This is a genomic window from Helicobacter sp. 13S00477-4 (assembly GCF_002272785.1).
Classification (GTDB): domain Bacteria; phylum Campylobacterota; class Campylobacteria; order Campylobacterales; family Helicobacteraceae; genus Helicobacter_J.
Genome location: NZ_MLAS01000008.1, coordinates 57,672 through 106,771, shown reverse-complemented (window position 1 = coordinate 106,771; position 49,100 = coordinate 57,672). Strand labels below are relative to the sequence as shown.

Below are 49,100 nucleotides of genomic sequence, written 5' to 3'. Positions count from 1 at the left end.
AAAAGAATCATTTTAAATATAAAGAGGAGAAAACAAACCAAAGACCTAAAATCAAAACACAACCTCCAAGAATCAATAGGACACCTTCTAGCAGCAATAGAGTTTGGCAAAGTGTGAGACCGGGAGTGAGGGAATAAGAAGATTAATCAGTTTTCACTGAATTCTTCTTGAACTTGTTTGTGTATCTTTCTCACTTTTAGTTTTTTAATCCTAGCTCCTTCCATATCACAAACTTCAAATTCACAATTTTTATCACTCACCTTATCACCGACAACAGGAAGCCTACTAAGCAAACCAAACACATAACCCCCAACAGTAACTTGCTCACATTCATCATCAAAACTAACTTCCATGATCTCTTCTACACTCTCCAAATCCATCATCCCATCAAACTCATAAGTATCTGCATCAATTTGATGTATATCTTCTGTTTTTACATCATGCTCATCGGAAATATCCCCCATGATCTCTTCAATAATATCTTCCATAGTAAGCAAACCTGCAGTCCCGCCATATTCATCAATAACAAGAGCTGTATGAATTTGTTCTTTATTCATTTTGATGAGTATTTGTGAAATAGATGCACTCTCTGGCACAATAATCATTTCGCGAACCAACGCCTTGAGATCATGTTTATTTGCATCAAATACAGAACTTGTGAGCAAATCACGAATATGAATCATTCCAATAATATTATCCTTGCTGCCTTCACAATAAGGATATCGTGTATGAGCACTCTCCATCACAACATTAATATTTTCTTCATAACTTTTTTCTGCATTCAAACAAATCATATCTTTTCTAGGTGTCATTATTTCTTTAGCAATAGTGTCAGAAAAATCAACGGCATTTTTGATGATTTCACCCTCAATAGAATCAATAATCCCACCCTTTAAACTTTCACCAACAATGATTTTGAGTTCTTCTTCAGAATGTGCATTTTCCTGTTCTCTTGCAGGCTCTATGCCAATCTTTTTAAGAAAAAAAGCAGCTAAAATATCAAAAAGTCGAATAACAGGATAAAGCACAATCCAAAAAGAATACAAAGGTCTTGCGACAAATAAAGCAGATTTTTCTGATTTTGCGATTGCAATAGATTTAGGCACAATCTCTCCAAGCACTACATGTAAAAGAGTAATAAAAGTAAAAGCAACTATAAAACTGATTGTATGAATTAAAATAGGATTATCGCCCAAAATTTTTTCTAATGGTAAGCTTAAAAGCTTTGCAACTGCTGGTTCTCCAACCCATCCAAGTGCCAAAGACGAAAGAGTAATGCCAAGCTGTGTAGCACTCAAATAGGTATCTAATTGATGAGAAATTTTCAAAGCTAATTTAGCATTAAATTCATTACCCTTAGCCAATTCCTCAAGTCTTGACTTCCTTACCTTGACAATGGCAAATTCAGAAAGAACAAAAAAAGCATTCAAAAAAACTAAAAAAATTGCAAAAACAAACATTAAAACCGACTGATACGGGTCCAAAGTATTACTCCTTGATTTTTAAACAATGCTCTTAAAATTTTAAAGTAGAAATATTTTATCATAAAATCATAGTCCTAAGTATTTACACTTCAGGAGATATTATTTTGATGATAAAATATGAAATGGCTCCTAGTGCCGCAGAAGCTGGAACCGTAATAATCCAAGAAGCAATGATTTTATTGATAGCATTTCTTTTTACTAATTCATTTTTATATACTTTTTTGAGAGATTTTTTTTCTTTTTTATTTAAATTTAGTAATAATGATTTTTTATTTTTCTTTTTGAGGGTTTCTAGCATTGCCCCTTTGCGTTTAACACTTACTTGATGAAACTTGTATAAAAAATCTTCAATAGCTTTAGAATCTTCACCGACATGTGCTTCAATAATGGTTTGACACATTTGATTATATCTTTTTTTTAGATACTCCCTCAAAAAACCCACGCCAAAAACAGCTCCTATTGCAATATGCGTTGAACTCACAGGTAATCCCAATCCTGAAGCAACCAATACCGTAAGGGCTGCTGACATAGCAATACAAAAAGCCCTAATTTTGTCTAATTCTGTAATCTCACTACCCACAGTTTTGATAAGTTTGGGTCCATAAAGGGCAAGCCCTAAAGATATACCAAGCCCCCCTATAACCATAATCCATAATGGTACATTTGCTGTCTTCCCAACACTTTGAATATCACCTAAAACCTGATTGATAGCAGCCAATGGTCCTATAGCATTGGCTACATCATTAGCTCCATGTGCAAAACTCAATAAAGCTGCAGCAAAAATCAATGGTATAGTAAAAAGAGTATTGATACCTTCTTTTGTATTTTCAAGACTATCAGCTTTTTTTGACACGATAGGCTTGGTAATAAAATAAATAACTAAAGCAAACATAAAACTGATACTCAATGCACTTGTAAAATCAATAGCATATATTTTTTTAAGTCCTTTCAGCAAAAGGTACATACTAAAAGACCAAGTCATTAAAAAAACAAGGATAGGGACTATTTTTTTAGCAGCTAATTTTTTATTTTGCTTATATGTAATGGTTTTTTTGATTGTCATCAAAAAAATAACCGCAATGATACCACCCAATATAGGTGAAATAATCCAACTAGCAGCAATACTCCCTAGCACTCCCCAATTAGCAACATCCAGCCCACCGGCTGCAATCCCAGCACCTAAAATACCTCCAACAATAGAATGTGTAGTCGATACAGGTGCATTGAGCAAAGTTGCTAAATGCACCCATATCGCTCCAGAAACAAGTGCAGCCAACATTACACCCACAAATATTTTTGGATCAGCAATACTTAAAGGGCTAATAATACCTGATTTTATTGTATCGACCACATCTCCTCCAGCAATAATAGCCCCACTTGCCTCACAAATTGCTGCAATAAAAATTGCACTCAACATATTTATAGCTTTAGAACCTACAGCAGGACCCACATTATTAGCCACATCATTAGCACCAATACTCATAGCCATATACCCGCCAACAATCGTTGCAAATATTAATAATAATATATTGGAAGTATTGCCAAAATTAATAGCAATGATTGAAATAAATATCACAAATAGTAGCACAATGGTAATTTTAAGACTTTCTTTTTGGATTTTTTTATTTCTTTTTTGGATTTTTTTGATATTTTTTATTTCCACGAATCTGCAATCTCCAGATACAAAATATTTGTAGTTTCTGAAGTAATCATATCAAAAATTCACTAAAGCAAACTTATATAATCCTGATTTATAATTAATGGTTATGTTTTAAAATACTAGCCAGTTTCCTGATTTTATTTTCTAAAAGTTTATACTAAGAATAAAAAAATTTTGTAAAATACCAAAAACGCAAATACAATAAAAACCTGTGCTATATTACAAAACAGCTCAAGGAGAAAATGATGTTCCCATTTACTGATGAAGAACTTAAAAAGCCTGTAGAAATATGCATACAAAAGGTTCGTCCTACACTCACCTTAGATGGGGGTGATATCACATTACTGGGCATAAAAAATTCAAAAGTATATGTTCGTCTTGAAGGAGCGTGCAAAAGTTGTTCTGCGAGTACAAATACTTTAAAATATGGGGTAGAAAAATGTCTAAAAGAAGACATTCATCCTGACATCAAGCTCATCAATGTTCTTTATGGACAAGAAGAACAATTTGGATTTTAAGGAGATTTTATGGGGCATACATTTGAAATCAATAATAATCCAAAAAAGCGAACCTTAATTCAAAAAGGATTCAAAGCTTTTAACAATGAGGATTATAAAAATGCTTTGAAATTTTTTTCAGAAGCTATTTTTTTAGATCAGGATGATTTGGAAACAAAAATTGGACTTTTACTTTCAGATATGGCTAATGATTTCCCTACAGAAGCATATGGTTTCTATGAATTTTATCAATCAATGCTAAGCACACAACCTCGTTCAGCAAGAGAAAAAATACAAAAACAGATTCTAGAACTCATCGCTTCTTTTGATACCAATCTCAATAAAATATCTTATGCACTCAAAAACGAAGATTCTGTAAAGGCAGAAAGCATTGATGGTATTTTATTTGCTGATTTTAAAAAAATGTGTGATAAACATGATTTCAAAGAAGTCTTTCAAAATTTGATGTTCAGTACAAAAATAATTTTTACTCACAAAGATGATTTTTATAATTTTTTAGATCTTTTGGTGGAAAATGATTTTTATGAAATGTCTATCAGCTATATTGAAAATATGCGTAATATGATTTTTTATGATAAAAAAATAAATGAAATCTTACGAAAGGCTGCAAAAAAACAAAGTGAAAATACCAAAACAAATTAAATATCATTCTAAAACATATCTATTTTTAAGTGATGATTCTACAGAAGCTCAAAAAGATCCAAATGTCTTATTTCTTCAAACAAAAAGAAACGCTTCTTATGGAAAAACACTCAAAGAAAATGGTTTTGATATCGTGGATGCAAATGAGTTGAAAAATTATTTTTTGCTCACCCCTAAAATCATTGGCATTACCGGCACTAATGGTAAAACGACTACTGGTGCAATCATTTATTCAATTTTATTAGATATGGGATATAAATGTGCATTATTAGGCACAAGAGGTTTTTTTGCTAATGATGAAGAACTCAAACCTAAAGGTCTAACCACTCCAGGAATTTTAGAGCTTTATGCAAATATAGAAAAAGCTGCATTATTAGATTGTGAATATTTTATAATGGAAGTAAGCTCTCATGCAATTGAGCAAGAACGTATAGCGGGACTAAATTTTTCTGCAAAAATTTTGACTAATATCACAGGCGATCATCTTGACTATCATAAAACTTTTGAAGAATACATTAGGGTGAAAAATAGTTTTTTTAAAGATGAAAGCTTAAAAATTATCAATAAAGATGAACCTAAAGTCTTTTTCAATCCAAAAAATGCCTATGGCTACGCTCTAAATTCAAAAACAAACTTAAGCCCTACAGCCTATTCATTTAATGAAGGAATCAATGCCCATATATTTTGGAAGGAAAATCATAACAACCCTGAAGAAGCCTTTATAGACTCTTGCCTTTATGGGGTGCATAATCTTTACAATATTCTTGCTGCAATAGCCTGCATCAAATGTTTAACAAAAGCTCCATTAAAAACTATTGCAAAAAAGACAGAAAACTTTGGAGGAGTGAGTGGCAGGATGGAGATTGTGTCTCATGACCCTTTAATTATAGTGGATTTCGCACATACAGAAGATGGAATGAAACAGATTTTTGAAAGTTTTAAATCAAAGAAAATTTCTGTTGTTTTTGGTGCAGGAGGGGATAGAGATAAAACTAAACGACCAAAAATGGGTGCTTGTGCCTACAACTATGCTGAAAAAATTTACATCACTTCTGATAATCCACGTTCTGAAGAACCCAATAACATCATTGATGAAATTTTCGCAGGCATACCTAAAAACACTACCCATCACATCATTTTAGAACCTGACAGAAAAAAAGCTATTCAACAAGCGATGAATGAACTAGAAAATAATGAGGTTTTATTAGTTTTAGGAAAAGGTGATGAGACATATCAAATTATAGGGAAAGAAAATTTTTATTTTGATGATAGAGAAATTATCAAAAACTATATCAAGCAAATAAAACCCTTATAAAATATATAGACCAGGTTTAAACTGCATTATGTTTAAATCCTTTAAAATTATTATTTTATCCTTCCTGATTTTGGTTTAAATAATACTAAAACATTAAAAGAAAGCTCTATATTTTTAGCGGATATCTAAAAAATGATTGCATATACAACTATTTTATTTTTTATGCTATACTTCACAATTCAATTGTTAAGATACGATAATTTAATTCACTGAATTTTTAGGAGAATAAATGAGATATTTAGGCTTGCTTCTATTAGCTTCTTTACCTATGTGGAATTTGTTTGCAAATGATTTGGAAACAAAAATACTATCTCCTAATCCTAACAGCGAGAAAGAAACCACAAAAGAAGAATTAAATATTTCTTCGCAAATAAACCAATATGCACAAAATGCTAAGAAATCACTCGGGCTACCAGATCTTTTAAAGGCAGCAGATTCCAATTATGCATTGCAATCAAAAATACTGAGTATGCAACAAGCAAAAAAGAACCATACTATTGCAAAAATTAGCTTTTTACCCTCATTAGATCTTGATTATACCTTTCAGAAAAACAATAGGGATACTCCAACATATAAAGACTTTAATACACAAACGGCGAATGCAAAATTCAATCTAGATATCTTTAATGGATTCAAAACCATCAATACCATCAAAGAAAAATCAGCCTCTTATCGATCAAGCGTAGCTGATGTCGAATACACCAAACAAAATATTTATTTACAGGTTATTCAACAATATTATCAATATTTTGATAATGTCTCTCAACTTGTTTCTTTGCAAAAAAAACTTGATCAAATAGATTCAGATATCAAAAGAGTTTCAAAACTTTATGAACAAGGATTAAGCACAATTGATGATCTTGAATCCCTTAAAGCACAAGGCTCTTTAAGCGAATATCAAATCTCTGATGTGAAGCTTTCTATTGAGCAAAACAAATTGATGTTAGAATATTTAACAAACACGACTTTTGATGCACTCAAAAGAGATACTATTGCAAATCCAGTTTATGAAATCAAAGAACGTCAAGATCTTACTTCTTTGAAAGAACAAATCAATGTTCAAATGTATCAAAACAAACAATTAAATTATTACCCAACAGTATCATTGTTTGACACTTGGACATACAATATCCAAAAACCAGCTTATGCTATGGGAGGGTTTGGACAACTCTATCCAACAATCCAAAATACAGTTGGCATTACTGTTACAATGAAACTCTTTGAAGATATTGGTTTAACATTACAAAAACAATACATAAAATTAGGTCAAATGGCTAATCAAAAGAACCTCATTTACAAAGAGCTTGAACAAAAAAAAGATGAAAAACTTTATCGAAAATCTTTAGAAATTGCTAAAGCAAAGATTGAATCTTCCAAAGCAAGCCTAAAATCTGCAGTTATTTCTTATGAAAATATCAAGAAAAAATATGATGTACAACTGATAACTTTTACAGATTATTTGCAAGCTTTAAGCACAAAATTTAATGCAGAAGCTACTTATAATGAAAGTTTGAATAATTACGAATTACAAAAAGCCAATTATATTTTCTATAGTGGCCAAAAAATTCAAGACTATATAAAATAAGGAGCAAGAAAGAATGAAAGTAAGATTTATAATAGCAGCTATTTTGAGTATGTCTATGCTATGGGCAGAAGATATCTATGCAATTTTCAATATTGAAGCTGTTCAAGACGCTAATTTGACTTTAGATACCTCTGGAATTGTCTCAGAAATGTATGTAGATGTTGATAGCATAGTAAAAAAAGGAGACAAGCTTCTAGTATTAGCAAACAAAGATAAACTTGCACAAGCTGATTCCATTCACCAACAATATGTATTTGCCAAAAAGCAATATGAAAGATATAGCAAAACAGGTGGTGCTATAGACAAAAATACACTTGATAAGTATTATTTTGATTATAAAAAACTAGAAGCAGACTATGCCTATTACATCTCATTGCTTGATAAAAGTATTTTAAAAGCTCCATTTGATGGTGTGATTGCAAGCAGGAATATTAATCTTGGAGATGGTGTAAGTGCAAACAGCACAACCCTTTTTAGGCTTGTAAGCCATCAGAAAAAAATGGTTTTAGAATACGATTCTAAATACATTGATAAAATAAAAATAGGCGATGAATATACCTATTCTATTGATGGAGGTGGTGATAAAAAAGTTGTCAAAATAACTAAAATCTACCCAACAATAGACGAGAGCACAAGAAAAGTAACAGCTGAAGCCATTGTTCCGGATGATATGGTACCAGGCATATTTGGCGATGGTTATATAAGGACAAAATAATGTATAAATTTGCTATCACTCGCCCTATAACAACTTTGATGTTCGCACTTGCAATCATATTTTTTGGGATAATGGGCTTGAAAAAAATCCCAACAGCACTATTCCCTGATATTGATTTTCCTATTATTATGGTAAGTACAACTTATCCTGGAGCCAGTGCAGATGTTATTGAAAGTAAAGTAACCGATAAGATAGAAGAAGCTGTAATGGGCATTGATGGTATCAAAAAAGTTACTTCAAATAGTGCAAGGAATATTAGCTTGGTCATCATTGAATTTCAGTTAGAAAAGCCTATTGATGAAGCAATGAATGATGTTATAAATAAGGTTTCTTCAGTCAAATTTGATGACCCTAATATCCAGCAACCCTCTATGGACAAATTTGATACTAATGGGCAAGCTATCATTTCTCTTTTCCTGAGTAGTGATAAAATACCTATTCCTAATATGATGAAACATTCTGAAAATATTGTGAAACCAATGTTGCAGAAAATTTATGGTGTTGGTGGCGTACAGCTAAATGGCTATAGAGAGAGACAAATCCGTATTTATGCTGATCCTACATTAATGAATAAATACGGTATCACTTACAGCGATCTTTGGAATACCCTCGCAGCTGAAAACCTTGAAGTAGATGGTGGTAGGATAGTGAATGATAAAAATGATTTTTCTATCCTTACAGATGCTAATAGCTACAAAATTGATGAAGTAGCTAATATAAGAGTTGCACACAATGTAAAACTCAGCGATATTGCTGTTATTGAAGATGGTATTCAAGAAGATCTTACTTATGCTGCGTTCGGAGAGAAGCCTGGTGTTATTTTTGAAGTCCAAAAAATTTCTGGAGCTAATGAAGTAGAAATAGCTGATGGTGTTTATGCTGAATTACCAGCTATAAAAGCAGCTAGTCCTGGATATGAAATCAAAACTTTCTTAGACACTACAGAATACATCCGCTCTTCAATCAAAGATATTGAGTTTGACTTAATGCTGGGCGGAATATTGGCAGTTTCAGTTGTATTTTTATTCCTGAGGAATATCACAATCACTTTAGTCTCAGCCATCAGTATCCCTGTTTCAGTGATGGGAACTTTTGCCCTAGTCCAACTAATGGGATATTCTCTAAATATGCTTACAATGGTTGCACTCACGCTCTCAATCGGTATCATAATTGATGATGCCATCGTTGTTATTGAAAATATCCACAAAAAACTTGAGGCAGGAATGAGCAAACGAGAGGCTGCTTATGAAGGAGTTCGTGAAATTGGTTTTGCAATCGTGGCGATTTCAGCAATGTTGCTTTCAGTATTCATACCGATAGGAAATATGACAGGGATTATTGGAAGATTTTTCCAAAGCTTTGGAGTAACAGTTGCCTTAGCCATAGCAATCTCTTATGTAGTCGTTATCACTATCATACCAATGATAAGTTCACTTATTGTAAACCCAAAACAATCAAAATTCTATTATTGGAGTGAACCTTTTTTTAAAGGAATGGAAAACATATATATCAAAATCCTTAAAGTAGTTTTAAATAATAAAATCATTGTAATTGTTTTAGTTTTTGCAATTTTTGCAGGATCTATAGTTTTGGCAGGCAAGTTAGGTTCAGACTTTATGCTTAAAGAAGATAGGAGTCAATTTTATGTATGGATACAAACCAAACCTGGCATCAGCATTTATGATATGCAAAGAAGAACTGTAGATTTCCAAAAAGAAATTGAAAAACGTCCTGATGTTGACTACACAACGATTCAAGTTGGCTATGGTAAAATCCAAAGTGTCTTCAAATCTAAAATCTATGTCAAACTCAAACCTGAAAAAGAAAGAAAAAAGGGTCAATTTGAAATAATGAAAGAAGTTGGCGAAACCTTAAGAGCAATGCCTGAAGCAAAAATAATGACTTCCATCATCCCCTCAGAAGTACCATTAATAGGTGGTGGTGATAATTCACCCTTTCAAGTATATGTCTTCGCACCTACACAAAAAATGGTGGATGAAAGTGTCAAAAAACTCAAAACTTTCTTGCTAGATAGTCCTGAACTCAAAGGAAAATTTATAAACTATCATACAAGCACATCAGATATGCAACCACAATTCCAACTCACTGTTTTAAGACAGGTGGCTAATAAATATGGTGTTACAGCCCAAGATATAGGGAAGGTCGTAAATGCTGCTTTTTCTGGAGACAATCAAGCGGCATATTTTAAAGAAAATGGCAAAGAATACTACATAACTGTGAGGGTACCTGACAACAAAAGAATATCTGTAGATGATATCAAACGTCTTCAGATTAAAAACAAAGATGGCAAACTAATGTTTTTAGATGGTTTGGTTGATATAAAACAAGATATAACCCCATCAAACATCACTCGTTACGATCGACAAAGGAGTGTTACAGTATATGGAGATGTTACTAAAGGCTCTGGGATTTCTCTAGGAGACTTACTAAAAATGGTTACTGTTCATAGCTCTGAATGGCTCACTCCAGGTGCAAGTATTGCATTTGGTGGGGATGCTGATAATTTGGCAGAAACTGCTCAAGCATTTGGAGTCGCTGTAGCTACAGCTTTCATATTGATTTACCTTATTTTAGCAGCTCTCTATGAGTCACTTTTAGAGCCTTTGATTATTATGGTTACAATGCCTTTGAGTTTTTCAGGTGCATTTTTTGCACTCGGTATTGTCGGACAACCTTTGAGTATGTTTTCAATGATGGGACTCATATTGCTCATTGGGATGGTGGGGAAAAATGCTACTTTACTTATTGATGTTGCTAACGACAGACGCAAAGAAGGTCATGATATTTTCGAAGCAATTATACTTGCTGGTGAGTCACGACTCAGACCCATTTTGATGACGACTATAGCAATGGTATTTGGTATGCTTCCTTTAGCGATTGCTACAGGTGATGGTTCAGCTATGAAATCCCCTATTGGAATAGCAATGACTGGTGGTTTATTAGTATCAATGTTTTTAAGTCTTTTGATTGTGCCTGTTTTTTATAAAATTTTAGCCCCTCTTGATGATCGTATCAAAAAACTTTATAAACCAAAAGAAGGTGATAAATTTTAAGAAATCAATAGGATAGAAAATGAAAAAAGTTTTCGTTTTATGTTTTTTACTATTCTCTGCACTTCAAGCAGATAAGTCACAAGAAAATAAAATATTTATTGGCGTTAGCTTAGGTGCTGGAGATATTGTTAAAATCGTTGATGACAAAAAAGATCTTTCAAATTCATATAAAGCCTTTATTTGGGGTATGAAGGGTGGGTATGAATTTATGCCTTCAAGTTATGTTGGCTTAAGAACATATCTGGATTATTTTATGTCCATAAAACCATCAGGGCTTGACACTGTTACTTCTTCTTTATTGAGTTTGAATCTAGACTTGTTAGCAGATATTTTGCATATCAAAGATAATACATTTGGTTTCTTTGGCGGGATTGGATTTGGATATTTCCAACACGCCAATGTTGTAAAAACAACTCCCGAAGATAAAGCAACTGTGATGGGCTATACGGGTATCTTAAATTTCGGCTTAGGTGGAAAAATACAAAATAATCATCGCATAGAAATCGGTGCGAAAATCCCATTTAAAGCCATTAAATCTGTAAATAATCCACATATTTTTTATAAAGATTCTTATTTATTTGCATCTTATTCATACTTATTCTGAAATGGAATACAAATACCAATCCGCTGCACTCTACCTTCATATAATATATTTTTACCCTCAAAACTCAAGGTGAGTTTATCTTGACTCAGAGGAATTAAAGTTGCTTTTGGATTTATATTATAATATAGATTCCCAATCACAAAGACTGCAGCCATACCTGTACCACAAGCCAATGTAATACCTTCCACACCTCTTTCATAAGTACTTAAAAAAATATTCTCTTTATCTTGAATGTATGCAATGTTTACATTCGCATTATAGTGGAGACGCATTTCTTTTAAAAAGTGGGTTTTATTTTTAGGGATTTTTTCTGCATTATCAACGAAATGTACTAAATGTGGCACTCCAGTATCTATCAAATACCAATCCCCTCCATATTCTTTCTCTTTGAGATTCATTTTCTTTATGATTTGATAAGTTCCTATATCACTCAAAACAACCTCACCCATCACACTCACTTTCACTTCGCCTGCCTGAGTAAGGAAAGTATGCTTTGCTGGAGCCAATCCTTGAGAATAGGCATAATGAGCTGCACATCTACTGGCATTTCCACACATATTTGCTCCAGAGCCATCAGAATTATAAAATTCCCATTCGTAGGCATATTTTGTATGTGGGAGCAAAACTACAAAACCATCAGCACCAAAACCACTATGCCTATCACAAAGCTTCTTAGCCAACTCTGATCTTGAATCTTTTTTGAAACTATGTGAGATCAAAAAATCATTCCCACTCCCAGAATATTTATGTAATACCATATCATTCCTTTTTTATAGTTAAGTTTATGATTCTAGCACTTGTTGTTTTAATTTTTCAAATCATTTTAAAATATTGTTAAAACACCTATCTTTTAATTTTGTGCTTGTTGGGATAATTTTTTATTCCTGTTGCTCAAGATTAGCATAAAATTGTTTTTTATATTGGGCAAATTTACCTTTGATGATAGCAGATCTAGCACCATTAAGCAGATTGAGATAATATTTGAGGTTATGGATACTTGACAATCGATGGTAGGTTATTTCATTACTCCTAAAAAGATGATGTAAATATGCTTTGGAATAGTTTTGACAAGTATAGCAATCACAATTCATATCAATAGCAGTGTCATCAAACTTGTATCGACTCGATTTGATGGATATTTTACCCATAGAGGTAAAAAGTGTCGCATTCCTAGCATTCCTAGTAGGCATCACACAATCAAACATATCTACCCCTCTATCAATAGCTTCTATCATATTTTCAGGTGTACCTACACCCATAAGATAACGAGGCTTTTGTATTGGAAGTAGTTTAGTAGTGCATTCAATAATCTCATACATTGATTTTGTATCTTCACCCACAGCTAATCCACCGATAGCATAACCATCAAAGTCTCCTAATTCAACCAAAGAATTCGCACTGATAGCACGCAATCCCTCATCCACACCTCCTTGAACAATAGCAAAAAGATGATTAGTAGTAGCTAACCCACTTTGTTTTTTTGAAATATGATATTGCAAGCTTGCCTTTGCCCATTGAGTTGTTTTTTTAACAGAAAGATTAAGCCTTTCTATAGAAGCAGGCAAACCTACAAGATCATCAAGCACCATCATAATATCACTATTGAGCAGATATTGAATATCAAGAACTTTTTGGGGTGTAAAAAAATGACTACTCCCATCAATGTGTGATTTGAACCCAATACCTTCATCACATTTTTTCATATTTTTACCAAGACTAAATGCCTGAAAACCTCCACTATCTGTAAGAAAACTGCCATTAAAACCACTAAATCCATGCAGACCTCCCAAAGAATGAATCACATTTTCACCCGGCCTGAGATAAAGATGATAAGTATTAGCTAAAATAATGTTGGTTCTTAAGAGATTTTTAATATCTATACTATCAAGCCCTTTGATACAAGCTTGAGTTCCTACAGGCATAAAAATAGGTGTCTGGACTATAGAATGAGCTAATGTGATAGTTGTAGCACGAGCCTGATTGTCTAGAGCATCAATTATAAAATTCATATTTTAAACCTTTTGGTATAATCATAAAAGCTTTTTAAACCAGAGATATTGATATTTGATATTCATTCTGAAAAGGGGTAATTTGAAAAAAATTGTCTTAATTGCCGATGGAATTGTAGCAAAAAAATTTTTAGATACTGTGCTTGAAAAATACTTTAGCAATAATCTTTATATCATAATTTCAAAAGATGAAAGTCTTATCCCTGCCCAAATACCTGGTACATTTAATTTCCAGATTTTTGATCCTACCTCTGCATATAGACTTTTAAATACACTAGATAGAGACATTAGCGATGTTTTTATCATTATGGAAGATCCATTTGAACGAGAAACTGTTTATGAAATCATCAAAAGTCGTTATAAAGATATCCGTATTGTTTTAAGTGCATATGAAGATGAAATAGTCTCACCAAAAATTTTTGAAGATGAGAAAGTTGTCCTAATGGAAGAAGCAAGCATTATTGCTGGTAGGCTAGTAGCTAGGTTACCTAATGTACCCTTAATACCACAAGGTTTTGGATTAGAGCTTGGAGAAGTGATGGAAATAGGAGTTCCTTTTGGAAGTGTATTTGCTTACCGTCATATTGGCTCTATCCAACAGAAAAACTATAAAATAGTAGGGATTTACCGACATCAAGAATTCATCCTAAGCACCTATTCTACTGTCATTCAACCAACAGATGTTTTACTTGTAGCAGGCGAACCAAAAGTTTTAGACAATGTATACCGACAAATAAAAAGCGACATTGGTCAATTCCCAGCTCCTTTTGGGAGAGATATTTATGTTTATGTAGATATAATTTTGCAATCTGAAAAATCCGTAATGAGGGATATTGAACAAGCTTTATATTTTCATAAACATACCAAAAGCGATAAACTCTACATAAGAGTTTTAAACCCCGCTAATTTTGATTTACTCGAGAAAATAAAATCCTTAGCTCAAAGTGACGTAAATGTAACCTTAGACTACAATCGATTAGATTTTATCGCCAAACTCAAAAAAGATAGTGAAAAAAAAATAGGCTTAGTCGTGATTGGAAAAGAAATTTTCAGCTCACGATATTGTCGGAAAGCTCTTTTTGAAATCGCTACACCGGTCTTAAAAACCTCTTGGAGAAATATAAAAGATGTTAAAGAAAGTATGGTGGTCTTGAATGAAGAGATGAATGAAGAAGAAAATATTTCCTCAGTGATTTTTGATATTGCTATACAAATGGATTTAGGTGTTGCTTTATATGATTTTGATCCTGATGGTTATCACCAAGTACAAATCATACAAGATTATGAAAATCTTTCACGGATTTTCGATAAAAAAATAAATATCAATCGCACAAATTCTAAAAATCCTATTTTATTCTTAAAAGAAAGCAAGCAACCATTATTGCAATTTTTACCTTTTGAGGCTTGCATTACACGGACAAGATTTTTTTGGTTTTTATCAACAAAAGTAGAAAAAATATCTTTTATGCTAGATAACAACCCTCAGATTTTCATCCCAATTATGGAGTAAGAATGGAATGTTAGAAAAAATAATCATCCATACATCCTATGAAGAATATCCAATTTTCATTGGAAAACTCCAAAAAATTATCTACCCAAATAAAGTCTTAATCATAAGCAATACTAAAGTAGCAGGATTGTATTTAGATAAAGTATTGCAAAATATCCAAGCCCAAGAAGTCTATACATATCTTGTACCTGATGGTGAGGATTATAAAAACTTTGATACGATTGAAAAAATCTTAGAATCTGCTTTTGATTTTCTCTTGGATAGAAAATCTTTAATGATTGCTCTAGGTGGAGGTGTTGTGAGCGATATGGTTGGATTTAGCAGTGGGATTTATCAAAGAGGAATTGATTTTATAGCTATCCCCACAACCCTTCTAGCCCAAATTGACGCCTCTATAGGTGGAAAAACAGGCATTAACAATCGTTTTGGCAAAAATCTCATCGGTATATTTCACCAACCAAAAGCTGTATATATTGATCCAAGTTTCTTATCTAGTCTACCTCAAAGAGAGTTTAAAGCAGGTGTGGCAGAAATGATAAAAATGGCAGTCTGTTTTGATGGTGATTTTTTTGCTTGGTTAGAAAAAAATGACCTGAATTCGACAAAAAATCTTCAAAAAGCAATTATCAAAAGTGTCAATATCAAAGCTAAAGTAGTAGAACTAGATGAAAAAGAAAGTGGAATTCGAGCAGGATTAAATTATGGACATACATTTGGACATGTCATTGAAAACCAAACTAACTATAAACAGTTCTTGCACGGTGAAGCTGTAGCAATAGGAATGAGAATGGCAAATGATTTGGCTCTTGAATATGGCTATTTGAGTGTTAAAGATTATAAACGCATTGAATTGCTTTTAGAAAAATATGGATTAAACTTGGATTATAAGATTATAGATATCAAAATATTTTATGAGAAATTTTTATTAGATAAAAAAACTTTTAATCAAAAAATTAAATTTATCTTACCAAAAAATATTGGAGATTTAATTATTGTCGATAATATCTCTAAAGAAAATATCTTAAAGATATTGTCAAAATGGAGTCAAATTTGAAAATTATTTTTTTATTAACAACACTTATAATTTTTATTTATGGACTAAACAATAACATTGAAATTGAAGAAATAAAATCTCAAATCACCAATATCGACAAAAAACTTGCTTCAAGTAACAATATTTGGCTCAAAAAATATATAAATTTTGACACTTATAATCAAATATATACAGAGGTTGAAAAACTAACATTAGAACTCAAAAACTTAAAAAATGCCAAAAATCCCAATACTGCTAAAATCAATACTCTAACACATAGGCTTGATGCTTTACAACAACAAGAAGAACTTTTAGACGAATACAAGACAAATCCATTCAAAGAATTGATTGAAAAACCAAAAATTGAAGATATTCCTAATATTTCCAATCCAGTGGCTATCATTGAAGGTATTTCTTTTATCAAAAATCTTGAGAATCAAAAATTCACCCTCAAAAAAAATCAAAAAAATCTTGAAGAAATTCTTCAAGATTTGAATAAAAAATATGATCTTTTGATTCAACTCAATACGTTAAAAAAATCAAAAGAAATTTCCAAAGAAATCTCACAAACACAATCGAAAAAACTTGAACTTCAAAGTGCTCAAAATATTTTAAATACAACCATTGATATTTACACCAAAGATAATGATGAAATAACACAAAGACTTTCTATACAAATAAAAAACCAAGTCTTTAAATTAATTTATATTGGATTAGCTATTATCATCAGTATAGGCTTTGCCCTTATGCTGAAAATTTTTGTTCGTCGCTATATACACGATAATGAAAGAGCTTACACAACCAGTAAAATCATTAATTTTTTCAATGTAAGTATTATTATTTTGATACTTTTATTTGCATATTTAGAAAATGTAACCTACCTGGTAGCTTTTCTAGGGTTTGCTTCAGCAGGCTTAGCAATCGCAATGAAAGATTTGTTTATGAGCATTCTAGGATGGTTTGTTATCGTGATTGGTGGGAGTATACATGTTGGTGATAGGATACGTGTTAGCAAAGATGGCAATGTTTATGTAGGTGATGTACTTGATATTTCAATGTTACGTATTACAATGTATGAAGATGTCACGCTCACAACTTATTTAGAAAACCGCCGCGCAGGAAGGATAGTCTTCATTCCTAATAATTATGTTTTCACCACAATGTTTTCAAACTATACACACGGCGGGATGAAAACAGTTTGGGATGGGATTGACTTTACTATTACTTTTGATTCTAACTATAAAAAAGCCTTGTGCATTGCATCAGATGCTGCAACAAAATATTCAAGAGGTTACACCGAAATCACACGAAAACAACTCAATAAAATGCGCGATAAATATTCTTTAAGGAACACTAGCATAGAACCAAAAACTTTCAGTATCATAGAAACCAATGGAATAAAAATATCTGTCTGGTATCAAACCAATGCTTATTCAACCCTTACTATAAGAAGTACTATTTCTGCTGAGATCATTGAAAACCTACTCAAAGAACCTGATATCTTCATTGCTTATACCACAACCAAACTCATCAAAGATGGCAGTGATGGCTTTGGTAATAAGCCTTCTGAATTCAAAAATTCAACCACTAAAGATGAAAAGGATTGAAATGAGACAAAAAGTATTTTTCAAGACTTTTGGTTGCCGCACAAATCTTTTTGATACACAAGTAATGAGGGAAAATCTTAAAAGATTTGATTATACAGATAGTGAAGAAAATGCTGATATTATTGTAGTGAATTCTTGCACAGTTACCAATGGTGCTGATAGCGGAGTTAGAAGCTATGTTAATAAGGTCTTTTCAAGCGGAAAAAAGATTTACTTTACTGGTTGCGGGGTAAAAACACAAGGAAAAAATCTTTTTGAAAAAAATCTTACTTTTGGAGTATTTGGTCATAGCCAAAAAGAAAAAATTGATGATTTTTTGAATGTCAAAAAAAAGTTTTTTTATGATGATGACCTTAACGCTTCACATCTAGATACAACGATTGTAAGCGAATTTGTTGGTAAATCACGTGCATTTATCAAGATTCAAGAGGGTTGTGATTTTGCTTGTAGCTATTGCATTATCCCTTCTGTGAGGGGTAAAGGAAGAAGTATGAATGAAGCTAAGATTCTAGAACAAATCAGAGTCCTTAGAGATACAGGGATTTGCGAAGTAGTCTTGACTGGGACAAATGTTGGGAGCTATGGCAAAGACAAAGGGAATAGTATTGCTAAATTGATAAAACTTATCTCTAAAATTGAAGGCATTAAAAGGATTCGTATTGGGAGCTTGGAACCTGCACAGATTGATGAGGAATTTTTAGAGTTACTTGATAGTGACTTTTTAGAAAAACATCTTCATATTGCCCTTCAATATACAGAAAATTCAATGCTTCAACGAATGAATCGACAAAATCGCTTTGATAGTGATTGTATTCTTTTAGAAAATATTGCTAATAAAGGTTTTGCATTAGGAACAGATTTTATTATAGGACATCCGGGCGAAGATGAGCAAACTTGGCAAAAAGCTTTTGAAAATGCTAAAATTTTACCCCTAACACATATACATCCTTTTATCTATAGCATCAGAAATAATACACCATCAGCTTATATGAAACCTGTTGTGGATGGAAACTTGGCTAAAGAAAGACTCCATAGTATCAATCACTTAGTAAAACAAAAAAATATGGATTTTAGAAAAAAAATTAAAAAATCTAATCAAATTTTAAATATTTTAGTTGAAAATGGTAAAAATGGAGTTTATAATGGTTTAGACCAATATTTCAACAAAGTTAAAATCATTACTAAATGTCCATTTCCAAAGTGGTTACAAACTACTAATTATGAAGTAAATGAAGAGGTAAATAGAATTGAAATCTAAAAATTTATTGGTAGGAATTATAAGTTTATTTATAGTCCTAATTCTAGGAATTTTTATGTTATTTAAGGATGGCTCAAAGCTTATAAGTGCTGATGAGTTTGACAATATTTTGAAATCCAGTGAAATAAAAAACCTCTCAATAGGTGATAATTATATTTATTTAAATACGGGATCAAAATATTATAAAACAGCTAAAATCACCTTTGAAATTCAAAAACTTCAAAATCTCCCCATAAAGATAAAAACCCATACCAATTTAGGAGAAATAGTTTCAGGCATTGGTGTCATTATCTTAATCTTAATTGGAATGGCAGTATTTTTAAGGGCTTTAAATCTGATGATAAAAAAACCTTCAGAAACACCTATCAGAACTTTAAATCAAACCAATTTATTCCAAGAAAACAAAAGTAGCGAAACAAACAATATGAACCAACCAATCAATTCAACAGTTAAATTCAAAGATGTAGCAGGAATTGAAGAGGTCAAAGAAGAACTTTTTGAAATCATTGATTATCTTAAAAATCCTAAAAAATACCAAAAATTAGGGATTTCATTACCTAAAGGTGTTTTATTAGTAGGACCTCCTGGTGTAGGTAAAACAATGATTGCAAAAGCAGTTGCTGGCGAAGCAGGGGTGCCTTTTTTTTATCAAAGTGGGAGTAGTTTTGTGCAAATTTATGTAGGAATGGGAGCAAAACGTGTACGTGAACTTTTTTCAAAAGCAAAGGCAAATGCCCCTTCTATCATATTCATTGATGAAATTGATGCTGTAGGGAAAGCTAGAGGAGGGAGTCGGAATGATGAAAGAGAAGCAACACTCAACCAGTTACTTACAGAAATGGATGGTTTTGAAGATAGCAACGGGGTGATTATTATTGGAGCAACCAATAAAATTGAAGTCATTGATGAAGCACTTTTAAGAAGCGGTAGATTTGACAGGAGGATTTATGTCCAACTTCCTGATTTGGATGAAAGAGTCAAAATTTTAGAAGTTTATCTTGAAGGAAAAAAACATCAGTTGAATGTGCTTGAGGTTGCTAAAATATGTGTAGGATTCAGTGGAGCTATGATTGCCTCACTCATCAACGAAAGTGCTTTGAATGCACTCAAAAGGAATAGTAATTTTATTGAATCTAAAGATATTTTGGATGTAAAAGACAAAGTAGCACTTGGCAAAAGAAAAATCCGAAGCTTTGATGAAAAAGAAAAAAATATCCTTTCTGTTTATCAAGCTGCAAAAGCTATCAGTGCATATTGGCTTGATATTGAGTTTGACAAAGTAACACTTATGGGGGACTTTATTCTTGATGTTGACAAAGAAGTCTTAAGCAAAAGTGAATTGAACAATAAAATAAAAGTCTATCTCAGTGGTGCAATTGCTTTAGATATAATATTTAAAGAAAAATATACTCACTGTGTAGAAGATATCAAAAAAGCTACCAATATTGCTAAAGCAATGTGTGAAGAATATGCAATGTCCAAACACATCATTTCAAATGGCAATGATGTCGAAGAAATCCTCTCAAAAGCACTAAAAGAACAAAGAGAATTTTTAGAAAATACTAAAGAAAATATCCTTTTATTAGCTAAAAAACTCTTTGAAAAAGAAAAACTTAGTAAAGATATAATTATAGAAGTTTCAAAAAATGTATTTTAGTGGGTTTTGTTTTCATAATGAAGAGAGTATTTTTGAAGATTTTATACAAAATTTAAATAAATATGATATATATGGTTTTAGTTATGGAGCACAAAAAGCTTTTGAATGGGTTTATCAGGGATTAGGGAGAGATAGGATTCAACGTTTAATTTTATTTTCTCCAGCTATTTTTAATAACAAAAGTAAGACTTATAAAGAGATACAAATCAATGCTTTTAAAAAAGATTATAAAAAATATATAGAAAAATTTTTATATTTAGCAGGATTTGAAGATACAATGAAAAAATATTTTTATGAAGGAAACTTAAAAGAACTTCAAAACTTATTAGGATACACTTGGGATAATGATAAATTAAAACAAATAAGTGAATATGGGGTAGAGATTGAAGTATATCTAGGAGGGTGTGATAAAATTGTAGATACTTCCTATGCTTGTGATTTTTTTGCCCCATATGGAAGAATATATTTTATAAAATCTGCAAATCATTTTTTAAAAATTAAATAAAATAACTTTAGTATGAATAGATTTTATGGAATAATTTGTTTGTCTTTTCATAAAAATATTACAATTTTAAATTGTAAAAACATCATCATATGATTTATTTGGCATTTTAGAAATCTCTTTCAAATCTCAAAACAATCCTAATTCTAGCTGGCAAAATATAAGATTGTTTAAAGGAGATAAATTAATATTTTTTACCAAAATTACTTATGAAAGCCTCACAAGTCCTCATACCAAAAAGTAATACCAACCAAGAAATATAAATCCAAAGCATCATTATCAATAATACAGATACTGATCCATAAAGGGTTGGATACGTTTTATTATAAGATACATAATAAACAAATCCCCATTTGAATAAATACCAAATACTTGCAGAAGAGAACGAAGTAAATAGTAATGCTTTTTTATTCAAAAATTTATTTGCAGAAACACGAAATAAAATCAAAAACAATATGCAAGTCCCTAGCCATAGTAAAATATCTGGTAAAAGCACTTCATTTACTTTATTTTTAAGGATACCTTGGACCTCTCCACTAAAATAAATACTTAAGAAAAAAGCTATAGGAAATAAAGTCATCATTGCCCAATAAACAATCAAAGAATCAAAAAACTTTCGAGGCTTAGAATTAAACATTTTAGAGGTAATATATTCATAGTTACGAAAAAACATCAAAGAAGTAAAAATAATATAGATAAATCCCATACTCCCTAGTTTTGAACTGTTTTCCATGAATGTATTTAAAAAAGAAGCAATAATATCAGTATGGGTAGGCAAAATACTTGAAAGCATCAATATCTTAATACCTTCTAGACGGATTTTAAAATCAGGGAAATTAAGCATAATAGAAAATGCAATCAAAATTAATGGGATAAGTGCAAAAATTGTATAAAAACTTAATGAGGCTGCATAATAAAACATTTCTTGTTCATGAGTGAGGAAATTATAAATTTCTTGGATTTTTTTCAAAATCTTTTTTGAAAAACTTTTGAATATATCAAAGATATTAATGACAATTTTGAGCAATTTCAAGTCCATATGATCGTATCATTTCAATATCTTTTTGCGGAGCATCGCCTTTAGTAGTCAGATAATCCCCTAATACCACTGCATTAATCCCACATTCAAATAAAGCTTTTTGATCTTTACCAAAAACAATTTCCCTACCTCCAGCTATCATCAAACGAACTTTGGGTAAAAACTCCCTTGCTAAAACCACACATTCTAAAGCCTCTTCAGGTGTTAATGTCTCTTGACCAATAGGCAAAGCAGGATTTTTAATAAAAAAATTAATGGGAGTAGAATGTGGAGAGAGGATTTGCAAAGCCTTTAAAAGCTCAATCCTATCCCCCCAACTCTCACCTAGTCCAAATATACCACCACTACACAGACCAAGTCCTGCACTCAAAGCGTTTTCACAAGTCTGAAATCTTTCTTGCCAAGGATGAGTAGTGCAGATTTTTGAAAAAAAATCTTTAGAAGTTTCAAGGTTATGATTATAGCTATCCACACCATTTTGCCTAAGGTATATAAGCGAATCAATATCTGCTCTCCCACAACAAGCAATAATATGCAAATCCAAGCCATCGTCTTTAATCATTTTGGCTGTTTTAGCAATATATTCACATTTTTTATCATCCAACCCTCTACCTGCAGTGACTAGACAAAATCCTAATGCACCATACTCTTTCAATCTTCTAGCTTCATCCAAAACTTTTTTAGGATCTTTGAATTTGTATTTCTCAATATCAGCATGATAGTGTGAACTTTGGGTGCAATACGCACAGTCTTCGCTACAATTACCACTACTTACATTTGAAATTGAGCATAAAAATATTCCATCATCCATGCAATACCTTCCCTTTTAGAAAGTATGATTATAACCAATTTAAAATCATATCTTTTGTGAAACTTTAAATTATAAGCTTTCTAAAACTTCTTTTACATGTCCTTTTACTCTGACATTATAAAATACTTTAGAAATTTGACCATTTTTATTAATGATAAAAGTAGATCTTATGATACCAAATACTTCTTTACCATACATCATTTTTTTGCCATACGCACCATATTTTTCTGCAATACTTTTATCAAGATCACTAAGTAAAATATGTTTGAGTCCTTTATTTTCAATAAACTTCTTATGACTTTTTGGACTGTCTGGACTGATACCCACTACTACAAATCCTTTTTGAAAAAAATACTCTAATAATTGAGTAAAATCTTCTGCTTCTGTAGTACATCCAGGTGTATTATCCTTGGGATAAAAATATAAAACAATACCCTTAGAATTTAAATCCTTCAATCCAACTTCTATCTCATCTTGATTTTTCAATCTAAAATCTGGGGCAATATCACCTACCTGTAATTTCATCTGAACTCCTTTAATATAAAATAACTGTTACTTTTTGAGGACCATGCACACCAAATACCGTTTGCAATTCAATATCAGCTGTCCTTGAAGGTCCTGCAATGAATAATAAATTTGTTGGTAGTTTTCCATCTTTACCTTGATTTTTCAAAATCTGTGTCCCTTCAAATAGATTTTGAACGATCATTGTTTTATCTAATAAAATGACACAATTTGGAGCAATCAAAGAAGAAAGTCTTGGACAATTTGGCGAAGATACAACACCAACAATACCAAGATTTGCTATGCCACACACTGCTCTTAATATAGAAGTATCAACCTTAAAAAGCTCTGATCTTATCACTTCAATATTCTTATCATAAGGAATTTTCTCAATCCCACACTCAAATTTAGAAAAATCAAAAGGCAAATTTAAAGCATATAAAACCCTTTGAGCTCCAATACTATCAAAAGTCTTTAAAACATCTTCAGGAAGTTTTTGTAATGTAGTATCTATAATTGTTGCTTTATTGATGGCTTGAAAATATTTATATTCACTCAACAAATCTTGATTTTGAGGGTTTAAGACATTTTTATAATGAGGATTGGCTGGAAAGATATGATTTTTGTTGAGTGCTGATTTTATCCTTGATAATATCTGCGTCCTACTCATAAACCACTCCTTTGATATTTTTTATCTTTGTGTGCAATGAAGCATTTATTTTTGGGGTTGCCCGATATAAAGTCCAATTTTTCAATCCTGGTAAAATGTGCCCCATTTTTTCAATCAAGGGTGAAAAAACATTCACTCCCCACAATAATACTCTCCATTTTATGCCACTTGTAGCCAAAAAAGCAAATACATTCATTGCAAATTTTTCACTTTTATTTCTATGAGTATTTTTATAGCCTTTCACCTTCATCCTACCCTCACCAATCTTTTCACTTCTTAAATCTCTGATGAGTTCAGCTAAAGGAATTTTTACTGGACAAACCTCTGAACACCTTCCACAAAGACTACAAAGATTGAGCATATAACCACAATTATCCAACCCAAAAAGCTGAGGAGAAATCACTTCACCAATTGGACCAGGATAGGTAGATAAATAAGCATGTCCTCCAATCTTATCGTATACAGGGCAATGATTAAGGCAAGTCCCACAACGAATACAACTCAAAGAACGATAATAATGCGAATCTGCCAAAATACTAGAACGATTATTATCTAGCATCACAATATGGACTTCTTGTGGACCATCTAACTCTCCCTCTTTTCTAGGTCCTGCGATAATATTATTATAACAAGTAATAGATGCTCCAACAGCACTTGGGACTAACAAAGTGTTCAAAATAGAAGCGTCCTCAAAACTTTCAACAATTTTCTCAATCCCACAAATTGCAATATGGATATCACAAGCTGTTGTACTCATCCTGCCATTACCCTCATTTTCAACTAACCAGATAGCTCCTTCATTGGCAATGGCAAAATTGACACCCGATAAACCCATTTTAAAATCTTTAAACTTTTTACGCATATATTTTCTAGCTATTGCATTGAGTTTATCAGGCTCACTTTCAAGAGGGGCTTGTAATTTTTCTTTAAAAATTTCACCAATTTGATAGCGATTTTTATGGATTGCAGGGGTCACAATATGTACAGGAGGTTCATCAATAAGCTGAATAATCAATTCTCCCAAATCTGTTTCATTTGCCAATACCCCTTTTTCTTTCAAATAGGCATTGAGATGAATTTCTTCGCTTGCCATTGATTTACCCTTTAAAATAGTGGTAATATTTCTCTCTTTAGCCAATTGATAGATAATTTCATTTGCCTCTTTTGCATCATTTGCCCAATGAACTTTAAAACCATTCTTTGTCGCATTATTTTCAAATCTTTCCAAAAATTCATCCAAATGTGAGAGTGTTTTGAGTTTAACCTCTTTACCCAATTCACGCAACCCCTCCCAATCTGTATACCTTTGTTTTATAAGATTTTTTCTATTGGTTTTCAATGTATCCATTGCAGATTTTAGATTCTTCCGGAGTTGCTCATCAGAAAGTTTATTTGCAATGGCAACTTCATATTGTTTTGTTGAATGAAACAAAATATTCTCACTCATTATAAAATCCCTCCGTTTGAAAGACCAATCCTTTGAGCTAAAAAATCATACAAATGTATCGGTTTTGTTTCTATGCCCATCTTGCTCATAGCTCCACCAATATTAAGCAAACAACCAGCATCTCCAGCAACTAAATATTGAACATTTTTGGTTTGAATGTCAGATATTTTTTCACTCACCATAGCATAAGAAATTTGAGGTTCTTTTACGCTAAATGTGCCACCAAAACCACAACATTCCTCTTCTTTATCCAGTTCAATTAGTTCGACATTTTTGAGACTTTTAAGAAGACTTTTTGAAGAATCTATAGTTTTTGCTACCCTCAAAGCATGACAATTTGAATGCCAAGTGATCCTAACAGGCTCACCTATATCATCATATTTAACACCTATTTTTTTATCCAAAAATTCACTAAGTTCAAATACCCGTGAGCAAAATGCACTCACTTCTTCATAACGTTCACTACCCTCAAATAAAGCCAAATAATCCTGTTTCATCATCCCAGCACACGAACCACTTGGGAGAATAATAGGATAATCTTGCGAAAAAATCCCTATATTATATAAAGCTATTTTTTTACTTTCTTCATAATAGCCTGAATTATAACTTGGTTGAGCACAGCAAGTTTGATCTTTCTTAAAAATAACCTCTATCCCTTCTTTTTGTAACAGCCTGATCGCATTCACACAAGTATCACTATATGCTACACTACCTAAACAGGTTGAATAAAAATAAACCTTCATCTTATCTCCTTTTAACTTTGGATGAAATATACCCTAAAAAAGCATAAAAAAATACAAACCTTACTGATACATATTTACACACAAATAATATGTAAATAAATTATAATATTTCTCTGGGTCTGTATTTTGGCTATACTCATAAATCTCAAACTAAAAATATCAAAGAAGGAAATATAATGCAATACATTCAAGTTTATAATCCGTTTGGTAATATTTGGCTAAGTGCTATGGTTGCATTCTTGCCTATACTATTATTTTTTATTTCATTGATAATTTTTAAGCTAAAAGGATATATGGCAGGTTTATTGACCGTATTCCTCACAATCATTATTGCTATTTTTGCTTATCAAATGCCAATAAAAATGGTTTTTTCAGCATTCATCTATGGTTTTTTATATGGATTGTGGCCTATTGCTTGGATTATCATCGCAGCGATTTTTCTTTATAAACTTTCTGTAAAATCAGGATATTTTGATATTTTACGCGAAAGCATCCTTTCTATTACACCTGATCATAGGATTTTAGTTATTTTGATTGGCTTTTGTTTTGGTGCTTTCTTAGAAGGAGCTATTGGCTTTGGAGGACCTGTTGCTATCACAGCTGCTATACTTGTAGGACTTGGATTACGTCCTTTATATGCAGCTGGATTGTGCATGATTGCCAACACTGCTCCAGTAGCATTTGGTGCTGTAGGTATTCCTATTATTGCTATGGCAGGTGTAGTCAATGTCTCTGCACTTGAAATTTCTTCAATGACAGGCAGAATGCTCCCGCCCCTCACACTTTTTGTTCCATTTTTTATCGTATTTCTAATGGATGGTTGGCGTGGAATCAAAGAAACTTACCCTGTTTTACTTGTAGCAGCTATTTCTTTTGCCCTCATTCAATTTTATAGTTCTAATTATATTGGACCTGAACTCCCTGATATAATATCAGCTATTGTCTCTATTGTAGCCACAATGATTTTCCTAAAATTTTGGCAACCTAAAAGAATATTCAGGACTGATGGCAACGAAATTTCTACCCAGCAATCCAAACATCATATTTGTAAAATAATCCTAGCATGGATACCATTTGTATTGCTAATTATTACAATTTTTATTTGGACACAACCTTGGTTTAAAGATTTATTCAAACCAACAGGACTCTTAGGATTCAGCACTTTCAATTTTGAATTTAGTAACATCAGTGAAAAAATTTTCAAAACAGCTCCTATTGTCACTGAAGGAAAACCTATCGCAGACAAAATTATCTTCTCTTTACCTTTGATTGGAACTACAGGAACATCTATTTTAGTAGCAGCAATACTAAGTATTTTTATCTTGAGGGTTAAATTAAAAGATGCTTTGAATGTATTTGGAAACACATTCAATGAAATGAAAATGCCTATTTTGACTATTGGGCTTGTGCTAGCCTTTGCCTATATCTCAAATTACAGTGGCATATCTGCTACCTTAGCCCTTGCTTTAGCAAGCACTGGGCATGCTTTCACATTTTTCTCCCCAATCATAGGATGGATTGGGGTCTTTCTAACAGGTAGCGATACTAGCTCAAACCTTCTTTTTGGATCTTTACAACAACTCACTGCAAGACAACTAGGTATACCCGAAGTTTTGTTCTTAGCAGCCAATTCTGTAGGTGGCGTAGTAGGGAAAATGATTAGCCCTCAAAGTATTGCCATAGCTTGTGCAGCGGTAGGATTAGTAGGTAAAGAATCTGAATTATTCAGGTGGACATTTAAATACTCAATCCTCTTTGTGATTGCTATTGGTTTTATCACAAGCTTTATTGCATATGTTGTTCCACAAATCATACCTTAAATTTAAACTCAAGTATCTAATTGAAAATCTTTCAATTAGATTAAAAATTCATTATTTCAGCTAAAATCTCTAAAGATTTTTTTCTTTTTTCCTGATCATAAACATCACAGGTAAAGATAAATTCATCTGCTTGAGTTTTATTCAAAATATTAATTAATTCCTTCAATGCTCTTTCTTTACCACCCAATACCATCGTTGAAAGCATTCCTAAAACCGCTTTTTTTTCATTATCATCCCAATCAATTTCTAAAAATGCACTAGGAGGTTTGAGTTTCAAACTCTGATTCCTCAAAAGCGATAAACTCCTCTGATAAGAACTACTTGCCAAAAACAAAGCTTCTTCATCATCAGAAGCCAAAATCAATGGTATTGCAACAATAGCATAAGGTTTTTTAAGCGTTTTAGAAGGGATAAAATTTTCTCTATAAATCCTGAGGGCTTCTAAGAGATAACGAGGAGCAAAATGTGAAGCAAAAGCATATGGAATTCCTTTTTGAGCAGCAACATGGGCACTATAAAGACTTGAACCTAAAAGATAAATTGGCACATTTGTACCATATCCAGGAATAGCTTTTACATTTGAATTTTGGTCTTGAGTTAGAAAATTTTGTAATTCTCCTAATTCTTCAAAAAAATTCTCATCACTTTTAATCCTTTCTTTTCTGATTGCCAAAGAACTTTCATAATCCCCACCTTTTGCCCTACCAACACCCAAATCAATCCTATTACCATAGAGCTCTTGAAGTGTGCCAAATTCTTCAGCTATCATCAAAGGAGTATGGTTAGGCAACATAATACCTCCTGAACCAACTCTAATACTTTGAGTATGAGAAGCAATATGTGCTATCAAAATAGCAGTCGCTGATGAAGCAATGCCATCCATATTATGATGTTCAGCAAACCAAAATCTCTTAAAACCCAATTCTTCAGCTTTATGTGCAATATCCATTGAATTTTTAAGGGCTTGTTGAGGACCACTACCCTCAACAATAGGAACCAAGTCAAGAAAAGAATAAGCTTTTTTTTGTAAAGTCATTACTCCTCCTAAAACTTTTTTACTAAATTTAGATCAGATTTTGAAGAAAAATTATTTTCATAAAGCCTCAATAAAGCAATAAAAAATGCTGTAATCGTAGGACCAACAACAATCCCCCAAAATCCAAATGAAGAAATCCCTGCAAGGATAGAGAAAAAAATCAAAATTTCATTGATCTGAAGAGGAGTTTTTAAAATTTTTTGTTTGATAATTCCAATGATAATAGGTTTTATCAGATTGTCAATCACAAATCCAATAAATACCAAAGAATAAATAATGATAAAAATTGCTATACCAATATTCCCTAAATATAATTCATAAGCAACAATAGGTATCCATACAAGTGCACCACCCACAACAGGAATTAACGAAGCAAGCCCAAATAACACACCAAATAAAAATCCATCGTAGTCAAACCAAATAATCATCAACCCAAACATAAAACCTTGCAAAAAAACATTTAGAATAGAAGTCAGGAACACAACACGTAAAACACCATTTATCTCCTGAAAAACTTCTTGACTTTGAGACACTTCAAAAGGAAGTAACCTTAATATATAATCATAAAATTTATGTGCATAATAAAAAAAGAAAAATAAAAAAATAACAATAAATGCAGCATCAATTACAAAATTCAAGCTATGCTTACCAATATAACCACTGAATTTTATAGCATAAGTCATTATTGATTCTGCAGAAATACTTGAAAGGATGTTATTGACATTGTTACTCCAAGCAGGAAAATACTCAAAACCTTGTGCAATAAGCTGCTTTATTTTGTCTATAAAGGATGAAAAAGCCTCCATATTCATATCTAAAACAAAACCAATAATTTTATACCCTACAAAATAAAATGGCACAATCAAAAAAGTCAAAAGCAAAAATACACAAAAAAATGAACTCAAAGCATTCCATTTGATGTATCTATCAAAAAAATCCTTGAGCCAAAAAGTTGCCACACACAAAAGACCTGCTATCAAAAGATTCATTAAAAAATCTTGATACAAATACCCTATCCAATAAAGACTGATAACAAAAACAATCCAAAAAAAATAAATAGGACGCATTTGATTGACTTATACTCCCAACATTCCATTAAAATCATTTTCAATACCTAATATATCCAATGCTGCAGCAATTTGACCACGATGATGTGTGTCATGCGTTAAAACAGAAATTAAAAATTGATAAATAGGTTTTTCAAATTTAATTCCAGGAAATTCCAAAACCTCAATTTTGGAAAAATCATTGATATGTTCAATCAAAGCAATTATGAAATCATCTACTTTTTTTCTAGCTTCAAAAAGTGTTTGCATACTTATCCGCACCTCATCAGCGATACTCAAATCTGCATTGACTATAGCAGCAATAGAAGCTGTATCTAATTTTTTATCACTATAATTTGCATATACATTAGCAAAAACCATACTATCTACAGCCAAAGCATGTTCAAAAGTCTTGCAAATAGAACGAAAATACAATCCCATATCTTTATTGAAATCATCTATACTAAGACCTTTGAGACAATCTATCATTGCTTGATTTGCACTTTGGTTGTATTTTGCATGAAGCCTTAAAATTTCTTTCATTGTTGAGTCCTTTAGTTTTATCTAATAAATTATACTTAAAAAATAATTACTTATTTAAAGTATTTGAAAATAAAAATTTAAACTAGAAATGATGATAAACTAAATTTGAAGAAATAATGAGGAAGATTTTATGATGGTGGCTTGAGGCGGAATCGAACCACCGACACGGAGATTTTCAGTCTCCTGCTCTACCGACTGAGCTATCAAGCCAAAAAAGAACACAAATTATCTCAAAAAACCCTTGAAAAATAACTTAAACACTTATCTTAGAAAAAAGAAAACATAAATGGTATTATTTTATTTCCAAAGTCAAAGACTATTAAGGAGGAGCTATGAAATTAATCTCATGGAATGTGAATGGTTTGAGAGCTTGTATGAATAAAGGGTTCATGGACTTTTTCAGATCAATCAATGCTGATATTTTTTGCATTCAAGAATCAAAAATGACCCCTCAACAAGCTGAATTTAAATTCAAAGGATATGAAGAATACTGGAACTCTGCTGAAAAAAAGGGATATTCAGGTACTGTCATTTTCTCAAAAACCACCCCTATTAATGTAAGCTATGATATGGGTATCAGTCACCATGATCAAGAAGGTCGTATCATCACTGCAGAATATAATTCTTTTTACTTAGTCAATGTTTATACCCCAAATTCGAAAAGAGAACTAGAAAGACTTCCTTATCGAATGGAATGGGAAGATGATTTTAGGACATTCCTCAAACAACTTGAAAAGAAAAAACCTGTTATTATCTGTGGTGATCTCAATGTTGCTCACAAAGAAATTGATCTTAAAAATCCAAAAACAAATCGCAAAAATGCTGGTTTTACAGACGAAGAAAGAGAAAAATTCACCCAACTCTTAGAATCAGGTTTTACTGATACATTCAGATATTTTTATCCTGATTTAAAGGGAGCTTATAGCTGGTGGAGTTATATGGGGAACGCTCGTCAAAACAACACGGGTTGGAGGATTGATTATTTTTTATGCTCAAATAGTCTTTCATCTAAACTCAAAGATGCTAAAATCTACCCCAATATTATGGGAAGTGATCATTGCCCTGTAGGACTTGAGTTGCAATTAAATTGAGTTAAATCATATGGAGTCACTTGATAAACATAATAATTCAACCAATTTGAAAAAATTAAGCTTGCCCCTGCTCTCCAATTGACTAAAACACAATTATTTTTATCAAAATAATTTTTTGGTTCATCTATGTCAAGCCCTTTTTGCTTATCTCTATCATACTCATCCTTTAGACTATAGGCATCATATTCTAAATGCCCTATGATAAAAATTTTTTTGTTATCTATAGACTTGAGTATGCCTACTCCAACTTCATCATCTTCACACAATATACAAAGCTTATCATTTAAAAATAACTCTTTTTCATTAATACTGCTATACCTAGAATGTGGCATATATATCTTATCATCACATCCTGTAAACAAAACATCAGAGACATTTTTTCTAGCATTGCAAAAGACTCCAAAAATCTTTTTATCTAAATTTTGTTTTCCTATTCCATAATGATAATATAACCCTGCCATTGCCCCCCAACAAATATAAAGAGTGCTATTAACATTATTATGAGCAAAGTCTAAAACTTGCTTCATTTCTTCCCAATAAGAAACTTCTTCAAATGCCATTTTTTCGACTGGAGCTCCTGTAATAATCATCCCATCAAAATTTTTTTCTCTGACCTCATCAAAATAACAATAAAATTTATCTAAATGACTTTTTGGTGTATTTTTACTCTCATAGCTACGAGTCGTTATCAATGTAATATTCACCTGCAATGGAGAATTAGCTAATAATCTAATCAATTGACTTTCAGTCTGTATTTTGGTAGGCATCAAATTAAATATTGCTATTTCTATAGGACGAATATCTTGTTTACTAGCTCTCCCTGAAGACATTACAAAAACATTCTCATCTTGAAGTGCTTTAAAAGCAGGAATATCTTGAGGAATAATTACAGGCATTTCTTTTTCCTTTTATAAACACATATCGTGTTTATTATATTAATAAATAATAAACTAGAGAAAAAGAAATTTAAAATTTTGTCCATCGTTCTTAGTTAGGATTTGGTAAGCTCTCAATATAAAGACTTTGGCTAGGAAATGCAAAACTCAATCCATTAGATTCTATGATCTTCATCATCTCAAGCATTACTTCTTCTTTGACTTTTAAAAACTCCCCCCACGCTACCGTTTTACTAAAGCAATAAATCAAAAGATTGATTGAACTTGGAGCAAACTCATCAATAAAGACAAAAAGGGTATTTTTATAACCCATATAATCATCTATTGAAATAATATCCTTCTTAAAAACCACTTGATAATCAATATTCTCCTTTTCATCACTATCTTTTGATATGTTAGGATTGTTATTGAGCATTTCGCGGATTTGTTGTACGCACTTTTGTAGGGCTTCCCTGCTTGAACCATAAGTCAGTCCTAAACTCATTTTGATACGTCTACCCACTTTACGACGATTCCAATTTCGTATGGATTTGTTTGCCAATTCAGAATTAGGCACAAACAACAAAGCATTATCAAAAGTCCTCACAGTCGTACGCCTAAGTCCCATTTCTACTACCGTTCCTTCAATATCTCCACAAACAATCCAATCCCCTTGCGAAAAAGAATTATCAAAGAGCAACATCACTGAAGCAAAAAAGTTTGCTAACATATCTTTGACTGCTAAAGCCACAGCCAAACCTCCAATACCCAGTGAAGCAATAATAGCAGAGATATTAAATCCTAAATGTTTCAAAATAATGAGTAATGCTAATACAACAACAATAAAATAAACAATTTTCAGAATCAAATTTATAACTTCTTTGCGAAATCCATCTGAACTTTTTTGTGCAATTATAGTGATAAATGCCGTACCATATCCTTTCAATAAAGAAATAATAAACCAAGCTATAAAAATGATATATGCAACTCCAAACCAAACCTCAATCTTTTGAGTAGGTAAATTTGGATAATACAAAATGTCCAAAGAAATATCAAAACTCCAAAGTAGCAAAAACCACGAAATTGGAGTTGTAATATCATCACGGATTTTGTTTTGCACTTGAGCATTATGGCGAGTGAATTTAACAAAAAATTCAACCAACTTCATCACTACCCTAGCTATGATTTTCCTACATCCTAATAAAATAATCAATGTAATGAATGATAATATTACCTTGGCAATACCTAAATTGTTTGTATTTAAAGGAATGATTTCATCTATTTTTTCCAACATCCATTCCATGCCAATATTCATTATTGCACTTTGGGGTAGGATAACTTGAGAATTTTGTTCAATATAATTTAAGATTTCTTTATAAGTTTGCAATTTAATATGGTATTCTTTCCAACTATTTTCAAGGATATTTTTTTGAGTTTCTTTGAGTTCTTTAGGTGCTAGATATTTTTCCCTTTCTTTTTTATCAAACTGCAATATATAAGGTGAAATAATCTTTACTACATCATTTTTTTGGCTAAAAAAATCAATTTTCTTGCGTAATTTTTCAATTAATTCATACATATTTTGATCCAATCGCAATGAATCTAAAGAAATCTGATTGAGTGCAAAAGAATAAACATCATTTTTTTGAGCTGCTATTTGTAAATTCAACTTAATTTTTTCTTGTTCAGATTTATTTTGTTTTATATCAATACCAATTTTTTCTTTATGACTGATAGCTTTTGAAGTAAACTCATGCATCAATTCATTTTTTTGCTCTGCATATAAAGTTGCTTCTTGCATCTTTTGTGGATCTTTATTGTAAGTATCAATTGCTTGATTGATCCTATCAATCTGATTGAGTATTACATATAAATCTACAAAATCTTCACCATCTACTGCCTTCAAACTACTAGGTGTCCAAAAAGCTAAAACTATTAACACCAAATTAAAAAATATTTTTTTCATCAATCCTCTTTCAATACATACTTTTTAAACAATTCGCCACGTTCTTTATAAGAATTAAACTGATCCAAACTAGCAGCTGCTGGTGAAAGCAACCCAACACCATAAGAATCTAAAAACCCTTTGATTTTACCCACTGCTACCTCTAATTGCTCGCATTCAAAGGCTTCTATTCTATACTTATACGCCAAATCAAGCAAATGTTTTGCATTCCTACCGATTACAAAAATCTTAACATCAAAATTTTTAGCAAGATTAAATATAGGATTTTGATCCATCCCCTTATCATCACCCCCCAAAATCAAAAATATCTTTTTATCTTTATAACGTTTCAAAGCTTCTAAAGTTGCGTCTACATTTGTTCCTTTACTGTCATCTACCCAAAGATTGCCTTTTTTATCTCTGAATTCTTCAAGACGATGTTTACCTACTTTAAAAATATTCAATAAATCAATATCTACATAATTATATAAAATTTTTGTAGCATATAAAGCCAAAAGTGCATCAAGCAAAAAAGGTTCTTTAAAAACTATTTCTTGTTTTTGTATTCCAATAGCAGTAGCTAAATCGTCTGAATCTTGATAAAAAAATGCTTTTCCATTAAAACTTAATACCTCTGACCTATGCTCAAATATTTTGGGAATAATCGCAAAAGAATCTTTCTTCATTAATTTCAAAGGCTTAAGCTTATCGCTCAAATAAGCTTCAAATCCTCCGTGCCAAAGGATATGATCTTCTTTTACTGGCAAAAGCAAGTATAGTTTTGGACTAGCTTTTTTCAAATAGTGCATAGTAAAAGAACTTGTCTCAAGTATCCATAATTTAGCTTTTTGCATATACAATTCTGCAAGGGTTGTGCCTATATTACCACCGCTGCAAGCTCCATAAGCAGAAAGCAAAAATGTAAGCATTTCTGTGGTAGTTGTTTTACCATTAGTGCCACTTATCCAAATTGTTTGAGGAGCATAAGTTTCATCAAAAAGATCATAAAAATAATCATATTCTCCGATAAGATGCCTAGCCTTTTGGACTAAGGGATGGTGAGGAGGTATACCTGGACTTATAATCTCAAGAGAAGAATTTTTAGCATCAAACATATCAGTTGGCAAGAATATATTATTGTTTTCATTTTCAGTCTCATCATGCAAATGCTCTAAAAATTGATCATCAAAAATATTGCATTCTATCCCCTGCTTATTAAGATATTTAACCATTTGTTTCATCGTAACACCATAACCAAAAATAGAAACTTGATTCATTCCTTACCTTATTTTCAAACTCATCAAAGCAATGATATTGCTTAAAATCGCTATGATCCAAAACCTAACAATAATTTTATTTTCTGCCCAACCCTTCACTTCAAAATGATGATGGATAGGTGCCATCAAAAAAATCTTTTTTTTTCGTGTCTTATAACTACCTATTTGCAGGATAACCGACAAAGTTTCCAAAACAAAAATCGAACCAATCAAAACCAGTAAAATTTCATTATTAGATATGATAGCCATATAAGCAATAAATCCCCCTACTCCTAAACTACCACTATCCCCCATAAATACCTGTGCAGGATGACAGTTATACCACAAAAATCCAAAAAGAGAACCAATAAGTGCTGTAGAAACAACAAACATTTCACCTGCATCAACTACACGTGGCCATAAAAGATATCTTGAAAATTCTGCATTGCCAGCAATATAAACAAACACCGACAAAGATATTAAAGCACAAATACTAGGTACAGTAGCTAAACCATCAAGCCCATCAGTAATATTTACGGCATTAGTTGTAGCTAAAAATACCAATGTCCAAAAAGCAATGCTTACTCCTGGATAATTGCCCAAATAAAACAAAGGTTTTTTCATAAAAGGTACGTAAAGGCTTGAATCAAGCCCATTTACACTCAAAGAAGTCGATACTCCAACTGCTACAATAAAAAGAAGGAAAAATTTTACACTCGCACTCATCCCACTATTTTTTTTTGCAACAATCTTAATATAATCATCTCTAGCACCTATCAATCCAAAAGCCACCAGGACAATCAAACCTAAAATCACATAAGTATTATCTAGCTTCACACTTAAAACAGAAGCAACCACAGCAGTAAAAATAAAAATAATTCCACCCATTGTAGGGGTATTAACCTTATTTTGATGGGCAGGTACAAAATTTGATATAGGCTGATTTGCTTTCTTGGATTTTGCCCATTTGATAAAAATAGGCATTATAAAAGCACACAAAACAAAAGCGACGAAAAAACTTACTCCTGCCCTAAAAGTAAGATACTGAAACACATTGATACCCCAATGTGAATAAAAATAATATAGCATAAACATCCTTGATGATTTTGATATGCAATTATAAAGTTTTCTTAGCAGATTTTGCCAAGAATCATTTCAATTTGAAATAAAATCCTATACTCAAGCAAATTTTAAGAAAATAAAAGATAGACTTTAACCCAATTCGCTTAGAATAGACCAAATAAAGTAATTAAAGTTTTCTCATTTTTTCATTGATTAAACTTTAAAGTAATTTATTAAGTCTTTTTAATATTATGGAGTCTCAAATGATGATTTTTATTTGCATAACTTATCATTGTAGTAAAAAAATACACTCCACTCTCCTCCTGCGTCTTCATTAATCTTATATAAAACCAGCCGCATTACAATTAAGTTGATTACAGAAACAAATTAAAGTTTGATAAACAAAAAGGATTATTTAAATGTCTGATTTCATTAAAATTTTTGACACAACCTTAAGAGATGGTGAACAAAGTCCAGGTGCTTCAATGAATATTGAAGAAAAAATAAAAATAGCCAAACAACTTGAAAAACTAGGTGTAGATATAATTGAAGCAGGCTTTGCAGCTTCAAGTCCAGGTGATTTTGAAGCAATTCAAAGGATCGCACAAGTAGTAAAATCTAGCACAATATGTTCTTTATGTCGTGCTGTAGAAAAAGATATTTTATCTGCTTATAATGCATTGAAAAATGCCAATTCTAAACGTATCCATATATTTATCGCCACTTCACCTATCCATATGGAATACAAACTAAAATTAAAACCTGATGAAGTCATCAAAAGAGCTGTAAGTGCTGTAGAATATGGAAAAAGCTTAGTCGATGATATTCAATTCAGTTGTGAAGATGCTTGTAGGAGTGATATAGGGTTTTTGAAAGAGATTTCAAAAGCTGTAATAAATGCTGGGGCAACCACATTAAATTTACCAGATACTGTAGGCTATATACTTCCAAACGAAATGGGTAAAATCATTGCAGAACTTAGAGAATTTATAGGGACTCAAGCAACTTTGTCTGTCCATTGTCACAATGATTTAGGTTTAGCAGTCATTAATTCTATCTACGGTATAGAAAATGGAGCTAGACAAGTTGAATGTACCATCAATGGACTTGGTGAAAGGGCTGGAAATACAGCACTTGAAGAAGTAGTAATGATACTCAAAACTAGAAAAGAACTTTTTAAAAACTTGCAAACCAAAATCAAAACTCAAGAAATATATGCCTCATCAAAACTAGTTGCCGATATTACAGGCATCAGACCTCAACCCAATAAAGCCATTGTGGGGCAAAATGCCTTTGCACACGAAAGTGGTATCCATCAAGATGGGATACTCAAAAACCGCCAAACCTATGAAATTATTAATCCTGAAGATATTGGTATTATTCAAACTAACACACTTGTGCTTGGGAAACATTCAGGTAGAGCAGGATTCAAAGATAAAATTCTTTCTATGGGCTTTAATAATGTAAATGAAAAAGAACTTAACGGAGCATTTGAAAGATTCAAAATCATTTGTGATAGCAAAAAAGAAGTCTTTGATGAAGATATTCGAGCTATCCTTAATGAAGAAACAACCCATATCCCTCAAGTTTTTAGTCTTGAACTCACACAGATAAGTGCAAATTCATCAGGAAAATACTGTGCAGCCTTGAGCATTAAAAAAGATGGGGTTGAATATAGCGATTGTGCTTTAGGAAATGGGAGTGTAGATAGTATTTTAAAAAGTATTGATAGGATCAGTGGCATTAATGGGAAACTAAAAGACTATCGCGTAGAAGCAGTCAGTGGCGGGAAGGATGCTTTAGCAAAAGTAGTAGTAAAAGTAGAATTTGAAGAGGGGAAACCTGCAATTATTGGGCATGGGATAGATATTGATACTATGAATGCAACAGCTAAAGCATATATATCAGCATTGAATAGTTATTTGAGTATGAAAGATCTAATGATAGATAAAATAAACACTATAAAAATTTAAAGAAAAATAATGAAAACACAAAAATTTTATATTGAAGGAATGACTTGCACGGCTTGCTCAACTGGAATTGAACGGTCATTAAAAAGAAAAGATTATGTATCTACCATTGAGGTGAATTTATTATCAAAAAGTGCAAAGATAACCTATGATGAGCAAAAAGCTAGGTTAGAGGATATTTTTTCACTCATAAAAAAGCTAGGCTATACCCCTAGCTTAGAAATCAAACAAGATGAAGATAAAAAATTATTAACTCCAAAAATAAAAATGATTTTAGCCATTATCTTTACAATTGGTACACTTTATTTATCAATGTTTGGAATGTTTTTAGAACCATTGGTTCCAAATTTTTTACTTCAAACCAAAACCAATGCTGCCCTACAGCTCCTTTTTACTTTAGTGGTTATGCATATGGGACGAGACTTTTATTTTCGTGGTATAGGAACGCTCATTCAAGGCAATCCAAATATGGACACACTCATAGCCATAGGAACAGGGAGTGCTTTTCTTTATAGTTTATATTTGATTGTAAAAATCTTTATGGGATTTGAAGTTGAAGGACTTTACCTTGAAAGTGTGTGTGTGATTATTGTTTTTGTTTTGATTGGGAAAATGGTTGAGAACAAATCAAAGCTCCAAGCCACCGATGCAATAAAAAGACTGATGTCCCATACGAGCAAAACAGCCTTAAAAATAGAAGATAAAAAAGAAATTGAAATCAACATTGATGCAATCGCAATTAATGACATCATCAAAATCCTTCCAGGTAGTCATATTCCCATTGATGGAGTGATTGTAAAAGGTGAGTCCAATATTGATGAATCAATGCTTTCAGGTGAACCATTACCAGTGTTTAAAACACTCAATCAAGAAGTCTATTCAGGCACTATCAATACCGATAGAGCTTTTTTAATACGTGCAACCAAATCCAGTAAAGACAGCACATTAAATCAAATCATTGATTTAATAAAAAATGCACAAGAAAGCAAAGCTCCGATTGCTCGAATTGCTGATAAAGTTTCAGGGATTTTCGTTCCTATTGTCATATTGATTGCGATTTTAGCAGGTATTTTTTGGTGGGTGCAACATGATTTTGCCTTTGGTTTAGAAATTTTTGTTTCCGTATTGGTTATCTCTTGCCCTTGTGCATTAGGTCTAGCTACACCAATGTCAATCATGATAGGTGGAGGGAGAGCTGCTTATGGAGGAATATTTTTTAAAAATGCAAAATCCTTAGAAAATGCTCAAAAAACAACAGTCATTGTTTTTGATAAAACTGGAACACTCAGCATAGGTAAACCAACCATTCAGGAAATACTAGTTTTAGATTCTACCACCAATCAAGAAGAAATCATAGCATTAGCCGCTGGCATAGAGTTAGGAAGTGAACATTTAATTGGAAAATCAATTATTTCCTATGCCAAAGAACACAATATTACACCAAAAAAAGCTAAAAATTTTAAAACAAAATCTGGTTATGGTATCAGTGCAATCATTGAAGAAAAAACTATCAAAATAGGAAATTTAGAAAGTTTCAACATTAAAGAATCAAAAATGCCTCTAAAAGATAATGCTATTATTGTTTTTATAGGCATAGAAGGTCAAGATAAAGATAAAATCCTAGGAGCATTTATCCTGGAAGATAAACTTAAAGCCAATGCTGCTGATTCTATAGCTTCTTTAAAAAGTATGGGCATAAAAACTATTTTGTTGAGTGGTGATAATGCTTCAAATGTTGAAGCTGTTGCTAAAGAACTCAAAATCAATGAAGCTATTGCAGGAGCAAAACCTGATGATAAACTCAAAAAAATACAATCATTAAAAGATAAAGGCGAAACCGTAATGATGGTCGGAGATGGTCTTAATGATGCACCTGCATTAGCACTTGCTGATGTTTCTTTGGCTATGGGAAAAGGAAGTGATGTAAGTATCCAAGCTGCGGATATTATAGCTTTCAGCGATGATACAAAATCTGTCATTAATGCAATTTCTCTAAGCAATGCAACAATAAAAAATATCAAAGAAAATCTATTTTGGGCTTTTTGCTATAATGTCATTTTTATACCTTTGGCTTGTGGAATTGCGTATAAAGCAGGAATTTTACTCAACCCAATGATAGCTTCTTTGGCAATGAGCCTAAGCAGTGTTAGTGTCGTATTGAATGCCCAGAGATTAAGAAGATTTAAATTTAAGGAGTAAATCATGAAAAAAGAATTTCAAGTGCCAGGAATAACTTGCCAACATTGTGTAGATAAAATAGAAAAATTTGTTGGCGAAATAGAAGGTGTGAATCAAATCAATATAGATTTGAACAAAAAAATTGTATCTGTAGAATTTAATCCTCCTGCAGATGAAAAAAATATCAGTGAGGCTATTTTAGATGCAGGGTATGAAGTGAATGAATGAAAAGATTTTATAAAAGATTCTACCCATATCTAAAAAAATATTATTTTTATTTTTTTATTGCCCTATTGGCAACAATATTGACTGCTGCATGTACGGCATGGGGAACTTATTTAGTTAAACCTGTCTTGGATGATATTTTCATCAAAAAAGATGATAAGATGCTTCTAATCCTTCCATTCCTCGTCATTGCTGCATATTTTGGAAAAAGTCTTGGAATGTATGTGCAAACTTACTTTATGAGTTACATTGGATTAGATATTATCAGAAAAATCCGCGATAGAATGCTTGGACATCTCTTAGAAATGGAACTGGGTTTTTTCAATAAAATGCGCAGTGGTGAGCTTATCGCAAGGATAACCAACGATATTGGCTTGATACGTTCTAGTGTGTCTAATTATCTAGCAGAATTTGTACGCGAATCCCTTACCGTGATAGGTCTGATTGGTGTAGTCATTTATCAAAGCCCAAAACTTGCAATTGTTGGGCTTATAATAATGCCATTGGCTATCTACCCAATGAGTCGCATCATCAAAAGAATCAAAAAAATATCACGACTCAATCAAGAAAAAAATTCTGATATCACAGCCAAGCTTTCTGAAATATTCAATAATATTGAAATCATTAAAGCTGGAAATGGCGAAAAACCTGAAAAAGAAATTTTCTCACAAGAAAATCATAGGTTTTTTAAACTCGGATTAAAAGGAACATTAATAGGGCAATTATCCTCTCCTTTAATGGAATTTTTAGGCTCCATTGCCATTGCTATTGTGATTTATCTAGGTGGAAGTGAAGTAATAGCTGGAAAACTAAGTCCTGGAGAATTTTTCTCTTTTATTACTGCACTCTTTATGCTATATACTCCGTTCAAACGTCTCGTAAATATAGCCTCTTCTTGGCAAGAAGCTATTGTAGCTGGGGATAGGATTTTTGAAATCTTAGACAGAAAACCCCAAATTAAGGATGGCAACAAAACCTTAAATCCACCCATTCAAAAAATCAGTATTGAAAATGTCTACCTCAACTATGACAACACAGAAGCACTTAAAGGGATTTCTCTTGAGATTGTCAAAAATCAAATTATTGCTTTTGTAGGGAAAAGTGGTAGTGGTAAAAGCTCTCTAGTGAATCTTATCTTAAGACTTTATGATTGCTCACAAGGGAATGTAAAAATCAATGATAAGTCTATCAATGACTATACTCAAAAAAGTATTCGTGATAATATTGCCATTGTTACCCAGAGGATTTTTATTTTCAATGATAGTATTGCAGCAAATGTAGCTTATGGAAATAGTATTGATGAAAAAAAAGTCATTGAAAGCCTTAAAAAATCTCACATTTGGGATTTTGTATCCACTCTACCTGAAGGGATACACACAATTTTAGACGAATTTGGAACTAATCTTAGTGGTGGACAGAGACAAAGGATTGCAATAGCTAGAGCTATTTACAAAAATCCTGAAGTTCTTATTTTAGACGAAGCAACATCTGCACTTGATTCCAAGACTGAGGAAGCCATCAAAGAAACGATTTTACACATGTGTAAAAATAAAATCATCATTTTAATAGCACATCGACCTAGCACTATTGAACTAGCTGACAAAGTCTATCATTTTGAAAATGGAAAAATCATCAGCATAACTTAGATTTTACATATCAAAAATCTAAATACGAAAAAAGGATTAACAATGAGATTGAAATTAATATTTCTTTTTTTATTTAATTTGAGTTTTTTGGATGCAAATATTTTAGGTATCTCTCAAGATGATATTAAAGAAACCTATAATAAATATCTTATATACAGTAATTTTTATACAACAATTGATAGTGAAATAAGGATATATTTGATTTATGACACAAAAAGGAATTTTCCAGATATTCCAGATGATGTTTTATTGATCGCACTCAATGAATTTTTCAAAAAAAATATCCCAGTTTTTCGAAAGCCTTTGATAGAAAGAGTCATTGAATTTTATAAAAAATACTATAGTCTTGAGCAGATAAGGAAAATGATTATTTTTTATGAAACAGAAGCTGGGAATTCGCTTTACAAAGCCAACTATATCAGTGCTAAAAATATGTACAGTGGATTATTTTCTCCTGAAATTATTTTAGACCAGAAAACTCAAAAAATCCTTCCAACCACAAAACTTAAAAAATTTTTTAAATTAAGTAAAATAATTGATGATGTTACAGATAGCTTCAATAATATTTTTGAAGTACAAAAACAATATTTTGATAAAATTGGTCATAAAAAAACAAATGAATTAAAAGAAAAGTTCTTTGAACTGGCTTTAAATCCATATACAGAGATATCTCCTGAAATTTTAGAGCAAATCAATGAGTTTTTAGAAACACAAATAGGCAGAGATATGATTGAAACAGAAAATAAAATTGCTCAAGCATCAAATAGAACAAATGTCTATGATTTTGATGCCTACATAGAAGAAGTTCTCAAAGCATTTGAACAAAAAATTGAAAAAATAAAATATTAAAATTTTTGGTTAGCAACAAAAATCCTATTCTTTTTTAGGGATTTTAATTGTTTATCCAATAGGAATTATTGGATTTTTACCTTCAAGTAGAATTCAAGAAAAAACCATTAAAATAACAAAAATTCCAAAAAGAAAGCCCAAGATGAAATTTTGCCTTACTGCGAATACTTTTGTAATTTCAGATAGTCATTTTGGACATAAATCTGCTTTGCTCAAGCAACCCATACGACAAAAAATTGCTCAACAAAATGGTTTTACCAATTTTGATGCTTGTAGCGTAGAATTATGGAATGCAAAGGTGAGTCAGAATGATTTTGTTTTACATCTTGGCGATTTGTATTTCAAACAAGGATGGAAATACCTTAAACATCTTTCAGGTACAAAAAAACTACTTGTAGGCAATAATGATTTAAAAAAATATACTCGATTGAAAGATTTTGAAGATTGGAGTATTTGTAAAAAAATTAAACTCAAAATTGAAGACAAAAAAAATATCTTAAACAAGCTCAAACAAAAATGGGGTAAAGATAGCCTCAAAGATAAACTCCTCAATACGATTGTAATTGATTTGCTTGGCGAACGTATAATGTTTAGCCATTTTCCAGTAATGGAGAGGAAAAAAAATGATGTTTATGGGTTCACAAGAGATATTCTTGATAGTATATATAAAATATGTGATTGTTCTCTAAATATACATGGACACACTCACTCACGAAATACTCAAAATCCTTTTTGTATCAATGTAAGTGGTGAAAACATTGGCTTTGCACCTTTAAAGATTTGTGATGTCATTGCTATGAAGCCTTGAATATAATTTTCAAACCTTTTTTATCTGCAGTGATTTTAGCAATTCCTCCCATTTTCAAATCACCAAATAATATTTCCTCACTCATTTTGAGTTTAATATCATTATCAATTATTTTGCGAATCTCTCTAGCTCCAAGTGCTTTATCAAAAGTCCTTGAAGCAATATCGCTAAGAGCTTTAGAGTCAATTTTAATTGAGATATTTTTTTCTTTAAGCTGAAAATTTAAATTTTGAATATATTTTTTAGCAATCCTCTCAAAATCACTGATACTAAGTGCAGAAAAATCAATTACTCTATCAAGACGGCTTCGAAACTCTGGGGTAAAAATATTTTTAATAGCATTTTGATGCTTGGTGTCATAATGACTATTAAAGCCAAGTGAATTAGGTTCTACACTACCTGCATTTGAAGTCATTATCAAAATTACATTTTTAAAATCTGCTTTATTGCCAGCATTATCTGTCAAAATCGCATTATCCATAATCTGCAACAATATATTATAAATATCAGAATGGGCTTTTTCAATCTCATCTAACAATAATACACAATGAGGATGTTTTTTAATAGCATCAATGAGTAATCCTCCTTGTTCAAAACCTACATAACCTGCTGGTGCTCCTATGAGTCGCGAAACACTATGTGCCTCCATATACTCACTCATGTCAAATTTTTCAAAATGCAAACCTAATTCTTGTGCAAGTTCTCTGCTCAACTCTGTTTTCCCAACACCACTAGGACCAACAAATAAAAAACTCCCTATAGGACGCTGTGGTACACCTAAACCAGCTTTATTAGTTTTAATGGCTTGCACTAAAGCACCAATAGCTTTGTCTTGAGAGAAAATCTTGGATTTGAGTTTTCTATCAAGTGTTTTTAATAAATCCCGTTCATTGCTACTAATCTGTGTTTTAGGAATATTCACACTTTTTGATATTATATTTTCAATATCTTTTTTATCAATAATTTTATTCTTTTTAACAGGATGGATTTTACGATTAGCTCCAGCCTCATCAAGTAAATCAATAGCCTTATCAGGCAAAAATTTATCATTAATATAACGTTCACACAAATCTACACAAGCCCTCAAAGCTTCTGAAGTATAAGAAACATTATGATACTCTTCATAAATAGGTGCTAAACCTTTAATGATCTCATAGCAAGCATCTAAGCTTGGTTCATTGATTTCAATTTTTCCAAAACGTCTTGAGAGAGCCTTATCTTTATCAAAATAATTTTTATATTCATTGAAAGTTGTTGCCCCAATACACCTGAATGTGCCATTAGCTAATGCAGGTTTGAGTAAATTAGAAGCATCCATACTGCCGCCTGATGTTGCCCCTGCACCCACAATAGTATGGATTTCATCAATAAAAAGTATAGCTCTTGGTATTTGTTCCACTTCTGCTAAAACACCCTTCAATCGTTTTTCAAAATCCCCTCTATATTTAGTACCTGCAATCATTGCACCAATATCAAGGGCAAATATCTGAGAATCATCAAGAGACTGTGGGACTTCTTTATGAGCAATTTTCAAAGCAATACCCTCAGCAATTGCTGTTTTTCCTACACCTGGTTCCCCAACAAGTATAGGATTATTTTTCTTACGACGACACAAGATTTCACTGACACGTTCAATTTCTTTTTCTCTCCCAACGACAGGATCAATTTTCCCTATTTTAGCAAGCTCAACAAGATTTTTAGCATATTGTTTGAGGTAAGTATCAAGCTTTTGAGATTCTGCTTCTTTAGTATCTTCAGTGATATATTCAAGTATGTCTAATCGTGTGATACCTGCTGAGGTCATCAATTTAACAGAATAACTATCTTCTTCTTGAAAAATAAATGAAAGTAAATCACCTACCTCAAGCATTTTTTGATTTGAATTAGTTGCATGTTCAATCATTGAAGTAAATACTCTATCAAGGGCAGGAGTCTGGGAAGGCAAAGAAATTTCTTGATTTTTAGAAACAGAAATATGATTGGCTAAATACACCCGCACAAGCTTTTCCATTTGTACTACATTTAATCCACAATTTTTTAACAATTCTTTGCCCCTCTCATTTTTCAAAATAGCCAAAAATAAATGTTCAATAGTAAGGATTTCATGCTTCATTTCCCTAGCATTTTCAACAGCTTCATTGATAGTTTGAGTGAGATTAGGACTAATGAAATGATTCAAATTTTGCTCCTAATTTAGATCTTGGGTAATGATTTTTAATGGAAAACGATATTTTTGTGCTTTGAGTTTGGCTTGCTTGGCTTTGAATTCTGCAATATCATATGGATATACTCCACATACACCACTACCATTTTTATGGACACTCATCATAATCTCACTGGCTTGATGATAAGACTTACCAAAAATATCCATCAAAATATTAATGACAAAATCCATTGTCGTATAATCATCATTTAGAAGAATTACTTTAGACATTTTAGGCTCTTGAAGTAAAACTTCAAGATGTATTTGAGTATCACTTTCTGCCATATAAAATCCCTGAAATTTTTTCATTAATTTGATTATAATTTTACCAAATTTTATTAACTAAAAAAGGTCTCAATTGAAAACAATATTTATCAGTGCTACCAATACAAACATTGGTAAAACTCATACTTCTTGTATGCTAAGTGATTATCTCAATCAAATAGGGTTAAAAACCCTTATATCCAAACCTATTGAAACAGGCGATAATGGAAAAACTAGACTTGATTGTCAAATACACCTAGAAAAAAATAAAAAAATACACCCAAAACTTACCTTGGAAGATATCAATTTTTATCGTTATAAAATCCCTGCTTCACCTTTTGTGGCACAAATAGATAATCCTAAGGCTCCAAAAATAGATTTTAAATATATTGCTAAAAAAATCTCTGAATTAGAAAATAAATGCGATATTTTACTTGTAGAAGGTGCAGGGGGTTTACTTGTCCCTATTGATTTAGAACATAATATGTTTGATTTGGCAAAATACTTAAATGCTCATCTTCTACTCATCAGTTCAGATAAATTAGGGATGATCAATGACTTGCTTTTGAATAAAGAGTTTTTAAAAACAAAAAATATCACTACAACATATGTCATTAATATGCTTGATGAAAAAAACTATAATAAAATCAGCAAACCATACATAGACCATCTCAATAACATTTCAAAAAATACTATCCATAACCTACAAAAAGATATTTCAAAAATCACTTCAGAAATACTCTTGTTTGCTCAAGACACTCACTTTGAAAATAAATACTTATAAAGCCTCTTTAGTCATTTGATAAAACTCAATCCAAAAAATTATTGCCATTGATTAAGATTAATTATTGAATATTTGTGGAAAGAGAGAAATTTTCAAAAAATTCAAATATTTCAAAATATCACTGGAGTATTTTTAGCTCTGTTTTTGAGATACAATAATAAAATCTAAATAAGAAATTTTAAAGTATTTGAAAGGATAAAGATATGATTACCTTTGAAAACAATCAAAATCAAGTCAGGGATTTTTTTGCTTTTTGTGCTGAAAACGAGGTTGAATTTGTTGATTTTAGATTCACTGACATTAAGGGTGTATGGCACCATATGGCTTATTCTTTTAGTGCTATCAATGAAGAAACATTCCAAAATGGTATACCATTTGATGCTAGCTCTGTGAAAGCTTGGCAACCCATCCAGCATTCCGATATGATTTTATTGCCTGAACCGATAAGATATTTTATCGATCCTTTTACCGCGGATACAACTGCAGTAGTTTTTTGTGATGTTTGGGATATTTATAAAAATCAACCTTATGAAAAGTGTCCTAGAAGTATTGCTAAAAAAGCAGTTTCTCACCTCAAAAAAACAGGAATTGGCGATAATATTTATATAGGAGCAGAAAATGAATTTTTTATCTTTGATTCTATCAAAATCAAAGATACCGTGAATTGTCAATATTATGAAATAGACAGCGAAGAAGGCGAATGGAACCGAGACAAAACCTTTGAAACAGGTATAAATGCAGGCCACCGACCAGGAACTAAAGGAGGATATTTTCCAGTACCACCAGTAGATTCAATGATGGATCTGCGTGCAGAGATTGTAAAAGTCCTTAATCAAGTAGGGTTAGAAACCTTTGTTGTCCACCATGAAGTTGCACAAGGTCAAGGTGAAATTGGTGTCAAGTTTGGAGATCTAGTAGAAGCTGCTGATAATGTCCAAAAGCTCAAATATGTGGTAAAAATGGTTGCTCACCTCAATGGAAAAACAGCAACCTTTATGCCAAAACCTTTATTTGGAGATAATGGGAGTGGTATGCACACTCATGTAAGCATTTGGAAAGATAAAAAAAATCTATTTGGAGGGGATAAATACCAAAATCTAAGCAATGAAGCT

The 49,100-nt window shown here is 31.8% G+C and carries 42 protein-coding genes and 1 tRNA gene (1 of these 43 only partly in view); 23 read left to right on the top strand and 20 right to left on the bottom strand.

All coding sequences use genetic code 11. The features are described 5' to 3' along the window. Positions 1–146: 146 nt before the first annotated feature. Both BKH44_RS05445 and BKH44_RS05440 read right to left on the bottom strand, forming a co-directional pair. Positions 147–1,460 carry a hemolysin family protein gene (locus tag BKH44_RS05445; protein ID WP_095270928.1) on the bottom strand — a complete coding sequence of 438 codons (1,314 nt, stop codon included), beginning with the start codon at positions 1,458–1,460 and terminating at the stop codon, positions 147–149. Between the two features lie 106 nt (positions 1,461–1,566). Beyond that, complete coding sequence (locus tag BKH44_RS05440; protein ID WP_095270927.1) at positions 1,567–3,147, bottom strand: inorganic phosphate transporter; 1,581 nt, start codon at positions 3,145–3,147, stop codon at positions 1,567–1,569. Positions 3,148–3,389: 242 nt separating this feature from the next. On the opposite strand from BKH44_RS05440, the gene BKH44_RS05435 reads away from it, so the two are divergent. The 7 genes from BKH44_RS05435 to BKH44_RS05405 all read left to right on the top strand — a co-directional run bounded on the left by BKH44_RS05435 (position 3,390) and on the right by BKH44_RS05405 (position 11,597). Then, complete coding sequence (locus BKH44_RS05435) at positions 3,390–3,662, top strand: NifU family protein (protein WP_095270924.1); 273 nt, start codon at positions 3,390–3,392, stop codon at positions 3,660–3,662. Between the two features lie 9 nt (positions 3,663–3,671). Then, positions 3,672–4,304 carry a histidine kinase gene (locus tag BKH44_RS05430; protein ID WP_095270922.1) on the top strand — a complete coding sequence of 211 codons (633 nt, stop codon included), beginning with the start codon at positions 3,672–3,674 and terminating at the stop codon, positions 4,302–4,304. Next, positions 4,282–5,619 carry a UDP-N-acetylmuramoyl-L-alanyl-D-glutamate--2,6-diaminopimelate ligase gene (locus BKH44_RS05425; RefSeq protein ID WP_095270920.1) on the top strand — a complete coding sequence of 446 codons (1,338 nt, stop codon included), beginning with the start codon at positions 4,282–4,284 and terminating at the stop codon, positions 5,617–5,619. Before BKH44_RS05430 ends, BKH44_RS05425 begins: the two co-directional genes overlap by 23 nt. 229 nt (positions 5,620–5,848) lie before the next feature. Next, entirely contained in the window at positions 5,849–7,204 is a 1,356-nt protein-coding gene (locus BKH44_RS05420) for a TolC family protein (protein ID WP_095270918.1), read from the top strand. A gap of 13 nt (positions 7,205–7,217) precedes the next feature. Then, positions 7,218–7,919 carry an HlyD family efflux transporter periplasmic adaptor subunit gene (locus BKH44_RS05415; RefSeq protein ID WP_095270915.1) on the top strand — a complete coding sequence of 234 codons (702 nt, stop codon included), beginning with the start codon at positions 7,218–7,220 and terminating at the stop codon, positions 7,917–7,919. Then, positions 7,919–10,993 (top strand): efflux RND transporter permease subunit, encoded by a 3,075-nt coding sequence (locus tag BKH44_RS05410; protein ID WP_095270912.1) that lies wholly within the window; start codon positions 7,919–7,921, stop codon positions 10,991–10,993. The genes BKH44_RS05415 and BKH44_RS05410 overlap by 1 nt, the downstream gene beginning before the upstream one ends. Positions 10,994–11,012: 19 nt before the next feature. Then, positions 11,013–11,597 (top strand): outer membrane beta-barrel protein, encoded by a 585-nt coding sequence (locus BKH44_RS05405; RefSeq protein ID WP_095270909.1) that lies wholly within the window; start codon positions 11,013–11,015, stop codon positions 11,595–11,597. On the opposite strand, the gene dapF is transcribed toward BKH44_RS05405, so the two are convergent. After that, positions 11,579–12,355 carry a diaminopimelate epimerase gene (gene dapF, locus BKH44_RS05400; protein WP_095270908.1) on the bottom strand — a complete coding sequence of 259 codons (777 nt, stop codon included), beginning with the start codon at positions 12,353–12,355 and terminating at the stop codon, positions 11,579–11,581. The genes BKH44_RS05405 and dapF overlap by 19 nt on opposite strands. A 120-nt stretch (positions 12,356–12,475) precedes the next feature. Then, positions 12,476–13,606: a tRNA guanosine(34) transglycosylase Tgt gene (gene tgt, locus BKH44_RS05395; RefSeq protein WP_095270905.1), complete on the bottom strand. Its 1,131-nt coding sequence runs from the start codon at positions 13,604–13,606 to the stop codon at positions 12,476–12,478. An 82-nt stretch (positions 13,607–13,688) separates the two neighbouring features. Between tgt and BKH44_RS05390 the strand changes: the two genes are divergently transcribed. Genes BKH44_RS05390 through bioV form a run of 6 tightly spaced genes read left to right on the top strand, consistent with a single transcriptional unit; the run spans position 13,689 to position 21,176 of the window. After that, positions 13,689–15,116 carry a TrkA C-terminal domain-containing protein gene (locus tag BKH44_RS05390; RefSeq protein ID WP_095270903.1) on the top strand — a complete coding sequence of 476 codons (1,428 nt, stop codon included), beginning with the start codon at positions 13,689–13,691 and terminating at the stop codon, positions 15,114–15,116. A gap of 7 nt (positions 15,117–15,123) precedes the next feature. Then, entirely contained in the window at positions 15,124–16,170 is a 1,047-nt protein-coding gene (gene aroB / locus BKH44_RS05385) for a 3-dehydroquinate synthase (RefSeq protein WP_095270901.1), read from the top strand. Beyond that, positions 16,167–17,756, top strand: coding sequence for a mechanosensitive ion channel domain-containing protein (locus BKH44_RS05380; RefSeq protein WP_257842604.1), 1,590 nt, complete (start codon positions 16,167–16,169; stop codon positions 17,754–17,756). Before aroB ends, BKH44_RS05380 begins: the two co-directional genes overlap by 4 nt. Position 17,757: 1 nt before the next feature. Next, positions 17,758–19,014, top strand: coding sequence for a tRNA (N(6)-L-threonylcarbamoyladenosine(37)-C(2))-methylthiotransferase MtaB (gene mtaB / locus BKH44_RS05375; RefSeq protein ID WP_095270895.1), 1,257 nt, complete (start codon positions 17,758–17,760; stop codon positions 19,012–19,014). Between the two features lie 55 nt (positions 19,015–19,069). Then, entirely contained in the window at positions 19,070–20,671 is a 1,602-nt protein-coding gene (locus BKH44_RS05370) for an AAA family ATPase (RefSeq protein ID WP_095270893.1), read from the top strand. After that, the gene (gene bioV / locus BKH44_RS05365; RefSeq protein WP_095270890.1) at positions 20,661–21,176 is read left to right on the top strand and encodes a pimelyl-ACP methyl ester esterase BioV; all 516 of its coding nucleotides are present in this window, start codon (positions 20,661–20,663) and stop codon (positions 21,174–21,176) included. Before BKH44_RS05370 ends, bioV begins: the two co-directional genes overlap by 11 nt. A 181-nt stretch (positions 21,177–21,357) precedes the next feature. Here the strand turns inward: bioV and BKH44_RS05360 are convergent, their stop codons facing one another. The 6 genes from BKH44_RS05360 to BKH44_RS05335 form a co-directional block, all read right to left on the bottom strand. Next, a complete protein-coding gene (locus tag BKH44_RS05360; RefSeq protein ID WP_257842603.1) occupies positions 21,358–22,200 on the bottom strand; it encodes a YihY family inner membrane protein in 843 nt (280 codons plus the stop codon). Further along, positions 22,181–23,023 carry a biotin synthase gene (locus BKH44_RS05355; RefSeq protein ID WP_095270884.1) on the bottom strand — a complete coding sequence of 281 codons (843 nt, stop codon included), beginning with the start codon at positions 23,021–23,023 and terminating at the stop codon, positions 22,181–22,183. The genes BKH44_RS05360 and BKH44_RS05355 overlap by 20 nt, the downstream gene beginning before the upstream one ends. Positions 23,024–23,092: 69 nt before the next feature. Then, on the bottom strand, positions 23,093–23,548 hold the full coding sequence (bcp, locus tag BKH44_RS05350; RefSeq protein ID WP_095270882.1) for a thioredoxin-dependent thiol peroxidase: 456 nt from the start codon (positions 23,546–23,548) through the stop codon (positions 23,093–23,095). A 10-nt stretch (positions 23,549–23,558) separates the two neighbouring features. Next, complete coding sequence (locus BKH44_RS05345) at positions 23,559–24,197, bottom strand: lactate utilization protein C (protein WP_095270879.1); 639 nt, start codon at positions 24,195–24,197, stop codon at positions 23,559–23,561. Continuing rightward, complete coding sequence (locus BKH44_RS05340; RefSeq protein WP_095270877.1) at positions 24,190–25,644, bottom strand: LutB/LldF family L-lactate oxidation iron-sulfur protein; 1,455 nt, start codon at positions 25,642–25,644, stop codon at positions 24,190–24,192. The genes BKH44_RS05345 and BKH44_RS05340 overlap by 8 nt, the downstream gene beginning before the upstream one ends. Further along, positions 25,644–26,387, bottom strand: a complete 744-nt coding sequence (locus BKH44_RS05335; protein ID WP_095270874.1) for a (Fe-S)-binding protein — start codon at positions 26,385–26,387, stop codon at positions 25,644–25,646. The genes BKH44_RS05340 and BKH44_RS05335 overlap by 1 nt, the downstream gene beginning before the upstream one ends. A 176-nt stretch (positions 26,388–26,563) precedes the next feature. Between BKH44_RS05335 and BKH44_RS05330 the strand changes: the two genes are divergently transcribed. Then, on the top strand, positions 26,564–28,207 hold the full coding sequence (locus BKH44_RS05330) for an L-lactate permease (protein WP_095270873.1): 1,644 nt from the start codon (positions 26,564–26,566) through the stop codon (positions 28,205–28,207). Between the two features lie 40 nt (positions 28,208–28,247). Here BKH44_RS05330 and BKH44_RS05325 read toward each other — a convergent pair whose 3' ends face one another. The 4 genes from BKH44_RS05325 to BKH44_RS05310 form a co-directional block, all read right to left on the bottom strand. Beyond that, the gene (locus tag BKH44_RS05325; protein ID WP_095270870.1) at positions 28,248–29,243 is read right to left on the bottom strand and encodes an LLM class flavin-dependent oxidoreductase; all 996 of its coding nucleotides are present in this window, start codon (positions 29,241–29,243) and stop codon (positions 28,248–28,250) included. An 8-nt stretch (positions 29,244–29,251) separates the two neighbouring features. Then, positions 29,252–30,310, bottom strand: a complete 1,059-nt coding sequence (locus BKH44_RS05320; protein WP_095270868.1) for an AI-2E family transporter — start codon at positions 30,308–30,310, stop codon at positions 29,252–29,254. 9 nt (positions 30,311–30,319) lie between these two features. Continuing rightward, positions 30,320–30,832 (bottom strand): DinB family protein, encoded by a 513-nt coding sequence (locus BKH44_RS05315; RefSeq protein WP_095270866.1) that lies wholly within the window; start codon positions 30,830–30,832, stop codon positions 30,320–30,322. A 134-nt stretch (positions 30,833–30,966) separates the two neighbouring features. Then, a tRNA-Phe gene (locus BKH44_RS05310) sits at positions 30,967–31,042 on the bottom strand. Between the two features lie 122 nt (positions 31,043–31,164). On the opposite strand from BKH44_RS05310, the gene BKH44_RS05305 reads away from it, so the two are divergent. Then, positions 31,165–31,923: an exodeoxyribonuclease III gene (locus tag BKH44_RS05305; RefSeq protein WP_095270863.1), complete on the top strand. Its 759-nt coding sequence runs from the start codon at positions 31,165–31,167 to the stop codon at positions 31,921–31,923. Here the strand turns inward: BKH44_RS05305 and metA are convergent. The 4 genes from metA to mraY all read right to left on the bottom strand — a co-directional run bounded on the left by metA (position 31,887) and on the right by mraY (position 37,088). Next, on the bottom strand, positions 31,887–32,819 hold the full coding sequence (gene metA / locus BKH44_RS05300) for a homoserine O-succinyltransferase (protein ID WP_095270860.1): 933 nt from the start codon (positions 32,817–32,819) through the stop codon (positions 31,887–31,889). The two genes, BKH44_RS05305 and metA, sit on opposite strands and share 37 nt — an antisense overlap. A 91-nt stretch (positions 32,820–32,910) precedes the next feature. Beyond that, entirely contained in the window at positions 32,911–34,764 is a 1,854-nt protein-coding gene (locus BKH44_RS05295) for a mechanosensitive ion channel family protein (RefSeq protein ID WP_095270858.1), read from the bottom strand. After that, positions 34,764–36,020, bottom strand: a complete 1,257-nt coding sequence (gene murD / locus BKH44_RS05290) for a UDP-N-acetylmuramoyl-L-alanine--D-glutamate ligase (protein WP_095270855.1) — start codon at positions 36,018–36,020, stop codon at positions 34,764–34,766. Before murD ends, BKH44_RS05295 begins: the two co-directional genes overlap by 1 nt. 3 nt (positions 36,021–36,023) lie before the next feature. Then, positions 36,024–37,088: a phospho-N-acetylmuramoyl-pentapeptide-transferase gene (gene mraY / locus BKH44_RS05285; RefSeq protein WP_095270852.1), complete on the bottom strand. Its 1,065-nt coding sequence runs from the start codon at positions 37,086–37,088 to the stop codon at positions 36,024–36,026. Between the two features lie 392 nt (positions 37,089–37,480). Here mraY and BKH44_RS05280 point away from each other — a divergent pair, with 392 nt between their 5' ends. From BKH44_RS05280 to BKH44_RS05255, 6 genes are all read left to right on the top strand, one after another. Further along, complete coding sequence (locus tag BKH44_RS05280; RefSeq protein ID WP_095270850.1) at positions 37,481–39,034, top strand: 2-isopropylmalate synthase; 1,554 nt, start codon at positions 37,481–37,483, stop codon at positions 39,032–39,034. A 9-nt stretch (positions 39,035–39,043) separates the two neighbouring features. Beyond that, positions 39,044–41,230: a heavy metal translocating P-type ATPase gene (locus BKH44_RS05275; protein WP_095270847.1), complete on the top strand. Its 2,187-nt coding sequence runs from the start codon at positions 39,044–39,046 to the stop codon at positions 41,228–41,230. Between the two features lie 3 nt (positions 41,231–41,233). Next, positions 41,234–41,437 carry a copper-binding metallochaperone CopP gene (gene copP / locus BKH44_RS05270; RefSeq protein ID WP_095270845.1) on the top strand — a complete coding sequence of 68 codons (204 nt, stop codon included), beginning with the start codon at positions 41,234–41,236 and terminating at the stop codon, positions 41,435–41,437. Continuing rightward, the gene (locus BKH44_RS05265) at positions 41,434–43,080 is read left to right on the top strand and encodes an ABC transporter ATP-binding protein (protein ID WP_095270842.1); all 1,647 of its coding nucleotides are present in this window, start codon (positions 41,434–41,436) and stop codon (positions 43,078–43,080) included. Before copP ends, BKH44_RS05265 begins: the two co-directional genes overlap by 4 nt. A 42-nt stretch (positions 43,081–43,122) precedes the next feature. Next, positions 43,123–43,929, top strand: a complete 807-nt coding sequence (locus tag BKH44_RS05260; protein WP_095270840.1) for a DUF2059 domain-containing protein — start codon at positions 43,123–43,125, stop codon at positions 43,927–43,929. Positions 43,930–44,071: 142 nt separating this feature from the next. Continuing rightward, the gene (locus BKH44_RS05255; RefSeq protein ID WP_095270837.1) at positions 44,072–44,737 is read left to right on the top strand and encodes a metallophosphoesterase; all 666 of its coding nucleotides are present in this window, start codon (positions 44,072–44,074) and stop codon (positions 44,735–44,737) included. Here BKH44_RS05255 and BKH44_RS05250 read toward each other — a convergent pair. Together BKH44_RS05250 and BKH44_RS05245 are read right to left on the bottom strand one after the other, a co-directional pair. Next, positions 44,724–46,916, bottom strand: a complete 2,193-nt coding sequence (locus BKH44_RS05250) for an AAA family ATPase (protein ID WP_257842602.1) — start codon at positions 46,914–46,916, stop codon at positions 44,724–44,726. The two genes, BKH44_RS05255 and BKH44_RS05250, sit on opposite strands and share 14 nt — an antisense overlap. A 9-nt stretch (positions 46,917–46,925) precedes the next feature. Beyond that, positions 46,926–47,225, bottom strand: coding sequence for an ATP-dependent Clp protease adaptor ClpS (locus tag BKH44_RS05245; protein WP_095270834.1), 300 nt, complete (start codon positions 47,223–47,225; stop codon positions 46,926–46,928). Between the two features lie 73 nt (positions 47,226–47,298). Between BKH44_RS05245 and bioD the strand changes: the two genes are divergently transcribed. Together bioD and glnA are read left to right on the top strand one after the other, a co-directional pair. After that, on the top strand, positions 47,299–47,988 hold the full coding sequence (bioD, locus tag BKH44_RS05240) for a dethiobiotin synthase (RefSeq protein WP_095270832.1): 690 nt from the start codon (positions 47,299–47,301) through the stop codon (positions 47,986–47,988). Between the two features lie 203 nt (positions 47,989–48,191). Beyond that, positions 48,192–49,100, top strand: the 5' portion of a protein-coding gene (gene glnA / locus BKH44_RS05235) for a type I glutamate--ammonia ligase (RefSeq protein ID WP_095270829.1). The gene runs 534 nt beyond the window's last position; the window shows 909 of its 1,443 coding nt (coding positions 1–909); it begins with the start codon at positions 48,192–48,194; its stop codon lies off the right edge, out of view.

Coding starts and splice junctions, on each gene's coding strand:
- BKH44_RS05445 (WP_095270928.1), bottom strand. CDS start 1,460: ATGTTTGTTTTTGCAATTTTTTTAGTTTTTTTGAATGCTTTTTTTGTT.
- BKH44_RS05435 (WP_095270924.1), top strand. CDS start 3,390: ATGTTCCCATTTACTGATGAAGAACTTAAAAAGCCTGTAGAAATATGC.
- BKH44_RS05430 (WP_095270922.1), top strand. CDS start 3,672: ATGGGGCATACATTTGAAATCAATAATAATCCAAAAAAGCGAACCTTA.
- BKH44_RS05420 (WP_095270918.1), top strand. CDS start 5,849: ATGAGATATTTAGGCTTGCTTCTATTAGCTTCTTTACCTATGTGGAAT.
- BKH44_RS05415 (WP_095270915.1), top strand. CDS start 7,218: ATGAAAGTAAGATTTATAATAGCAGCTATTTTGAGTATGTCTATGCTA.
- BKH44_RS05410 (WP_095270912.1), top strand. CDS start 7,919: ATGTATAAATTTGCTATCACTCGCCCTATAACAACTTTGATGTTCGCA.
- BKH44_RS05405 (WP_095270909.1), top strand. CDS start 11,013: ATGAAAAAAGTTTTCGTTTTATGTTTTTTACTATTCTCTGCACTTCAA.
- dapF (WP_095270908.1), bottom strand. CDS start 12,355: ATGGTATTACATAAATATTCTGGGAGTGGGAATGATTTTTTGATCTCA.
- tgt (WP_095270905.1), bottom strand. CDS start 13,606: ATGAATTTTATAATTGATGCTCTAGACAATCAGGCTCGTGCTACAACT.
- aroB (WP_095270901.1), top strand. CDS start 15,124: ATGTTAGAAAAAATAATCATCCATACATCCTATGAAGAATATCCAATT.
- mtaB (WP_095270895.1), top strand. CDS start 17,758: ATGAGACAAAAAGTATTTTTCAAGACTTTTGGTTGCCGCACAAATCTT.
- BKH44_RS05370 (WP_095270893.1), top strand. CDS start 19,070: ATGTTATTTAAGGATGGCTCAAAGCTTATAAGTGCTGATGAGTTTGAC.
- bioV (WP_095270890.1), top strand. CDS start 20,661: ATGTATTTTAGTGGGTTTTGTTTTCATAATGAAGAGAGTATTTTTGAA.
- BKH44_RS05355 (WP_095270884.1), bottom strand. CDS start 23,023: ATGGATGATGGAATATTTTTATGCTCAATTTCAAATGTAAGTAGTGGT.
- bcp (WP_095270882.1), bottom strand. CDS start 23,548: ATGAAATTACAGGTAGGTGATATTGCCCCAGATTTTAGATTGAAAAAT.
- BKH44_RS05345 (WP_095270879.1), bottom strand. CDS start 24,197: ATGAGTAGGACGCAGATATTATCAAGGATAAAATCAGCACTCAACAAA.
- BKH44_RS05340 (WP_095270877.1), bottom strand. CDS start 25,644: ATGAGTGAGAATATTTTGTTTCATTCAACAAAACAATATGAAGTTGCC.
- BKH44_RS05335 (WP_095270874.1), bottom strand. CDS start 26,387: ATGAAGGTTTATTTTTATTCAACCTGTTTAGGTAGTGTAGCATATAGT.
- BKH44_RS05330 (WP_095270873.1), top strand. CDS start 26,564: ATGCAATACATTCAAGTTTATAATCCGTTTGGTAATATTTGGCTAAGT.
- BKH44_RS05325 (WP_095270870.1), bottom strand. CDS start 29,243: ATGACTTTACAAAAAAAAGCTTATTCTTTTCTTGACTTGGTTCCTATT.
- BKH44_RS05320 (WP_095270868.1), bottom strand. CDS start 30,310: ATGCGTCCTATTTATTTTTTTTGGATTGTTTTTGTTATCAGTCTTTAT.
- BKH44_RS05315 (WP_095270866.1), bottom strand. CDS start 30,832: ATGAAAGAAATTTTAAGGCTTCATGCAAAATACAACCAAAGTGCAAAT.
- BKH44_RS05305 (WP_095270863.1), top strand. CDS start 31,165: ATGAAATTAATCTCATGGAATGTGAATGGTTTGAGAGCTTGTATGAAT.
- metA (WP_095270860.1), bottom strand. CDS start 32,819: ATGCCTGTAATTATTCCTCAAGATATTCCTGCTTTTAAAGCACTTCAA.
- BKH44_RS05295 (WP_095270858.1), bottom strand. CDS start 34,764: ATGAAAAAAATATTTTTTAATTTGGTGTTAATAGTTTTAGCTTTTTGG.
- murD (WP_095270855.1), bottom strand. CDS start 36,020: ATGAATCAAGTTTCTATTTTTGGTTATGGTGTTACGATGAAACAAATG.
- mraY (WP_095270852.1), bottom strand. CDS start 37,088: ATGCTATATTATTTTTATTCACATTGGGGTATCAATGTGTTTCAGTAT.
- BKH44_RS05280 (WP_095270850.1), top strand. CDS start 37,481: ATGTCTGATTTCATTAAAATTTTTGACACAACCTTAAGAGATGGTGAA.
- BKH44_RS05275 (WP_095270847.1), top strand. CDS start 39,044: ATGAAAACACAAAAATTTTATATTGAAGGAATGACTTGCACGGCTTGC.
- copP (WP_095270845.1), top strand. CDS start 41,234: ATGAAAAAAGAATTTCAAGTGCCAGGAATAACTTGCCAACATTGTGTA.
- BKH44_RS05265 (WP_095270842.1), top strand. CDS start 41,434: ATGAAAAGATTTTATAAAAGATTCTACCCATATCTAAAAAAATATTAT.
- BKH44_RS05260 (WP_095270840.1), top strand. CDS start 43,123: ATGAGATTGAAATTAATATTTCTTTTTTTATTTAATTTGAGTTTTTTG.
- BKH44_RS05255 (WP_095270837.1), top strand. CDS start 44,072: ATGAAATTTTGCCTTACTGCGAATACTTTTGTAATTTCAGATAGTCAT.
- BKH44_RS05245 (WP_095270834.1), bottom strand. CDS start 47,225: ATGGCAGAAAGTGATACTCAAATACATCTTGAAGTTTTACTTCAAGAG.